The 57,671-nt window shown below is 47.9% G+C and carries 49 protein-coding genes and 2 tRNA genes (2 of these 51 cut by a window edge); 32 read left to right on the top strand and 19 right to left on the bottom strand.

The annotated features are described in order from the left end of the window. Together C9I98_RS02740 and C9I98_RS02735 are read right to left on the bottom strand one after the other, a co-directional pair. Nucleotides 1–1,114: the 5' portion of a carbohydrate porin gene (locus C9I98_RS02740; RefSeq protein ID WP_107271542.1), read on the bottom strand. 218 nt of this gene lie to the left of the window's left edge; the window shows 1,114 of its 1,332 coding nt (coding positions 1–1,114); the start codon lies at nt 1,112–1,114; the stop codon falls past the left edge of the window. 203 nt (nt 1,115–1,317) lie between these two features. After that, the gene (locus C9I98_RS02735) at nt 1,318–2,601 is read right to left on the bottom strand and encodes a PTS sugar transporter subunit IIC (RefSeq protein WP_036817145.1); all 1,284 of its coding nucleotides are present in this window, start codon (nt 2,599–2,601) and stop codon (nt 1,318–1,320) included. A gap of 184 nt (nt 2,602–2,785) precedes the next feature. Here C9I98_RS02735 and C9I98_RS02730 point away from each other — a divergent pair, with 184 nt between their 5' ends. The 5 genes from C9I98_RS02730 to C9I98_RS02710 all read left to right on the top strand — a co-directional run bounded on the left by C9I98_RS02730 (nt 2,786) and on the right by C9I98_RS02710 (nt 6,959). Continuing rightward, nucleotides 2,786–3,094 carry a PTS sugar transporter subunit IIB gene (locus C9I98_RS02730; RefSeq protein WP_036817146.1) on the top strand — a complete coding sequence of 103 codons (309 nt, stop codon included), beginning with the start codon at nt 2,786–2,788 and terminating at the stop codon, nt 3,092–3,094. A gap of 30 nt (nt 3,095–3,124) precedes the next feature. Next, nucleotides 3,125–4,453 carry a PTS sugar transporter subunit IIC gene (locus C9I98_RS02725; RefSeq protein WP_036817148.1) on the top strand — a complete coding sequence of 443 codons (1,329 nt, stop codon included), beginning with the start codon at nt 3,125–3,127 and terminating at the stop codon, nt 4,451–4,453. A 66-nt stretch (nt 4,454–4,519) separates the two neighbouring features. Beyond that, on the top strand, nt 4,520–4,825 hold the full coding sequence (chbA, locus tag C9I98_RS02720) for a PTS N,N'-diacetylchitobiose transporter subunit IIA (RefSeq protein WP_036817150.1): 306 nt from the start codon (nt 4,520–4,522) through the stop codon (nt 4,823–4,825). 122 nt (nt 4,826–4,947) lie between these two features. Beyond that, nucleotides 4,948–5,880, top strand: a complete 933-nt coding sequence (locus tag C9I98_RS02715) for an ROK family protein (protein WP_245907071.1) — start codon at nt 4,948–4,950, stop codon at nt 5,878–5,880. Between the two features lie 110 nt (nt 5,881–5,990). Then, nucleotides 5,991–6,959: a LacI family DNA-binding transcriptional regulator gene (locus C9I98_RS02710; RefSeq protein WP_107271541.1), complete on the top strand. Its 969-nt coding sequence runs from the start codon at nt 5,991–5,993 to the stop codon at nt 6,957–6,959. Nucleotides 6,960–7,011: 52 nt separating this feature from the next. Here the strand turns inward: C9I98_RS02710 and C9I98_RS02705 are convergent, their stop codons facing one another. Beyond that, nucleotides 7,012–7,908 carry a LysR family transcriptional regulator gene (locus C9I98_RS02705; protein ID WP_036823962.1) on the bottom strand — a complete coding sequence of 299 codons (897 nt, stop codon included), beginning with the start codon at nt 7,906–7,908 and terminating at the stop codon, nt 7,012–7,014. Between the two features lie 186 nt (nt 7,909–8,094). Here C9I98_RS02705 and C9I98_RS02700 point away from each other — a divergent pair, with 186 nt between their 5' ends. Continuing rightward, a complete protein-coding gene (locus tag C9I98_RS02700) occupies nt 8,095–9,351 on the top strand; it encodes an adenylosuccinate synthase (protein ID WP_036823961.1) in 1,257 nt (418 codons plus the stop codon). Nucleotides 9,352–9,441: 90 nt separating this feature from the next. On the opposite strand, the gene C9I98_RS02695 is transcribed toward C9I98_RS02700, so the two are convergent. Further along, entirely contained in the window at nt 9,442–10,566 is a 1,125-nt protein-coding gene (locus tag C9I98_RS02695; protein ID WP_036823959.1) for a M14 family metallopeptidase, read from the bottom strand. A 141-nt stretch (nt 10,567–10,707) separates the two neighbouring features. Between C9I98_RS02695 and C9I98_RS02690 the strand changes: the two genes are divergently transcribed. From C9I98_RS02690 to C9I98_RS02670, 5 genes are all read left to right on the top strand, one after another. Beyond that, nucleotides 10,708–11,154: an NUDIX domain-containing protein gene (locus tag C9I98_RS02690; protein ID WP_036823957.1), complete on the top strand. Its 447-nt coding sequence runs from the start codon at nt 10,708–10,710 to the stop codon at nt 11,152–11,154. Between the two features lie 160 nt (nt 11,155–11,314). Then, nucleotides 11,315–11,405, top strand: a tRNA-Ser gene (locus C9I98_RS02685). A 236-nt stretch (nt 11,406–11,641) separates the two neighbouring features. Next, nucleotides 11,642–12,079, top strand: a complete 438-nt coding sequence (locus C9I98_RS02680; protein ID WP_036823954.1) for a PACE efflux transporter — start codon at nt 11,642–11,644, stop codon at nt 12,077–12,079. 168 nt (nt 12,080–12,247) lie between these two features. Next, entirely contained in the window at nt 12,248–13,255 is a 1,008-nt protein-coding gene (locus C9I98_RS02675) for a phosphotransferase (RefSeq protein WP_036823950.1), read from the top strand. Further along, nucleotides 13,252–14,193: a 3'(2'),5'-bisphosphate nucleotidase CysQ family protein gene (locus C9I98_RS02670; RefSeq protein ID WP_036823946.1), complete on the top strand. Its 942-nt coding sequence runs from the start codon at nt 13,252–13,254 to the stop codon at nt 14,191–14,193. The genes C9I98_RS02675 and C9I98_RS02670 overlap by 4 nt, the downstream gene beginning before the upstream one ends. A 180-nt stretch (nt 14,194–14,373) precedes the next feature. On the opposite strand, the gene nagE is transcribed toward C9I98_RS02670, so the two are convergent. Then, entirely contained in the window at nt 14,374–15,828 is a 1,455-nt protein-coding gene (gene nagE, locus C9I98_RS02665; RefSeq protein ID WP_107271540.1) for an N-acetylglucosamine-specific PTS transporter subunit IIBC, read from the bottom strand. Nucleotides 15,829–16,005: 177 nt separating this feature from the next. Here nagE and C9I98_RS02660 point away from each other — a divergent pair, with 177 nt between their 5' ends. Beyond that, nucleotides 16,006–16,941, top strand: a complete 936-nt coding sequence (locus C9I98_RS02660; RefSeq protein WP_107271539.1) for a LysR substrate-binding domain-containing protein — start codon at nt 16,006–16,008, stop codon at nt 16,939–16,941. A gap of 387 nt (nt 16,942–17,328) precedes the next feature. Next, nucleotides 17,329–18,858, top strand: coding sequence for a hypothetical protein (locus C9I98_RS02655; RefSeq protein WP_107271538.1), 1,530 nt, complete (start codon nt 17,329–17,331; stop codon nt 18,856–18,858). 168 nt (nt 18,859–19,026) lie between these two features. On the opposite strand, the gene C9I98_RS02650 is transcribed toward C9I98_RS02655, so the two are convergent. Beyond that, nucleotides 19,027–19,923 carry a LysR family transcriptional regulator gene (locus C9I98_RS02650; protein ID WP_036819345.1) on the bottom strand — a complete coding sequence of 299 codons (897 nt, stop codon included), beginning with the start codon at nt 19,921–19,923 and terminating at the stop codon, nt 19,027–19,029. 208 nt (nt 19,924–20,131) lie between these two features. Between C9I98_RS02650 and C9I98_RS02645 the strand changes: the two genes are divergently transcribed. From C9I98_RS02645 to C9I98_RS02635, 3 genes are all read left to right on the top strand, one after another. Then, entirely contained in the window at nt 20,132–21,388 is a 1,257-nt protein-coding gene (locus C9I98_RS02645) for a D-amino acid dehydrogenase (protein ID WP_036819347.1), read from the top strand. Between the two features lie 87 nt (nt 21,389–21,475). Further along, on the top strand, nt 21,476–22,033 hold the full coding sequence (locus C9I98_RS02640) for a hypothetical protein (RefSeq protein WP_036819350.1): 558 nt from the start codon (nt 21,476–21,478) through the stop codon (nt 22,031–22,033). A 156-nt stretch (nt 22,034–22,189) separates the two neighbouring features. Continuing rightward, on the top strand, nt 22,190–22,987 hold the full coding sequence (locus C9I98_RS02635) for an aminoglycoside 6-adenylyltransferase (RefSeq protein ID WP_036819351.1): 798 nt from the start codon (nt 22,190–22,192) through the stop codon (nt 22,985–22,987). A 115-nt stretch (nt 22,988–23,102) separates the two neighbouring features. Here the strand turns inward: C9I98_RS02635 and C9I98_RS02630 are convergent, their stop codons facing one another. The 5 genes from C9I98_RS02630 to C9I98_RS02610 all read right to left on the bottom strand — a co-directional run bounded on the left by C9I98_RS02630 (nt 23,103) and on the right by C9I98_RS02610 (nt 27,813). Next, nucleotides 23,103–23,468, bottom strand: a complete 366-nt coding sequence (locus C9I98_RS02630; protein WP_051902033.1) for a cytochrome C oxidase subunit IV family protein — start codon at nt 23,466–23,468, stop codon at nt 23,103–23,105. Between the two features lie 12 nt (nt 23,469–23,480). Next, nucleotides 23,481–24,176: a heme-copper oxidase subunit III family protein gene (locus C9I98_RS02625; protein WP_036819353.1), complete on the bottom strand. Its 696-nt coding sequence runs from the start codon at nt 24,174–24,176 to the stop codon at nt 23,481–23,483. 69 nt (nt 24,177–24,245) lie between these two features. Next, the gene (locus tag C9I98_RS02620; protein ID WP_107271537.1) at nt 24,246–24,854 is read right to left on the bottom strand and encodes a cytochrome c oxidase subunit 3; all 609 of its coding nucleotides are present in this window, start codon (nt 24,852–24,854) and stop codon (nt 24,246–24,248) included. Further along, complete coding sequence (gene ctaD, locus C9I98_RS02615; RefSeq protein WP_107271536.1) at nt 24,851–26,665, bottom strand: cytochrome c oxidase subunit I; 1,815 nt, start codon at nt 26,663–26,665, stop codon at nt 24,851–24,853. The genes C9I98_RS02620 and ctaD overlap by 4 nt, the downstream gene beginning before the upstream one ends. Beyond that, entirely contained in the window at nt 26,665–27,813 is a 1,149-nt protein-coding gene (locus C9I98_RS02610; RefSeq protein ID WP_036822020.1) for a cytochrome c oxidase subunit II, read from the bottom strand. The genes ctaD and C9I98_RS02610 overlap by 1 nt, the downstream gene beginning before the upstream one ends. Nucleotides 27,814–28,142: 329 nt before the next feature. Between C9I98_RS02610 and C9I98_RS02605 the strand changes: the two genes are divergently transcribed. Continuing rightward, a complete protein-coding gene (locus C9I98_RS02605) occupies nt 28,143–29,057 on the top strand; it encodes a DUF808 domain-containing protein (protein WP_107271535.1) in 915 nt (304 codons plus the stop codon). 101 nt (nt 29,058–29,158) lie between these two features. Here C9I98_RS02605 and C9I98_RS02600 read toward each other — a convergent pair whose 3' ends face one another. Together C9I98_RS02600 and C9I98_RS02595 are read right to left on the bottom strand one after the other, a co-directional pair. Next, complete coding sequence (locus C9I98_RS02600; RefSeq protein WP_211318296.1) at nt 29,159–30,325, bottom strand: iron-containing alcohol dehydrogenase; 1,167 nt, start codon at nt 30,323–30,325, stop codon at nt 29,159–29,161. A gap of 163 nt (nt 30,326–30,488) precedes the next feature. Continuing rightward, nucleotides 30,489–32,981, bottom strand: a complete 2,493-nt coding sequence (locus C9I98_RS02595; RefSeq protein WP_107271534.1) for a beta-mannosidase — start codon at nt 32,979–32,981, stop codon at nt 30,489–30,491. Nucleotides 32,982–33,218: 237 nt separating this feature from the next. Between C9I98_RS02595 and C9I98_RS02590 the strand changes: the two genes are divergently transcribed. Then, nucleotides 33,219–33,309 (top strand) — tRNA-Ser (locus C9I98_RS02590). Between the two features lie 309 nt (nt 33,310–33,618). Beyond that, nucleotides 33,619–33,840: a hypothetical protein gene (locus C9I98_RS02585; RefSeq protein ID WP_036827659.1), complete on the top strand. Its 222-nt coding sequence runs from the start codon at nt 33,619–33,621 to the stop codon at nt 33,838–33,840. 80 nt (nt 33,841–33,920) lie between these two features. Here the strand turns inward: C9I98_RS02585 and C9I98_RS02580 are convergent, their stop codons facing one another. Then, a complete protein-coding gene (locus tag C9I98_RS02580; protein WP_036827656.1) occupies nt 33,921–34,643 on the bottom strand; it encodes an oligogalacturonate-specific porin KdgM family protein in 723 nt (240 codons plus the stop codon). Between the two features lie 38 nt (nt 34,644–34,681). Beyond that, nucleotides 34,682–36,244 carry a sulfatase family protein gene (locus C9I98_RS02575; RefSeq protein WP_036827653.1) on the bottom strand — a complete coding sequence of 521 codons (1,563 nt, stop codon included), beginning with the start codon at nt 36,242–36,244 and terminating at the stop codon, nt 34,682–34,684. 446 nt (nt 36,245–36,690) lie between these two features. On the opposite strand from C9I98_RS02575, the gene agaR reads away from it, so the two are divergent. The 10 genes from agaR (at nt 36,691) to C9I98_RS02525 (ending at nt 45,913) form a co-directional block, all read left to right on the top strand. Continuing rightward, nucleotides 36,691–37,467, top strand: a complete 777-nt coding sequence (gene agaR / locus C9I98_RS02570; RefSeq protein WP_036827650.1) for a transcriptional repressor AgaR — start codon at nt 36,691–36,693, stop codon at nt 37,465–37,467. Nucleotides 37,468–37,515: 48 nt separating this feature from the next. Next, the gene (gene kbaZ, locus C9I98_RS02565; protein ID WP_036827647.1) at nt 37,516–38,802 is read left to right on the top strand and encodes a tagatose-bisphosphate aldolase subunit KbaZ; all 1,287 of its coding nucleotides are present in this window, start codon (nt 37,516–37,518) and stop codon (nt 38,800–38,802) included. Between the two features lie 10 nt (nt 38,803–38,812). Next, nucleotides 38,813–39,991 (top strand): SIS domain-containing protein, encoded by a 1,179-nt coding sequence (locus C9I98_RS02560; RefSeq protein ID WP_107271533.1) that lies wholly within the window; start codon nt 38,813–38,815, stop codon nt 39,989–39,991. Between the two features lie 15 nt (nt 39,992–40,006). Beyond that, nucleotides 40,007–40,507, top strand: a complete 501-nt coding sequence (agaV, locus tag C9I98_RS02555) for a PTS N-acetylgalactosamine transporter subunit IIB (protein ID WP_036827783.1) — start codon at nt 40,007–40,009, stop codon at nt 40,505–40,507. Nucleotides 40,508–40,556: 49 nt separating this feature from the next. Beyond that, a complete protein-coding gene (gene agaW / locus C9I98_RS02550; protein ID WP_036827780.1) occupies nt 40,557–41,330 on the top strand; it encodes a PTS N-acetylgalactosamine transporter subunit IIC in 774 nt (257 codons plus the stop codon). Beyond that, nucleotides 41,320–42,213 carry a PTS system mannose/fructose/sorbose family transporter subunit IID gene (locus tag C9I98_RS02545; RefSeq protein WP_036827777.1) on the top strand — a complete coding sequence of 298 codons (894 nt, stop codon included), beginning with the start codon at nt 41,320–41,322 and terminating at the stop codon, nt 42,211–42,213. The genes agaW and C9I98_RS02545 overlap by 11 nt, the downstream gene beginning before the upstream one ends. A 72-nt stretch (nt 42,214–42,285) precedes the next feature. Beyond that, nucleotides 42,286–42,729, top strand: a complete 444-nt coding sequence (gene agaF / locus C9I98_RS02540; RefSeq protein ID WP_036827775.1) for a PTS galactosamine/N-acetylgalactosamine transporter subunit IIA — start codon at nt 42,286–42,288, stop codon at nt 42,727–42,729. A 2-nt stretch (nt 42,730–42,731) separates the two neighbouring features. After that, the gene (gene nagA / locus C9I98_RS02535; protein ID WP_036827773.1) at nt 42,732–43,892 is read left to right on the top strand and encodes an N-acetylglucosamine-6-phosphate deacetylase; all 1,161 of its coding nucleotides are present in this window, start codon (nt 42,732–42,734) and stop codon (nt 43,890–43,892) included. Nucleotides 43,893–43,939: 47 nt separating this feature from the next. Then, on the top strand, nt 43,940–45,037 hold the full coding sequence (locus C9I98_RS02530; protein WP_036827770.1) for a glycoside hydrolase family 88/105 protein: 1,098 nt from the start codon (nt 43,940–43,942) through the stop codon (nt 45,035–45,037). Between the two features lie 81 nt (nt 45,038–45,118). Then, on the top strand, nt 45,119–45,913 hold the full coding sequence (locus tag C9I98_RS02525; protein ID WP_036827764.1) for a Cof-type HAD-IIB family hydrolase: 795 nt from the start codon (nt 45,119–45,121) through the stop codon (nt 45,911–45,913). Nucleotides 45,914–45,978: 65 nt separating this feature from the next. Here C9I98_RS02525 and C9I98_RS02520 read toward each other — a convergent pair whose 3' ends face one another. Further along, nucleotides 45,979–47,604: a CehA/McbA family metallohydrolase domain-containing protein gene (locus C9I98_RS02520; RefSeq protein WP_036827761.1), complete on the bottom strand. Its 1,626-nt coding sequence runs from the start codon at nt 47,602–47,604 to the stop codon at nt 45,979–45,981. A gap of 516 nt (nt 47,605–48,120) precedes the next feature. On the opposite strand from C9I98_RS02520, the gene C9I98_RS02515 reads away from it, so the two are divergent. The 3 genes from C9I98_RS02515 to C9I98_RS02505 all read left to right on the top strand — a co-directional run bounded on the left by C9I98_RS02515 (nt 48,121) and on the right by C9I98_RS02505 (nt 53,133). Further along, complete coding sequence (locus C9I98_RS02515; protein WP_107271532.1) at nt 48,121–48,972, top strand: type 2 periplasmic-binding domain-containing protein; 852 nt, start codon at nt 48,121–48,123, stop codon at nt 48,970–48,972. 29 nt (nt 48,973–49,001) lie between these two features. Further along, entirely contained in the window at nt 49,002–50,495 is a 1,494-nt protein-coding gene (locus tag C9I98_RS26475; RefSeq protein WP_051902378.1) for a methyl-accepting chemotaxis protein, read from the top strand. Nucleotides 50,496–50,700: 205 nt separating this feature from the next. Further along, complete coding sequence (locus C9I98_RS02505) at nt 50,701–53,133, top strand: polysaccharide lyase 8 family protein (protein WP_036825317.1); 2,433 nt, start codon at nt 50,701–50,703, stop codon at nt 53,131–53,133. Between the two features lie 91 nt (nt 53,134–53,224). On the opposite strand, the gene gluP is transcribed toward C9I98_RS02505, so the two are convergent. The 3 genes in view from gluP to C9I98_RS02490 are tightly spaced (at most 56 nt apart) and all read right to left on the bottom strand, a layout consistent with a single transcriptional unit that may run on beyond the window. Continuing rightward, nucleotides 53,225–54,433 carry a glucose/galactose MFS transporter gene (gene gluP / locus C9I98_RS02500; protein ID WP_107271531.1) on the bottom strand — a complete coding sequence of 403 codons (1,209 nt, stop codon included), beginning with the start codon at nt 54,431–54,433 and terminating at the stop codon, nt 53,225–53,227. A gap of 56 nt (nt 54,434–54,489) precedes the next feature. Further along, nucleotides 54,490–55,857 (bottom strand): melibiose:sodium transporter MelB, encoded by a 1,368-nt coding sequence (melB, locus tag C9I98_RS02495; protein ID WP_036818159.1) that lies wholly within the window; start codon nt 55,855–55,857, stop codon nt 54,490–54,492. A gap of 20 nt (nt 55,858–55,877) precedes the next feature. Beyond that, nucleotides 55,878–57,671, bottom strand: partial view of a glycoside hydrolase family 36 protein gene (locus C9I98_RS02490; RefSeq protein WP_036818157.1) — the 3' portion only. It continues 15 nt past the right edge of the window; only the last 1,794 of its 1,809 coding nucleotides appear in the window; the start codon falls outside the window, past its right edge; the stop codon is at nt 55,878–55,880.

The following is a 57,671-nucleotide window of genomic DNA, read 5'->3' as shown; positions in this document are numbered from 1 at the left end:
TGGTTAGACCACCTTTGCCGTTACCGTTTTGGCCCATGAAGTTTTCATCATCGAGGTATTCGTAACCAAGTTCATACTGCATGGCGAAGTTTTTTGTAATCTGGTGGTACGGACGGATACCCGCTGCCCAGCTGCTGCGCTCCCATCCGTTATTGTCACTGGACCACCAACGGTAGTTTTCATCAGATTGATAAAAAGCGAAGGTCGCAAAGTCCCAGTTTCCTTTTGAGGCCACGCCATCAAGGGCAACCCGCCATGATCGAGTGTCGTCTAGGTTGGCCCAGCCCCAACCGTTTTTGCCTAAAGAATCACCTGCAGCCAAGCCTTCACCGTATTGGAATACAAATTTGCTAAATCCGTCGGCAACACCGTAAAAGCTACCGAGGGTATATACGCCTGTTAGACCAATACCACTTTCAGCAGCACCGACTCGATTGACGTTGTTGTTCATGTGGTGGGCAACAACTTGTAAGTCAATGGGGGTGTCAGCTATTTGTTTAAGCCAAAGCTTGATTGAGTAATCTTCTGGGTAGCCTTGATCTGAGATATCAGCTGGTGGTTGGCTACCTTCAGAGGTTGGGGTAAAGGCATAGATACCAGCATCCAAGCGAGCGAAACCTAAGTCGACGTTATCAAAGCCGCCGCCAGTTCCGTTATATTGAATGAATTCCCAATCATACTGATGGCTACTGTAATTCGAACTACTGTATCGCTTACCTGCCCAGAAGGTGACATCAGGTGCAAAATCAAGGTTAGTCAGCTCGGCATAGCCTTCACGAAACTGAACATCTTTTCCGTCGCCATCTTCACAGTTCCAATCTGCAGTACAGGTTGTTTCATGGGTAATGTTGGCTCGAATACGAGCGATGGTGCCGTTTTCTGCTTTCATTTGTATTGTCGGCAACAGTTCAATTTTTGTGTTTTGTTCGTTACCTAGGCGCCATTTACCATCTGGCATTAAGCCGACTGAGTCGACTCGGTTACCATCACTGTTACCAATGATCCCTGCCTTAATGTAGCCATTCATAGAGAAGTCGTACTCTGTAGCGACTGCATAGCTACTGCTAATGGCGAGTGTAAGGACTGAGAGGGTTAATGCCTTGCTTGCTTTCATTTTGTTTCATCCTTTTTTATGCGTAATTTTTATGGGGGTGGAATCTACGGATAAAAAACGGAAAAATATAGATCAAATTGGAAACCGGTTTCCAATTAATGAGTGATGTCACAAATTTCAGGGTTTGAAAAAGGAATATTGTGATTTTGATCGGTATAAAAAAGCCGCCTGTTATGGCGGCTTACTTAGCGGAAAATAGGCGTTTAGCGTTGGCGGAGCGCTTCTTGGCTTAGGAGTTGATTTTCATGCACTTTAAAGAATGGCCTGTATAACATCCAAGAATTGAAAATAGCAAATAAGCACATGCAGAGGTTTCTCCAGCTACCATTGCCAGCCCATGCTGCGCCGAGAGGGGAAGGCATTGACCATGGTAACAAGGCCACTACTCGGTCGAGCACCCCAATGTCAGTTAGGTACCAGGCTATCGTGGCATTTATTAATGGAACGGCAATGAATGGGATGAGGAACAGGGGATTCATGATAATTGGAAAGCCAAATAATAGTGGCTCATTAATGTTGAATAAAGAAGGTATTAGCCCAACCTTACCAACTGATTTCAATTGTTTAGATTTGCTTTTTATTGCCATGAATACAAGAGGAAGGGTTGAGCCTATACCGCCTATAAGCAGGTAAAAGTCCCAGAAGCCTTGTAAATATATGTGCGGTAACACATCAGCACCGCTTGCTAATGCTTGTTGGTTTTCAATGAGATAGGTCATCCAGAATGGGTTCATTATTCCTGTGATAATGAGCGCGCCATGAATGCCTATAAACCAAAGTAAGTGGCAGATAAGCAGTGAGAGTAATACTGCCGTAAGGGTATCAGATGCGATGATCAGCGGTTTGAAGGCGGCGGCAACTAACTCTGGAAGAATGAGTCCAGTATGGTATTGCAAGCTTGCATTGATGATACTAATTGAAAGTAAGACGACCAATAATGGAATGATAAGCTGGAAGCCATTTCTCGTCATGATTGGCACTTCTTCAGGCAGCTTTATATACCACCCTTTTTTGTAAAAAAAGCGAATAGTTTCAATAGCAAAGGCACTCGATATCAGCGCAGTGAAAATCCCCATCCCCCCAAGAAATATATTCGGTCCCACATTACCGTTAAAACCTATGAATAGCAGGAAGGCGAGGCAACCAGTTAGTCCAGATAACCGTTCAGGCAGTTGATATTGTTTCGCCAAACTGGCACTGGTTCCGAACGCAACAATAAGTGCTATCAGGCCAATCGTTAGTTCAAAGGTTGGTGTCAATAATGGCTTTATGATGAGGTAGATTTGGCCAAAGTTGCTGGTTGTATTGACAGCAAATGGTGGAAAAATCATTGGGACTAAAAGGCTACCGACAATGACAAACGGCATGGCAAGTGAAAAACCATCTCTAAGTGCGGTGATGTGTTTACTGCGGGTTAGCCAATTTGCCAAAGGCGAAATGCGTTGCTCAATTACATTCGTGGCGACATTCATCAGTTGAATGTTCATAGTTTTTCCTGACCTTTTGGAAAAGTTTCCGGTATCAATCTTTAACGGATCACATTTTGCCAGAACAAAACATGAATTCTGGTGATCATTATCACAAATAAGTATCACCTTGATGGAAACCGGTTTCCAAAAAATATCCGCGAGCGTATATTTCATTCCGAAATCACTCGATGGAGAAACTGAGATGAAAAAAATTATGTTGTGCTGCTCTGCAGGCATGTCGACTAGTTTGTTAGTTAAGAAAATGGTTGAAGAAGCGGATAAGCGAGGTCTAGAAGCTGAAATAAAGGCTTTTGGTGCCGCTGAATTTGACCAGCATGTGGGGAATTACCAGGTAGTGCTATTGGGTCCACAGGTGAAATACATGCAGCAAGATCTTCAAAAGAAAGCGGATAGCCATGGCATTAAGGTTGAGCCAATCAATATGATGGATTACGGCATGCAAAAGGGTGACAAGGTACTGGATTTTGCATTGTCGTTAATTGATGGCTAATGGATATCACAATAATAAAAAGGAAAAGCAATGAGTGCCCTATATAACAAGCTCATCGGCGTTATTGAGCAAAAAATCACCCCTATGGCTGGTGCAATTGGTCAGCAGAAATATGTGACTTCCATTCGAGATGGATTTATTGCCGCACTGCCATTCATGATTGTCGGCTCTTTCATGTTGGTTTTTATCTTTCCACCTTTCTCGCAAGAAACAACCTGGGGATTTGCCCAAGCTTGGTTAAATTTCTCTGAGGTGCATCGTGAAACGCTTATGCTGCCGTTCAATTTCAGTATGGGCATTATGACGCTGTTCATCTCGGTTGGTATTGCCGCGAGCTTGGCTCGACACCATGATTTGGACCCGTTAACGACAGGTATGTTGTCGTTTATGTCATTTATGCTGGTGGCCGCACCATTAGAAAATGGCCAAATTTCAACGGCATACTTTTCAGGGCAAGGGATTTTTACTGCGTTGATTATCGCAATCTATGCAACTGAAGTTTATGCCTTCCTAAAACGCAATAATATTACGATACGTTTGCCTCCTCAGGTACCGACAGGTGTTGCTCGCTCTTTCGAGATCCTTATTCCTGTAATGGTACTTATCCTGACATTACATCCGTTGAACCTATTTATCGAAGCGCAAACGGGCATGATTATCCCGCAAGCGATTATGTCCTTGGTTGAACCATTGGTTGCGGCCTCAGACTCCTTACCTGCTTTATTACTTTCGGTCATGATTTGCCAAATCCTTTGGTTTGCCGGTATTCACGGAGCTTTGATAGTTACCGGAATTATGAACCCATTTTGGATGGCAAACCTATCCGTCAACCAAGCGGCTATGGCTGCAGGCGAAGCTATTCCACACATTTATGTTCAGGGCTTTTGGGATCATTACTTATTGATCGGTGGTGTGGGCTCAACGTTACCATTGGCATTTCTTCTGATGCGCAGTAAGGCTATCCACTTACGTACTATCGGTAAAATGGGTGTGGTGCCAGGTGTGTTCAATATCAACGAACCAATTCTTTTTGGTGCGCCGATCATCATGAACCCTCTGTTTTTCCTACCGTTTGTATTAGTACCAATGATCAACGCTACCTTCGCGTACATTGCTCTCGATTTGAACTTGGTTGCTCGCGTAGTTTCGATGACACCATGGACGACACCGGGCCCTATCGGTGCTTCATGGGCAGCCAACTGGTCATTTAGCCCAGTGATCATGTGCTTAATCTGTATGGTGACAGCTGCAATCATGTACTTGCCATTCCTCAAAGCATATGAAAAGCAGTTGCTAGAGCAAGAAGCTGCCAACAACAGCGAGTCTGAGGCACCAAAAGGTGAACCAGTAACCGCGTAACCCTCTTTATTTTGAAAATATGCCCTGTCGGAATGGCGGCAGGGCAGCAATACCTTGGAGAAAATAATGGATTTAGAAGAGCAGGTAATGGGCATCATTATCAATGCAGGCCAGTCACGTAGCCTGTGCTATGAGGCACTCCGTCACGCAAAGCACGGCCAGTTTGCTGAAGCCGAAGGCTTGATGAAAGAAGCGCAGGCATTTGCCAATAAAGCACATTTGGTACAAACACAGTTGATTGAAGCTGATGAGGGTGAAGGAAAAACCAAGATGACGTTAGTCATGGTTCATGCGCAAGATCACCTCATGACATCTATGTTGGCTAAAGAGTTAGTGGCCGAGCTCATTGAGCTGCATCGTAAAACGGCCTAGAAAAAATAATGTCGTTCCTGAGTACCTTGCGGTAGTGGGGTGTTGGAGGGGGTGGTCTCCCTCCTTTTTTGTTTTATCTATATTGCCCAGTACGTTGTTTAGTATTGCTTTGGGTAGTTAGCATGATTGGAGATGTAAGTATGCTAAGACTTGGCTTGGATGTCGGTGGTACAAAAGTAGAAGGAGTCGTGGTAAATGAAATGAACAAAGTTATTTTCCAAAAGCGTATCCCAACACTAAAAGCGAGCTACGGCGAATTTTTGGATAATTTGCTTTCTTTTATTATGGAAATAAAAGTGGCAGTGAATGCACCATTCTCGATTGGTATCGGATTACCGGGAGCTATTGATCCAACGACAGGGAAGATTAAAAACTGCAACTGTTTAGTGCTAAACGGCCACGACTTGAAGCATGACTTAGCGGTAGCCTTAGATCAGGCGGTTTTCATCGCTAATGATGCCGATTGTTTTGCTCTATCTGAAGCAATGGACGGAGCAGGGGCTGAGGAAAAGACGGTTTTTGGCGTAATTATTGGCACTGGGTGCGGTGGGGGAGTGGTTGTTAACAAGCAGTTGTTATCTGGGCCTAATGCGATTGCAGGCGAGTGGGGGCATAATACTTTGCCTGGATATCATGCATCAGAAGATGGTGTTAGCCAGCCTTGCTATTGTGGGAAAAGTAACTGTGTAGAGAAATTCATATCTGGTACGGGCTTTACTGAGCGATTTAATAACCGTCTTGGGTGTAGCCTGACTGCTGCTGAGATTATTGCTGCTGCGGAGCTGGGTGATAGTGAAGCCTTAGGGCATTACCGCCATTTTATTGATGCTTTTGCTAGAAGTTTGGCTTCGGTGATTAATACCATCGATCCGCATGTGATCGTACTTGGTGGGGGGCTATCTAATGCAGAAAGTATTTACCGGGATCTTCCCGTTGCAGTGTCGCGGTATGTTTTCTCTGAACATTGTTGTACCAAAATAGTGAAAGCGGCCTACGGAGATAGTAGTGGAGTGCGTGGTGCTTCATGGCTGCCAGCAATGCATTCGGCAAAATAAGGAAACGGAAGGGAAACAAATAAGCGTGAGGCAATTTTTTTCCGACAGCAGGAATCGTCAATCGTGAAGTATGGTATGATGATTTAAAAACAACGATGTAGTTACGGAAAATGGCAACAATAACTGATGTTTCAAAGCTGGCAAATGTTTCGAAAGCAACGGTTTCCCGTGTGCTTAGTGGAACACGTGGTGTGAGAGAAGAAAGTCGGCTTGCAGTGCTAAAGGCCGTTGATGAGCTCAACTACCGCCCGAATGTTGCTGCCCAGAACCTCGCTAAACAGGCAACTAACTACATTGGTGTTATCCTGCCTTCGGTTGAAGCAACGAACGTTGCCACTTATTTACCCCTGCTTGCGAAAGGCCTAAAGTCCCTCAATAAGTTTATGTTGGTGCATTACGCCACTGATATCGAAGATCAACGTCGGGTTATCGATGAACTTCAAGAGCAGTGTGAAGCAATTATTGTAATGGGGGCTCACACAACGGGCCCTACACTCCCGAATGTTGTCCACTTCGACTCTATTCAGGTAGAAGGCGATACGGTGAGTGGTTACAACTATGCTTTTGCAACAGAAAGTGCTTGCCGTTATGTCCTAGGTAAGGGGCACCGCCAAATTGCATTGTTGATAGATGAAGCTAAGGAGATGGCAAGTGAGCAGATGCTTGAAGGTTATCGCAATGCTTTGCAGAACCTTTCGATCCCATTTAATCGCCAATTAGTTGTAGAAGCGAAAAACGATGTTGAACAGGGACTACTGACACTCATCAACAGTTTTACCAAATACACAGCGCTTGTTGTTAAGCGTGATAGTCACGCAGCAGAAGCGATGCGGCTAATGCGTGAATTTAATATCGCAGTTCCTCAGGAAGTGTCTATTATCAGCCTTGAAGATTCACCATTGGCTGCTTTGTTATACCCGCCGTTAACTTGTATCAGTTATCCAACCGAGCAGCTGGTTGATGATTGCATTGATCGTGTGCGTTGTGTCATTTCAGACAAGCCTCAGGTAAATGATCGCCCTACTGCTATTGCCGGGCGTTTGATAACCCGCGGCTCAGTGGCAAATATTACTGCTTAATCTCATTCCTTTATTTGATGACAGCTCAAGTTTATGCTTGAGCTGTATTGTTTTAGCTATGCGGCGAATTGGCAATTTCTTCGCTCACCCATTGCAGCAGCTGTTTGATAGCCCGTGACAGCACCTGATTCTGGCGGACGATATAACCAAGGCTGGTGGTGGGGAAATCCGGTAGTGGGGTAATGGCGCTGGTTAAATTGAGCTTGGGATGTAGCGAGAAGGCTGGCACGATGGCGATACCAAATCCGGCCTCGGCCCAGTCGATTTGGGCATCAACACTGCCGACCTCCATCACCCGGTATTTGGGTAAATTCAAGCTAGGCAACGCCAGATCGATGAGATCGCGGGTACGGGTATCATGACCGAGCAAGATCAGCGTCGGCTCTTCGCCTTTTTTAGGCTCCTTGCTTTGTTTGGCTAGTCGTTGCCACTTCTCCAGCCCTTCCCCTAGCGCACACCATTTTACTTGCCTTAGCTCGGTGAAGTGCAAGGGTTGGCTTTCCTTCTGCGCAATCACAAAGCCCAGATCGGCCTTGGCGCTTTTAACCAATTCAGCCGCCTGGCTCGATGTTGTGTTGAACAAGGACAGGTCAATACCGGGAAACTCATGCTTGAAGGATTGAAAAGGCTTAATGAGCAACAGGCGAGAAATAATGTCGCTGGCAGCGATGGAGACCGTGCCTTGGTGCATGTCGTTAAGCGCATTGAGATCGGCTTGGCAAACCTGCAGTTCTTGCAGGGAGCGCTTGGCACTGAGCAGCAAGCGCTCGCCCGCTTGGGTAAGGCGGAAAGGATTGCGTTCGATAAGCTTAACCCGCGTGGTTTGCTCCAGTTGCTTGATATGCAGGCTGACATTGGGTTGGGTCATATGCAGCTCAGTGGCTGTTTTACCGAAATGCTCAAGTCGGGCAAGGGTAACAAAGGTATTGAGCCAGTTGAGATCGAGCATAGTGCATCCTTGAAACAATGAGCAGCGACAAGAGAAAACGGGTTCGGCGCGCTTTCGCTCGATAAGTGTACCGGATTTTCATATAAATCCCATATGGAATTCTTATCAAGCCAATAATGATAATTAATTTCTCATATCACCAACGTGGGCATAGCATAGTGGCTTCGCTTTTAAGGAGAGTTAATTATGTCGTCTATCGTTGTAGTTGGTGCAAACTGGGGTGATGAAGGTAAAGGCCGTATTGTCGATTTTCTAGCAGAACAAGCATCGGCAAGCATCCGCTTTCAAGGTGGTAACAATGCGGGTCACACCGTGGTGAATGATCTGGGTACATTCAAACTACACCAGCTGCCAAGCGGCGTATTTAACTCTGGCTGCCTTGCGGTACTTGGCCCAGGTATGGTGATCAGCCCTGAGCCATTGAGCAAAGAAATTGAAGAAGTGAAAGCCGCCGGTGTTGAAGTAAACCTATGTATTTCAGACCGCGCGACACTGTGCCTGCCTATCCATGCCCTTGAAGACACGTTGGAAGAAGAGCGTTTGGGCGATGGTGCATACGGTTCAACCCGTCAGGGTATTGCGCCTGCTTACGGCGACCGTGTGATGAAAAAAGGCATCTTGGTAGGTTGGCTGAAGCAACCTGAAGTGCTTTGCGAGCGCATCCAGTTCATGATGGACTGGAAACTGCCACAGCTAAAGGCACTGTACCCATCGTTTGAATTCGAGCAAACCGCAGAAGAAATGACCGAGTGGTTGCTAGAGGTGTCTGCACCATGGCGTGATGCTATTTGCAATGTGACTGTGCCGCTAAAAGGCATTCAAAGCAAAGGCGAAAACTTACTGTTCGAAGCGCAGTTGGGGGCCGGACGCGATTTGGTTTACGGTGAATACCCTTGGACGACGTCGTCGAATGTTATCTCAACCTATGCCGGTATTGGCAGTGGTTTACCAGCACTTCGCCCTGAGCGTGTTATCGCCGTTGCTAAGGCATTTAGCTCATCGGTGGGCACGGGGACACTCATTACCGCAATGGAAGAGCAAGATGCTTTCCGTGAGTCAGCCAATGAGTTTGGTGCAACCACAGGCCGCCCGCGTGATATGGGATACTTCGATGCGGTTGCGACGCGCAATGGCGTTGAGATCCAAGCGGCGACCGAAATTGCCCTGACAAAACTAGACTGTCTAGGCGGTATGGCGGATCTGAAAATTTGTGTCGACTACGATGGCGATCACAGCGAAAACCCAATTTGGCCACAAACGGCGGCATTGGCTCCGGTTTATGAGCAGATGGAAGGGTGGAGCGAAGACATTACAGGTTGCCGCCAGTTTGAAGAATTGCCCAAAGCGGCGCAAGCCTACGTCTTGCGTATCGAAGCGCTGATGGGTGTGCCGGTGAAAATGGTATCGGTTGGCCCGGGCCGCGAACAGATGATCATGCGCTAAGCAAAAAATGAAATGAATAAGGCCAGCCCCGTTTGGGGCTGGCCTTTGTTTTATCCGCGCTTTAGGGGCGTTGCCCCATCACTATTGCGATTAGATCTCGTCGACAACAGCCCAAACAGCGGCAAGCACGTCTTGACCGAATGCCACACTACGCTCTGGTGACCAGCCGTAGAACTCGTCTGGCTGGTTGTTGTGATCTTTGAATGGCATTTCAACGGTGTAAGACAGGCACTTGAATTGCTCACCCACCCAGCTCGAACCAATAGTCAGGTTCGCCTTGCCCGGCTCGTCTTTGTCATAGCCGTGTTCATCTTGGAATTCAGGCGTGATGGTCAGCAGGGCTTGCTTGAATGCATTTTCTAGCGATGCCAAGCGCTTGTCGTAAGAAGGGATACCCTCGCTACCCGCAACAAAGTTGAAAGGAATGGCCTCGTCACCGTGAATGTCGAGGAACATGTCGACGCCGGTTTCTAGCATGCGCTCACGCACAAGGAAGACCTCCGGGCTCTTTTCCATCGAAGGCGTTTGCCATTCACGGTTAAGGTTAACGCCAATGGCGTTGGTGCGCAGGTGGCCGCGAATACTGCCGTCCGGGTTCATGTTCGGAACAACGCGGAACACGGCTTTATCGAGCAGCGCGCGCGCCACGGTATCGGTGTCATCGAGCAGGCGTTGAAGCAGACCTTCGATGAACCATTCTGCCATGGTTTCACCCGGGTGCTGGCGTCCGATGATCCAGATGTTTTTCTTGCCTTCGGCTGGTTCGCCGATGGTAAGCAAGCTCATGTCGTTGCCATCTAGGGTCTGGCCTAGGGTTTCCAGCTGGCAATGGAAGTGCATTTGAGCTTGATGCAATAAATCTTGGTGGCGGTCGTAGCTGTATGGCGCAAAGTAGGCAAAGTACATCGAGCCGTGCTCAGGGATCACTTTGAAGGTGAGGGTGTCACCGTCAAACTCGGCTGGGATACGGAACCACTCTTCGCGATCATAGGAAGCAACTACATCGTAGTCTTGCCATCCTTCCGGGTAAGCGGACTTGGCAAGCTTGTTGATTTGGAACTGGTGCTGAACCTGAGGCTGGCTTTCAAGGCGGAAATGGAACCACTGGGCAATATCAGACTGGTTATCAGCTGGAATTGTCAGCTGAATATTCTCTGGCGACTCTGCTTTTACGACATGGATGTTGCCGCTTTCAAAATTACTAAAAATTTTCATTGTTGTTATCTACTTGCATCAAAGGAAAATAGGTTAGCATAACTATAGCTGCTAGCGAGAAATTGTCTGTTACAGAAGGTTTATACCCAAGTTACGCTAAGGTGCTGGTGGCCTATTGCAATTCATTACAAGGGACCCGTTATGGCTTTTCATTATTTGGCTCGCGGCATTATCCGCTCAGACGATCATGTGCTGCTAGTTCGTGCTATCGGCGACGCCATCACTTTTCTACCCGGTGGACACATCGAGTTTGGTGAGCCAGCAAAGCAAGCGCTAGAGCGTGAATTATTTGAGGAAGCCACCATTGTGGGTAAGGCCGAACGGTTTATTGGCGCGGCAGAAAATGAGTGGTTCGAAGGCGAAGAGCGCCAGGCCGAGATCAATTTATTGTTTGAGGTGGAAACCCAGCTCTCCCATCATGAAATGGTTATCTCTAATGAACCTCACCTTGAGTTTTTCTGGGTGCCTTGTGCCGACATCGAACAGTGGAACCTGTATCCGGTAGCGCTAAGGGAGCTGATTAAGCAAAATGGTAGTTCTCAGCAGGCGTTTTGGGGTTCTGGTATCAGTGGCAACCCAATGATTTAAGTCGTCTGAGTTTGTTGTTTAATGGGGATGGTTGTTAATGTTTGGAGGCATGAAAGTATTGGTTAGGTAAAATCAGGTCGGATTTGTCTGAACTGTAACCAGTTAACACGCTAAGGCCTTTACAGCTTTTCACTAACTCCGTATTATCCACCGCACATACGGAGAGATGGCTGAGTGGTTGAAAGCACCGGTCTTGAAAACCGGCATACGTTTGTAGCGTATCTAGGGTTCAAATCCCTATCTCTCCGCCACATTAGAAAGCCTCGTCGAATGACGAGGCTTTCGTCGTTTTACGGGGTAATAAATAGGGATTTGAAAATCCCTCCCCCCAACCAGCTCCGCCTGCCCGACCAGCTTTAATGATTCGCTATTCTGATTTTTACACCCTTAGCTATCACGATGCATGATGGTGGCTATCTTGCTGTTAGCGCTCTGCATGACAGAATGCCGGCTCCTTTTTACTTATATTTATGGAGTTATTAGTTAGATGGGTGCTGTAGAGCGCGTGTTCCACGCTGTATTATTTGAAGTTCTTGCGGTTGGCTTAGCGATAGCGGGTTTGGTGATGTTCACGGATCATGATACTGGTGCACTATCAGGAACCATGATACTTATCGCGACCATCGCGATGGCATGGAATTTCATTTTTAACTGGGTATTCGACATGGTCTTTAGTGCACCGAAGGAGAAGCGATCATTAGGCTTGCGGATTTTTCATGTAGTTTTGTTTGAGGCCGGGTTACTTATTTTGACGATACCGGTAATGGCAATCATCTTGGGCGTGTCGTTTTGGGAAGCCTTTGTGATGGATGTTGGTGTGACGGTGTTCATCACTATCTATGCTTTCACTTTCAACTGGGTATACGACAATGCGAGGGCTTCAATTATAAAGAAGTCTCAAGGCTCTTCATCTTTAGCGACATAACGTTCGAATTTGACGACGAAGAGTTCTTTTAAGTGATGAGCCCACCTATATAGGTGGGCTTTGGAATATAGGTGAATTCTGAGACTGTTTAGGTCATAGGCTCTACCCATTCGAAAGCCACCCTTACTTCTGGCACAATACCGCGGTTCAGACAGTGGTGGGAAAGTGATGACAATACCAGCGGTTGTATTAGATAAAATTGTGGCAGAGCTTGGTGCGCAAGGCATTGAGCGTACAGAGGTTATTCAGCCGCTATGGGGTGGTTATGGGGAGTTGTTTCGTGCCTTTTTGATAGGTAGCCAGTATCGCTCGGTTATAGTGAAACATATCAAGCTCCCTCAGCCAGAAAACCATCCCCGTGGTTGGAATACGTCGTTGTCGCATCAGCGCAAACTCGACTCATACCAAGTGGAAGTGAATTGGTATCGTGACTATGCCAACCATTGCGATTCGTATTGCCCCGTGCCCGCGTGTTTGTATGTCGAGCAAATCGACAATGAAATACTGCTTATTCTGGAAGATCTTTCAACTTGTGGCTTTAGCGAGGTGCGAAAAGAGGCAAGCCAGGCCGCAATATTGGCCTGCCTTTCTTGGCTGGCTTCGTTCCATGCTAAGCATATGGGGGTAGAACCTGCCGGGCTTTGGCATACGGGAACATATTGGCATTTGGCAACCCGCCCCGATGAACTTGCTGCCCTGCAAGATAGTGCGCTAAAAGCGGCTGCTGGTACCATTGATTTGGCACTCAGCCAGTGTCGTTATCAAACCCTGGTGCATGGTGATGCCAAGCTCGCTAATTTCTGTTTTTCGGCTGATGGCAGCAAGGCGGCAGCGGTCGATTTTCAGTATGTGGGTAAAGGTTGCGGGATGAAAGATGTCATCTTGTACTTGAGTAGCGTACTGGACTTTGATGAGTTGGTGAAAGGTGATGAATCACAGCAAGCGATTGATACATATCTCGATCACTACTTTTCTGAATTACAGCGTGGGTTGGCGGCGTACTGCCCTTCAATCAATGCCGATGATGTCGAACATGCCTGGCGTCCGCTCTATTGTGTGGCGTGGGCTGACTTTCAGCGCTTCATTAAAGGTTGGAGCCCCGGGCATTGGAAAATAAATGCGTATACAGAGGCATTAACCCAACATGCACTGGCACAGCTAGAAGGAAAACGATGATGCTAACCACAGCGCAGATCAAACAGCTGCTTGATGCTGCCACCGAAGCTGCTCAGCAAGCTGCCGAGTATATCCAGCAGTTTGACCGCGATGCCTTAGTTGTTGACCAGAAAGTGGCTGGCAATAGCTTGAGCTCGCAAGTGGTTACTCAGGTGGACATCGACTGCCAAACGTTGATCCTATCAGTGCTGGAGCCCTATAGCTCTCAATATGGTTTTGCGGTGTTGTCGGAAGAAAATGCCCTCGAAGAGCAAGCCTATGATCACCCTCGCCACCAGGCTGATTACTTCTGGTGCATCGACCCCCTTGATGGCACCTTGCCGTTTATCGAAGGTATCGACGGCTTCGCCATTTCGATTGCCTTGGTATCAAAAGCGGGTGATCCTCTACTGGGCGTGGTAGCCAACCCAAATACCTGTGATTGCTACCAAGCCTATTGCTGTGAAGGCAAGGCATCGCTGCTCAAAAATGGCCTACCTTGGGTGTCTCAGCCAAAGCCTACCGAATCTGGACTTGGTTCCACCTACCTGACCTTTTTCGTCGATCGCAGTTTTCTTAACGATCCCCGGTTCAAGTTACTAGAGCAGAAGTTGGCTACCTATGCCCATGAGCGTGGGTTTGAAGGTGTGCGCGTATTTTCCCGGTTTGGTGCTGTGATGAATGCCATCGGTACCTTGGAGCTAGCGCCAGCCTGTTATTTGAAACTACCAAAGGCGGGTAAGGGAGGTGGCAGTTTATGGGATTTCTCGGCAACGGCAGCTATTTTCAGTGCCGCGTTATGTCAGGCAACGGGGTACTCGGTGAGTGATATTTTTGGGGATCCGCTTGATCTGAACCGATCCGATTCAAACTTCATGAACCATAAAGGCGTGGCATACACATCGGGCTTGGCAAGCGAGGAAGTGTTGCAGCTGTGCCAGCTGGTGGCAACAGAGTAACGAAGTAGCGCTAATTGGAGTAAGAATATTGGAGGGTGAGAGCGAAGCACGGGAAACAAAAGTCGGTGTTAGCTTTAGCTGCCATTAATGGGTCAATAGCAGGGGGGCTACTTTAGTTTCTTACGTGGCCTCGCTCTCGGGGGAATCGTTAGGTTAAGTACTAATTGTTTTGTTTAGGGCTTAGCCTAGGATCTTCTTCATTTCAGTCGCGACCTTGTCCACCTTGCCGATACCGACGATAACTTGCAGGCCGCCAGAGCCGATTGTCACCACGCCAGCGGCGCCAAGGGCTTTCATCGCTTCTTTATCTGCAATGGATGAATCTTTCACCGTTAGGCGCAAGCGCGTAATACAGTTATCTACCTCAAGAATATTCTCTTCACCGCCAATGGCTTTGATATAGGCATGGGCGATTTCATCTATGTTATCTTCGTTGACTGCCTCTTCGTTGCTTTCACCGCGTCCTGGGGTCATCAGGTTGAACTTCGTAATAGTGATACGGAAGATGGTGTAGTAAAGTCCGAAGAACACCAGACCTTGCACAATAAGCATGTACCACTTGGTGGCGAGCGGGTTCTGGCTGGATAGTACTAGGTCGACCAAGCCTGCCGAGAAACCAAAGCCTGCCATCCACTCCATGCTTGCAGCGATGTACATTGAGATCCCCGTCAGTACGGCGTGGATCAGGTACAGTACCGGTGCAACGAACATAAAGCTGAATTCTAGCGGCTCAGTAATGCCGGTGAAGAATGAAGCCATGGCTGCAGCCAGCATGATAGAGAAAACTTTGTCTTTGTTTTTCTTATCCGCACTACGATAGATAGCCAATGCTGCACCAGGAAGGCCGAACATCATGATAGGGAAGAAGCCTGCTTGGTACATACCAGTTTGGCCGACAACAGCGGTGCCGTTGGCAATCGATTGTGCGCCGCCCAAGAAATTAGGGATATCGTTGATACCCACAACATCAAACCAAAATACTGGGTACAGAGCGTGGTGCATGCCGATAGTGAGCATTAGGCGGTTGAAGAAGCCGAATAAGCCAGCGCCTAGTGCGCCCATTGATTGTAGCTGAGTACCAAATGCAATCAACGCGTCATAGATAACAGGCCATACGTAAAGTAGCACGGCTGCAAGGGCGATACCGGCAATCGAGGTTAGGATCGGAACCAAGCGCTTACCGCTAAAGAAGGCTAGGGCTTTTGGCAGTTCCACCTCGTGGAAACGGTTATAAATTTCGGCCGAGAGGATACCAACAAGGATACCGATGAACTGGTTGGATATTTTGCCAAATGCAGCAGGCACGTTCTCTAGTGCGACACCTTGCAGTTGGGCAACCACTGCCGGAGAAAGCAGGGTTGTGAGCACCGTAAAGCAGACGAAGCCAGACAGGGCGGCGGCACCGCTTTTATCTTTACTGAGGCCGAAGGCGACACCGATAGCAAATAGAACGGCCATATTATCGATGATGGCTGCACCAGATTTAATGAGTAGGGCAGCAATGACACTTTCTGAACCCCAGCCAACGGGATCCATCCAGTAGCCAATACCCATCAAGATAGCAGCAGCAGGCAGAGTGGCAACCGGCACCATGAGTGCTTTACCCACTTTTTGTAAATAACCCAGTATGTTCATGTATGTCCTTGTTATTTCGCAGCAATTAGAAACTTTTTAAGGTGTGGTTTGCTTTCCAGTTGGCCTAAGTTAACTGGCGAGGCTTAGTTCTATGGCGAACAATTTAAAATGAAATTAGGGAAGCCGACAAACGAATTAAAAGGTATAATCTATTAAAAATTTTAATGCGTAGTGGTAATGGACAGAAAACAGCAGTTGTTAGCCAACATGCACTCATTCAGTGTGGTCGCCAAGTATTTGAGCTTTACCAAGGCTGCTCAAGAGCTGAACTTAACCCAAGGGGCGGTTAGCCACCGGATCAAAAACCTCGAGAAGCAATTGGGGTTCCCGCTGTTTGTCCGCTTGACCAGACGGATGGAGTTGACACCGGAAGGCGAGCGCTTGTTAGTTACATTGAACCAGTCGTTCGACAGTATTTTTACCGAGCTTGAAGACATCCGAACCAATGAGTTGAGTGGTGAGCTATACATTGGCACTTCCCCGGGTTTTGCCAATGGTTGGTTGATGCCGAGATTGGGAGCATTTCAGCAACAGTTTCCTAATTTGAATGTTCGATTGTTGGCAAAAGAGGACAAAATTGATTTTCAATACGAACCTCTCGATGCCGCCATATACTACAGCGATGACGATTATCCGGGTTTCTATTGCTACCGATTATTTGATGAAAGGCGGATACCGGTTTGTTCCCCGGAATATGCCAAGCGCCTTGGACTCGCTGAGGGAAAAATGGATGGTTTGCGTGATGCGACTTTTATCCACGGTTCTCGCTCGTCAATTTGGCAACGTTGGCTAAAAGAAATGGGGGTGACCGATATTGATCCTACCAAGCGGCAGTATATTTTCAATTTCTCTGATTTTGATGTGAATGCCGCCCGTCAATCGTTGGGTATTGCGATGGGAAGGCAAAGGTTCGCAATGCCCTTTATTCTTTCTGGGGAGTTAGTTGCCCCCTTTCCGTCGATAAATACGGGCTTGGGCTATGACTTGGTATGCCCTGACGGGATGCAGAAGCGGCCAAAGTTTCAGGCGTTTTATCGCTGGCTCAAGCAGGAACTCGAACAAGAAAACGGTTTTGATCTCGGCAGTGCTGATATAAATATGTCCAAATGTTAATTCAAATGGCTCCGTGCTTACGGTTTCAGTCAGCGGCAGAAGCGCACTCCACATGAATAGCGGTGGTTGGTGAGATAGGCGGATATGGTAATTTTCGTCTAAAAACACAGACTAACGCCGGTTATTTTTGAATAAGACCAGTATAGGGCGGGCCAAGGTTTTTATAAGCTAATGTTAATTATTTCCGGTAAAACATTCACGATTGAATTGTAATGTAACACTTTTGTCATGGTGGTTACGGCTCTAGTTATTCCAGAATATAGCAAGGCTCCGGACGTATGTTCGGTGCCTTTTTTTTGAGCTAAAGCTCAATAAGCAAGCATGGATGCTTACTGGTAAATAAGTTTAATTACCGTTTATTTCTGGGCGGTTGTAATTGGAGTGTTGATGGAAAACTTATCCTATCTAGTGGCTTTCAATCACTTGTTTTTCTCCATGGTAGCTGTGGTTATCATGGTATTGCTTGCTCGTACTGTTGTTGCGGGCACTAAGTACTCAGCAGTATTGATGATCGTTGTCTTTGGTCTGTTAATGGGTACGCTATTTGTAGAAAGTGGGCTTGCTCAACCCGGTTTGAATGACTTCCCGGTCATCGTTTTGCTGGGGCAGACCACAGTAATTGCTCTGATCGCTTCATTCTTTGTCGGTGGGCAGGAAATCCGCCGCTTGTTGATGAAACAATTGGGCAGCGTGGAAAGTTTGGTTGAACCGGGCAAACATGAAGTTTTTGTCGGTACCACAAGCACGCAACTGGTTTATGTGATCCGAGCTTTCGTGCTGCTCATGAGTATCGAAATGGTCTCGGCGCTGATTTCAGGTCGCAGTGGCGCCCACCCTCTCGGTGAGTCATACATGGCACTGGCGTATGTCGGCATGACCATCTCCCTGATCCTGATCGATAGCAAGGCGAAAATCGTCAATAAGCGCAATTACCTGATGCGCGGTGTGATTGAAGTGGTTGCCATCATTGCGGTATTGATTATTTCACTACGTATCTCCCAGTTGATTTCGGGCTTTATTGGTCTGCCACAGATCTTCTTTGCCATGGTGCTGTCTTCAGGCCTAGGTATGGCTATGCCGAAGTGGAAGCTGGGCCCAACAATGAACGCGCTACTTTTTGCCGGTATTCCTGTAGTACTGACCGGTAGCTTCTTGGTGGGTGGCTCACACATGATGGAAGCGTTCAGCATTCCGGGTCTCCAAAGCGTGATCGTATACGGTTTTGCGGGGCAGATGTTCTGGATGTTTGGTGGCCTGGCGATTCTTATCTTCCTGGCGAAAGCAAATCACGTTCGCAACTTGGCACCTGGTATGGCGGGTGGCCTGTCACACTCAGGCTTGACCGGGGCATGTACGGCGGGTGATCTCGGTGCAACTGCCGCAGGTCGTGCTCCGATCATGATTAACGTTCCTTTCCTTGGCCATATCTTTGTCTTTACCATCTTGGCTGCGAGTGCAGAAAGCGGCGTGCTGTTGGTTAAATGGGTGCTACCGCTTGTGCTTGTTGGCTTGGGCTGCGTGTATCTGGCAACGAAGAATCTGCGTAAGGCGAATGGCAACGATGAGATGGAAATCAAGGGCTTGATGCAGTTCTCATTTGGCTGGCAGATCACCGCTGTATTCGGTAGTTTTACCATCTTGCACTTTGCTGGCATGCCTATCGAGAATGCGTCTATGGCAGCGGCTTCAGGCCTGTCTCACTTCGGTTTGTTTGCTGCCACCCAGGGCGGTATGTTTGGTGCCGAAGCGGCGAGCATGATCACCTTTATCTTTGCGACGCCATTCTTGGTTCACCCGCTGGTGTTTGGCTTGTTTGGTAAAGCGGCAGAGAACAATGGCCCGATGGCGAGCAGGGCGGTTATGGCTGTATTTATCATCGGTACCTTGGGCGTGCTTTTTTCTGCTTTCTCGGTATAACTGAATGAGTTGCCCGTCGCCTATTAATTTGGCGGCATGGCAACTTAATCGAATAGCAATTTAATAGACGAGCAACTTAATTGCCTTGTCGTTCAATGAGCCACCGCTACAGCCCCTTACTTGGCGCTGAGGCGGTGGCTTTTTACTATCCGCTTTATTCTTACTCTTTTAGCCACTGGCTGATTGAGAGATAGTTTGATTCAACCACTGACAAAAACACTCTATCGCGGGTGTACTACGTTGGCGGAAAAGGAAATACCCAGCCTGGGCTTTGATGGCAGGGTAGGGGGCCACAAGCCGGTTTTGCTCAATTTCATTGCCCAACAATGCCTGCCGGGCAAGGGCCACACCGAGTCCGGCTTCCGCTGCTGCCATCGCCATATCGGTTCGGTTGAAATAATGCCCTTCTGGCGAATGGATGAATTTCTTTCCCATCGAGTCAAACCAGTAGCGCCACTCCTGATCTTTCTGCGCCTCCCGGCAAGGCATTGCGTCATGCAGCAAGGTGACGGTTTTCCAGCTACCTTCTGATTGCCAATCATATTTTTGGTAATACGCTGGGCTCATGACCGGGATAAGGTGTTCTTCGAGTAACAGCTTTCCGTCACTTGTATCTGTCCCGAACTGGCAGTAATCAATCACCAAGTCGACATCGTCGCATTGGTGATCCACCAACGCACCGTCAGCAAAGGTCAGTACTTTTATATCTGGGTATTGGCGATAGAAATCATGCAGTTTAGGCACCAACCACTTGTAAGCGAAAGAAGGAGTGAGTTTCAGGTGGATCTCTTGACTATCGGCAGGCTGTTTTAGTTTGGCTAATACCGTCTCGATAGCTTCGAGGCTTTGGCTGACCACTTGGTATAAGGCTTTACCTTCTTCGGTGAGGGTAAGGCCGCGAGAGTGGCGCTCGAACAGGATTAGCGCCAACCGTTGCTCGAGTTGTTTGATTTGCTGGCTGAGTGCACCCGGCGTAAGGTGTAACTGTTTCGCTGCTTGGGTTAAGTTGCCGTATTTTGCCACCACTTCAAAGGTGGCCAATCCTGCCAATGTGCTGCCTTTCATCGCAATCCTTGCAAACAGAAAATGAATAGTGATATTGGTGCCCGGAAACACCCGAGTTTCTTAATGCCGGTGTTTAGCAAGGCTAAACACAGCTGTTAATTCTTATCGATTGTTGCTGAAATGTAAATACTGCATTCTGCTCACTATTAAATACAAAAATAACAAGTATCGAATTCCAGTCAGGATAGAGGCAAAGCGGAGAAAGCGGATGGAAGTGATTGTATTGGGTAGCGGCGTGGTTGGGCTAACGTCGGCATGGTATCTCAAGCAGGCCGGCCACGATGTCACCGTGGTTGAGCGTCAGCCACGAAGCGCTGAGGAAACCAGTTTTGCCAACGCAGGGCAAATTTCTTACGGCTATTCTTCCCCGTGGGCGGCACCGGGTATTCCATTAAAAGCGATGAAATGGTTAACGCAAAAGCATGCGCCGTTGAAGATCAAGCCATCGGCCTCCCCCGAGCTTTATGCATGGGCCACAAAAATGTTGGCCAATTGCACCAACGACAGGTACCAAGTTAACAAGGCGAGAATGCTCAGGATCGCCAACTATAGCCGCGAGTGTTTGGCTGACTTGCGCCAACAACAACCACTGAATTACGAAGGCCGCCAACAAGGCACGCTGCAAGTGTTTCGGACCGAAGCGCAACTTGAGGCCGTTGCCAAAGATATTGAAGTGCTGGCTGCGAGCGGTACCCGCTATGAGCAGCTGGATGTGGCGGGCTGTATTGCTGCCGAGCCAGCCCTTGCCAGAGTAAAAGAGAAGCTAGTGGGCGGATTACGCTTGCCGGATGATGAAACCGGCGATTGCTATTTGTTCTGCCAGCAGTTGACCCAGCTGGCCGAGCAAGCGGGTGTTCGCTTCCTATTTGATACGTCAGTCGAGCAGTTAAACTACCAAGGTAACACGCTGGCTTCGGTGAAAACGAACAAGGGTGAGTTACGCGCGGATGCCTATGTCGTTGCAATGGGAAGTTATACACCTCAGTTACTGTCCCAAGTTGGGATCCAGTTGCCTATCTATCCTGTTAAGGGCTACTCGCTTACCATGCCCGTTGCCGATGCTGCCGCAGCGCCGGTGTCTACCGTGATGGATGAGACCTATAAGGTGGCAATGACACGCTTCGACGATAGGATCAGGGTAGCGGGCACCGCTGAGCTGGCTGGTTTTGACTTTAGCTTGGCTAAAAAGCGTAAGGAAACCATTTCAATGGTGATCCGCGATTTGTTCCCTGAAGGCGGTAAGGTTGAGCTGGCAGAATATTGGACTGGCTTGCGGCCAATGACCCCGGACGGTACCCCCATTGTGGGCAAAACCCCGATCCGTAACCTGTTCACCAACACAGGGCATGGCACTTTGGGTTGGACCATGGCTTGCGGCTCGGCCAAGTTGCTTGCCGATGTGGTGAGCGAGCAGGCGACCGACATCGACCCGAGTGGTTTGGACGTCTATCGCTATGCCAGTTAAGGAAAAAATTGCGCATAGGGCAGCGTAATCTCTGGCTTGTAGTAAAATTGAATTACAGCTGTCAAATCGAAATGTCAGGAGGCCGTGATGGTGCGGGTCTTTTACATTAGCGATGACTTAGACGACCTAGAGCTGGTGGAATATGAGCTGGAGTTAAGTGGTATTTCAGCTCCGCAAATCCACGTGCTCACCGATAAGGATGCCGAGGTTGCCAGCCATCATCACCTACATCCGGTGAAATCGTTCATGCGCAATGATGTGATCCATTCAACCGAAATAGGCGCGGTTATTGGCATCGTGGTTGCGGCATTGGTACTGTTTTTTGCCTATGCCTCGGGGGTAACAGATACCGTCGGGTGGTTGCCCTTCATCATGCTGGCCATCATCATGATGGGCTTTATTACCTGGGAAGGCGGGTTGTTTGGTTTCCAGGAGCTTCATTACCAGTTCCGGCGCTTCAAGCAAGTGCTCAAGTCTGGCCGCCATGTGCTAATGGTGGACGTCGAGCCTGAGCAAGAGATCACCCTTGCCAATGTGGTGCTAGCCCATGAAAAGCTCAAACCTGCTGGGACGGGTAAGTCGCCTCCCCGTTGGTTGGTTGCATTTCAAAACCGTTGGGAAAAGGCGATGCATACTTTGCCTTGATGGTTAACGATCCATATATTCCCTTGTTTAGAAAGCCCTTTTCAAAAAGGGCTTTTTTCTGCTTGAATTTTTCTGACGTCAGTGTGATTCTATAATGCTGCGTTGATTTTACCGCACTAATTGCCAAGCAATTCTCACTTTATTAAAAGGTAAAATATGAAATTCCCAACTTCGCTGCCAAGCACCCACCAAGCTCTACTTGAGAAGATCATTGCGATGGTCTCGTCTGACGAACGATTTGTCGGTCTTTCTGCGGCAGGCTCTTATGCCTCAAACACCATGGATGATTACAGCGATCTGGATTTGGTTGTTGCGGTCGACCCTGCGGCCTTTGATGATGTCATGGCATCAAGAAGTACGATCGTCAATCAAATCGATGGATTGGTTGCGCACTTTACCGGCGAGCATGTTGGCGAGCCCCGTTTGGTGATAGCCCTGTATGAAGGGGCGGTGATTGTGCATGTTGATTTTAAGTTTGTGTCTTTGCCAGATGCGGCTCAGCGAGTGGATGACCCGGTTGTACTATGGCAAAGAGGCAGTTGCTTGTCTGATGTATTGGCGCAGTCTGAGTCGCAATACCCGCAGCCAAACCCGCAATGGATTGAAGATCGTTTTTGGGTTTGGGTGCATTATGCCGCCACCAAAATCGCCCGTGGCGAGTACTTTGAAACCTTAGAGTTTATTTCGTTCTTGCGCCAGAACGCACTATCGCCATTGGCTTTGGCGCAGGCGGGAGAAACACCTGAGGGGGTACGCAAGATTGAGCACCTGATCCCTGACTTTGCCCAAAAGCTGGAGGCGACAATTGCCACCAACAATGCTGAGTCGTTGGGTGAGGCGGTCTACCGTTGTGTCGATATTTACCGTGAACTACGTGCCAACATCGAAGGCGTGGAGTGCAACCATACCGCTGAAAAGCTATCGCTGGCTTACCTTAAACAAATCCTCAGCTAGTGCCTCTCAGCTAGTAACCTTCATCTAGTATCCTTAGAGCGCCAGCTAAACGCTGGCGCTCTAATTTCCTTTTCAATTCTATCCGTCTCTTTGCTATATCTCGCTTTCTCTTGCTTTAGCCTGAGTCAGCAGAGCTAAAGAAAACCTCCCTGAGCTGGAAAATATAATCTGCTTCACTTGCCATTAAGGCGACCAAAACCAGCAATACCAAAGGCGGCAAGAAGATGGTGTAAACCAAGGCCAGTCGTTCCCATTTCATGTGCATGAAGACGGCGGCGATGAGCCCGGCTTTGAGTGCCATGAAAATCAGGATCAGGCTCCATCTCAGTAGCCCTTCAAGATGATAGTAATCCACCAGGTATGACAGCGTACTAAGCACAAAGAGCAAGACCCAGATCTTGAGATACAGACTGATAGGGTGCTGCTGCGGTTTTGCTTTTAGGGTTGCTTGCTTAGGGGATGAACTTGTGGAATAAGCCATGAGAACACCTTCCTACCAGAGATAGAAAAACGCGAATATAAACACCCAGACCAAATCGACGAAGTGCCAATAGAGTCCGGCAATTTCAACATTTTCGTAGCTGCCGCTGCGATCGTAAGTGCCTTTGAGTACCTTGTAGGCAATGATGAGCAAGTACAACACACCGACGCTGACATGCAGGCCGTGGAAGCCGGTGATCATGAAAAAGCTCGCGCCAAACTGCGCCGCCCCGGTTTCGTTGCCCCATGGTCGGAAGCCGTCTTCAATGAGCTTGCTCCACTCAAAAGCCTGCATGCCGACGAAGCTTAGCCCGAACAAGGCGGTGAGTATGATAAAGAACGCGGTCAGCCCCCGCCGGCGCTGGTAACCAAAATTGACGGCCATTGCCATGGTGCCGCTACTGGTGATCAAAATGAAAGTCATGATGGCAATGAGTACCAATGGAATGGATTGGCCAGCGATGGTTAAGGCAAACACTTCTGTTGGCAGTGGCCAAGGCTCGGTGGTTGTCATGCGCACCGACATGTAGCCAACCAGAAAGCAGCCAAACACGAAAATATCACTGAGCAGGAATAGCCACATCATTGCCTTGTTTGATGACACATTGAAAACGGCCTTGTCACCGGCATAATCGTTGACGACCGACGGCCAACCAGTGGCTGGCGGCGGTTGATAGGATTGGGATGAACGGGATGATAAATTTGCCATAAGCCATACCTTCTAGGTCATGTGCTTGTCCTTGTTGGTTTTAGATCAGTGTGAGTCGATAAAATGGTGTTAAGTAAACCTCAATAATCCAAGTAAAAAGAGCCAGACGAATAACAGAAAATGCCAATACCGGCTGCATAACCGCAAGGCGGGATAGAGCGTATTTTGATTACCGCGCCAAGCATTGATAACCACCCAGCCCAATGCTATGAGTCCACCAACCACATGTACGCCATGTAGCCCGGTAAGCAGATAAAAGAAGCTGTTGGCAGGGTTGCTGCCGACGCCCTTGTTGAGTGCATAGAGGTATTCCCATGCCCACAACTGGGTGGCAATGAACGCGAGAGTGAAAAAAACGGTTAGGCGCAACAATGCCTTGCTGGCTGCCAGTGAAGGCAGCAGGGCAGATTTTTTGTAGCACAAGTGCATGGTCACGCAGCTCATGACCAGCAGGGCGGTGCTGATACTTAACTGCCATGGCTCATTGAGCGGTTGCCAGTCAGGCAGCGACATCCGTATTCGGTAAGCCACGGTAAATAAGAAAAACAGCATGGTGATCACCGCCAGTAAGAGCCACACGCCGGTTGAGGCCGGGGTTGTGGTTGCCGGCGGCAGGTGCCGAGCATTGGGATCGGTTGTCAGGGTCGAATACGCCTGCTGATGGGATGGTTTGCTCATGACCGCTCCTTATCGGCTTTCACTGTTGGGTCGCTGCCCCCGCCGCTCCCCGAATCGCCCGATGCATTGGGCTTATTATCGGATGCAGCATCAGGCGATGGGCTAGGCGGTACATTTTGCGGGATATAATCTGTGTCATGGCCAGGGACGCTAAAGTCGTAGGCCCAGCGGTACACCACGGGAAGCTCTTCCCCCCAATTGCCGTGCTTGGGCGGGGTATCCGGTGTTTGCCATTCCAGTGAGGTGGCTTTCCAAGGATTGCCGTCGGCAACTTTGCCCCGTTTCCAGCTCCAAAATAGGTTGAACAGGAACAGCAGCTGCGCGGCGCCAACGATCAGCGCGGCGATGGTAATAAAGGCATTGAGGCTCTGCGCCGATTCGGGAATGAAGCTGTAATCGTCATAGGCGTAGTAGCGCCTTGGCATGCCGAGAACCCCGAGGTAGTGCATCGGAAAGTAAATAGCGTAAGTGCCCAAGAAAGTGACCCAGAAGTGGATATGCCCCATGGCTTGGTTCATCATGCGTCCGGTAATTTTAGGGTACCAATGGTAGATCCCGCCGAAGATCACCAATATAGGCGAAACGCCCATCACCATATGGAAATGGGCCACTACGAAATAGGTGTCGGAGAGCGGAATATCGACAACCACATTGCCGAGGAATAAGCCGGTTAGCCCGCCGATGATAAAACTACTCATAAAGGCGATAGCGAAAAGCATCGGCAGACTGAGGTGAATATCGCCGCGCCATAGCGTGAATAGCCAATTATAAACTTTGATTGCCGTCGGGACGGCAATGACCAAGGTCGTTGTGGCAAAGAAGAAGCCAAAGTACGGATTCATGCCGCTGACATACATATGGTGCGCCCAGACGATGAAGCTGAGGGCGGCAATCCCGATAATCGCCCATACCATCATCTTGTAGCCGAAGATATTCTTGCGAGCATGGATACTGATGAGATCAGACACAATCCCGAAGGCGGGCAGGGCGACAATATAGACTTCGGGGTGACCGAAGAACCAAAACAAGTGCTGGAACAATATCGGGCTACCACCACCGTAATCGGCCTGCTGCCCCATCGAAATGATGGCGGGCATAAAGAAACTGGAGCCGAGCAATTTATCAAACAGCATCATGATGGCGCTAACCAATAAGGCCGGGAAGGCGAGCAGCGCCATGGCCGAGGCGGTGAAAATCCCCCATACGGTGAGCGGCATTCGGAGCAAGGTCATTCCCCGGGTACGTGCCTGCAAAACGGTGGTGACATAGTTCAAACCACCCATGGTGGCCGCGACAATAAAGACAGCCAGTGAGATCAGCATTAACACAATGCCCCAGTCGGTGCCGGGGGTGCCGGGTAAGATGGCCTGTGGCGGGTATAAGGTCCAGCCGGCGCCGGTAGGGCCGCCGGCAACAAAGAAGCTCGCAATTAAGATCAGCGAGGCGAGAAGGTAAAACCAAAAACTCAGCATATTTAAGAACGGGAACACCATATCCCGCGCGCCGACCATCAAGGGAATAAGGTAGTTGCCAAAGCCGCCAAGGAACAAGGCGGTGAGCAGGTAGACCACCATGATCATGCCGTGCAGGGTCATAGACTGGTAGTAAGTGTTCACGTCAATAAAATCGAATTGACCGGGGAAGCCGATTTGCAGCCGTATGATCCAAGACAGCACCAAGGCAATCAGCCCCATAAAGATAGCTGTTAGCGAGTATTGAATCGCGATCACTTTATGGTCTTGGCTCCAAATATATTTGGTCCAAATCGATTCTGCTTTGCTTTTTCTGGCATACGGGCTGGTATCAAACATTATTTATTTTCCCCGCTGTCATCAGGTTGTTCGCCGGCTTGGTTCTGATCTGGATGGGAAACCGCCTTGATGTAGGCGATGATTGCCTCGACTTCTTGGTCGTTGAATTGGTAAACCGGCATGATGGCCGGATAGCCTTTTACCACTTCGGCATTGGCGTTAAGAATGGCAACTTTCAGGTATTCGTCATCGACAAGCTTTTCAGTATCATCAGACATGATTTCGGTTTTGCCATAGAGCCCGAGCCAAGTCGGACCCACGCCCGGTTTACCATCAAGACTGTGGCAGGCAATGCAGCCATTCACTTCAGATAGGGTCTTACCCAAGCTCACCAAATCCATTGAGCCTGCTTCTTGCGGCTGCTGGGTTTGGGCAAATGTGGGCTGGGTGGCCAGCCAGCGACCAAACGCCGCGTCATCCTCGACCACCACCCGTCCTCGCATATTGAAATGGCCTATACCGCATAGCTCGGCACAGAGAATATCGAAGGTGCCACGTTGGGTTGGGGTGAACCAGAAATAGGTCACCGAGCCCGGCACCATGTCCATCTTGGCGCGAAACTGGGGCACGTTGAAATCATGCAGTACGTCTTTGGAGCGAAGCAGCACCTTCAAAGGGGTGTAGAGCGGCAAGTGCAGTTCTGGGCTTAAAATGATTTTATCGTCTTGGGAGGCCGGGTCTTCTGGGTCGAGGCCCAGCGGGTTGGTGCTGCTGATAAAACGAACATGGCTTTGGCCTAGCTGGTTATCTTCGCCTGGGAAGCGGTAGCTCCACTTCCATTGCTCGCCAACCACCTCGAAGACTTTGGCATCTTCCGGGACGGCAACAAATTTGCCGTATACCACCAGTCCGGGAGCGAGCAAGCCAATGATGGCAACGGTGGTCAGCCCGATCAGCCACGCCTCAAGCTTTTTGTTGTCGGGCTGGTATACGGATTTTCGGCCCTTCTTGTGGCGGTAGCGGATCACGAACCAAGCGATCATCACGTTGATCACCACAAAGAATGCACCAGTTATCACTAGGGTGAGGGTAAAGGCGTCGTCAATTTCACCCCAATTGGACGCGGCAGGGGTTAACCACCACGGGCTGAGGAAGTGGAAAGCAATGGATCCAATAACGATGACTATCAGGGCTATGGCGATTGCCATACGTTCGCGCCTTATTGTTGTTTTGGTCGCTTCCGTGATAGGTGCATATAGCCGAGTTACTTGAAGTCACTGGGCTATATTGGTTCAAATTGTTCCCAAAGCACCTGTATTCGAACAGGTAATCTGGCGATCTGGGCCGCTTCGCTTGTTGTTAATCACGTTAAATAGCTTAGTGGAGGATTGCCTTGCCCGCGAGTCTCGTCAGCTTTTTCTATGTTGTAAGTCTGCAAAAGTGCTTTCTTTCACTAAGGTTATATATACCAAAGTCGCTATACCCAAGTAACCCAAGTAGCTTGGGTATCAGCAAGACTAAATCAACCGGAGGTGCTTTGGCTGGGGCAAGCTTACTGACATTACTCGACGATATCGCTACCGTGCTGGATGATGTTGCCGTGATGAGCAAGGTGGCCGCGCGCAAAACCGCCGGGGTGCTGGGCGATGATTTGGCGCTGAATGCCCAACAGGTGTCAGGCGTGCGGGCTGAGCGTGAAATCCCCGTTGTATGGGCGGTGGCGAAAGGCTCGTTTCGCAATAAGTTGATCCTTGTGCCGGCGGCACTGCTGATCAGTGCTATCGCGCCTTGGCTAATTACCCCCCTGTTGTTGCTTGGCGGCCTCTTTCTTTGCTATGAGGGATTCGAAAAGGTCGTCGATAAGCTGCTGCATCCACCTAAGCTGGAAGAATCCCATGTGCTTGAGGAAATGGATGCCGTCGAAGACTTGGTCGAATTTGAGCGGATCAAAATAAAGGGAGCGATAAGGACTGACTTCATCTTATCCGCCGAAATCATTGTTATCGCGTTGGGAACCGTGCAGTCGGCACCCATGCTGACCCAAGTGCTGGTGGTAAGTGTGATCGCCTTGCTGATGACAATCGGGGTATACGGTTTGGTGGCTGGCATCGTGAAGCTGGATGATCTTGGCTTGTACTTGGTTCGCAATAGCATTGCGGAATCCCCAAAGCGCACCATTGGCAATGGCTTGATAAAATCTGCTCCCTATTTAATGAAAACCCTCGCGGTGGTCGGCACCATTGCCATGTTCTTGGTTGGCGGCGGTATTGTGGTGCACAGTATTCCCCACTCCCACATCATGATAGAGCACTTTGTGATCAGGCTATCGATGATACCGGGTAGCTTGATGCTATTACCGGCAGTGATCAACGCCGCTGTTGGCCTCGCGTGCGGCGCAATCGTGCTTATTGCCGTTAGTGCTTTTAAACGAATAAAAGCCTGGGTTAGCTAGCAGTTAGCAGTTAGCAGTTAGCGAGTTCTCCCCCTTTTCAAGGGGGAGTTAGAGGGGGTTGTACAGACCGGGCCATTAACGTTGGGTTTTTTGGCTGTCGCTCAAACTAGAAACAACTTGAGCAACTCTTCCCCTTGTTGCTGGTTGATGTAGCTCGGCACCGGGTAGGTGCCATGGGCCTCAGCTAATGCGCGTTGGGTAAGCAACGGTATATCGCTGACTATCAGCTCTGGGAATGCCTTCGGAATATTGAGTTGCTGGTTGAGTTCATCGACCGCGTCGATAAATTGCTGGCCATCTTCCAACCCCACAATGCGCGCCAGTTGGGCAAAACGCTTTTTGCTGGACGGGTATAGCAGTTCGAGAACCCGTGGCAGTAATACGGCATTCGCTAACCCGTGGGGGATATGGTACATCCCACCCAGCTGGTGGGCGAAGGCATGGACGTATCCCACATAAGCTCGGGTGAAAGCACAACCTGCCTCGTAAGAAGCCATGGCCATTCTTTCACGAGCTTCAATATTTTCGCCGTTCTGATAAGCGGTGGGCAAATAGGCAAAAATGGCTTCGATGGCTTGAACCGCGAATTTATTAGTGAGCGGATTTTGATAGGTGCCGATATAGGCTTCAATGGCATGGGTCAGCGCATCCATACCGGTTGCGGCGGTGATATGGGGTGGTAAGCCTGTCATTAGGCTTGGATCTATCAGCGCATAATCCGGGATCAAATTCGGATCGACGATGGCAAACTTTTGTTTGGCAGAGGGATCAGAAATGACCGCAGCAACGGTGGCCTCAGAGCCTGTACCCGCGGTGGTGGGAATGGCCATAAACAGCGGCAGTTTTTTGCGTACTTTGAGCTTGCCCGCCAACTTACGGACAGGACGATTAGTCACGATTTTTGCACCAATAGCCTTGGCACAATCAATCGGGGAGCCGCCACCAATGGCAATAATGGCATCGCAGCTGTGCTGGTGGAAGAGGTCAGCACCAATGGCGACTGCCGCTATGGTCGGGTTGGGCTTGACTTCGTCATAAATGAAATAATCTATCTTTGACTGGCTGAGCGATGCACACAATGTTTCGGTCATCGGCATCGAGCCAATGATAGCATCGGTGACGATCAGTACCTTGGTTGCCCCGGCCGCAGCCATCAGCTCACCAGCTTTTAATAGCGTGTCTGACCCGACTTCCAGTTGAGGGAAGCCAATGGAGATGAGCTTATTCAGATGCTTGTTAACACCAACCATGGTTTTGTACAGCAGCATATGTCACTTCCCTTTAATGTGCTTTTTGAGGGGGCGATAAAGTAAAGCCAACCCCAAAATTGCGAGTGCCTGAACCCATATTAATCGGTCGAATTAGGCGGATCTATCTAAACCGGTTATTGAGCAAGGCATGCCACTATAGCCATACCACACAGCCTCATCACTAATAACTATCCCGCAAATGGTAAACCCGCAACGTACTGGCAATGGCCTCCTTGCTTTCATTGCCAATATAGCGAACGCGTTTTACTTTTCCTGTGATGTCTGAAGGTAATAGGGTAAAGCTGGAATCATCAAAGCGGCCTGTCCCCTCTATTTCTAAGTGGACAAACAGCGCCGGATGCCCGCAATCCAATTCGATATAGACTCCTTGCTCATCACTGCCTATTTCAGTATGGATGGTTGTGTTTGGTAGGTTCATTTGCTTAAACAGGACAGGGAAATAGTCGTTTTCAATGATCGCATCATCACATTGCAATTCGACATGGTAAAAGGTGTTACGGCTTTCTTCGACAGTGTCATTGAGGCAAGTTTGCCAAGCCACCATGGCTTGGTCGGCGGCTAATGCGCTGTTGAAAGGCCATTGTTGGATAACGTTGCCATCCCAGCCGACTTTCAAAATACGGCCTTCGATGCGTTTTTCCCGGTGCTGATCGTTGATGAGGTGCAGGCTCAATTGGCCGTCTTGCGCGATGAAGGTGGCCAGTTGAGGGGCAAAGAAGCGTTTGGCATGGTAGTGGAGTTGCTTCCAGCGACCATTGTATTCGATGCTCGACCAAGAGCTGACCGGCCAGCAGTCGTTGAGTTGCCAATATAAAATGCCACGACAGTGCGCTTTGTGTGCCCGCCAATATTCGCTGGCGGTTTTAATGGCTAGCGCTTGTTGAACCTGGCTGAGGTAAAGCATATTGTCGAAGCTGCTCGGAAAGCGGAAGTAGCGGGTAAACATTTCGGTGATGATGCTATTGCCACGGCCGTTTTTCTGGTGTTGTTCGAAGGTTGGCGAGGTGACATTCCACTCGTCGGGCTTGGCAAAGGTCTTGACTGTCGGTAGCGAAGGCCATGATTGGTAACCAAACTCGGAGCAGAACCGGGGCTTGACGCTGTGGTAGGCATCGAATGATTTACCCGAGTGCCATACATCCCAAAAGTGCATGTCCCCTTTGTTATCGTTATGCCATGCATCGCCGAAATCCAGCTCGCCATTGCAAGGGGAGCTGGCCCAAAAGCGGCGGCTAGGATCTTCTCGCTTAACGACTTGCGCCAAGGTGCGGTTGAGCCGGTCGTAATTCACCACATAGCGCTCGCGGTTCGCGCGGGATTCTGGGTACCAGCCTATGGCACCAATCACTTCATTGTCGCCGCACCATAAAGCGATTGAGGGGTGGTCGTTCAAGCGCTGGACTTGATCGCATACTTCGGCTTCGACATCGGCCAAAAATTCGGGTGTCGAAGGGTAAAGGGCACAGGCAAACATTAAATCTTGCCAGACCAGCAAGCCCAGCTTGTCACAGAGCTCATAGAAAATATCTTGCTCGTACATGCCACCGCCCCAAACGCGGAGCATGTTCATGTTGGCGGCCACCGCGTTTTCCAGCAACTGGCGGTACCGCTCTGGGGTATGGGATGAAGGCAGGGCATCGAGTGGGATCCAATTAGCACCTTTTGCCATGATAGCCTTGCCATTCACCTTGAAGGTCATGGCGCTCCCTATGGCGTCGGTTTGGGTGTCGAGTTCAAGCTCGCGCAAGCCAATTTGCTTGCTGACTGCTTGGCTATGGCTAATTGTTTGGCTATGGCCGATTGCGCCATAAAGCTGAACATCTAATGAGTACAGCGCTTGCTCGCCATAGCCTGCTGGCCACCAACGCCTCGGTTGGGCGATGGCAATGGAATGCCGGTATTGGCGAGAGCCAATATCACTGATAGGCAGCGGCAGGTTATAGGCATTCCCGTCGAAGGTAATGGCAAGCGTGGTTGGTGAGTTGGTCGTGGTTAGCTGCTCAAAATCAACAATAACATCAAGCTGGCAACTGCCATCGCTTTGCCAATGTTGCTCTGTGCGAACTTGGCTAAGGCGCACTTGCTCAACCTTGGTTAATGATATCGACTGGTAGATACCACTGACCAGCAAGCAGATCCCCCAATCCCATCCTGCATGACATTGGGTTTTACGTAGGGTGTTCATGTGCGGAATTTGGTTGTTGCCTACCGCCCAAGGTACGGGGAATGGCAAGCGTTCAGCTCGCTTTGCCGCTTCCAGGTCATTTCGGTGCAGGGTGATTTCGATGGTGTTCTCACCCCCTTGCAGATAGGGTAATACATTCGCTTGGTATTGGCGGAACATATTGCTGCAATGCAGCACGACATTGCCATTGATGGCGATTGTCGCCATGGTATCGACAAACGCCAGCTTGAGATCGACCGCTTGCCCGTTTAGAAAATCGTCCTCAACCACGAAAGAGCGCGAAAGCGTCCACTCGCTTTCGCCCACCCACTGTACCTCATTTTCATTGCAACCGAAGTAGGGTGGAGGGAGTTGTTCTGCTGCGATGAGCGCAGAATGGACATCGCCGGGAATAGGGCAAGCAACAGCAATGGCGGGGTGTTGTGAGGAGCTAAGTTGCCAATTACCGTCGAGTAACAATGTAGACATGGACGACCTCAAGATAAGTGCAGATAATTTAAGGGATAAATCGACTGGCAATAGCATATTGGCATGCGGGTAACAAAAACCTGATCGCAACGACAAACTCATAAAATACTGCATGGTTATTGGCCGGTTTGTGTGTTGAGGGAGCAACTGGCTTATTGGTGTGTACAATTCATCGCCAGTTGAGTCTGGTAGGGGTTTACAGCTTGTCGGGAAGCCCGTATTATTCGCCGCACTTACGGAGAGATGGCTGAGTGGTTGAAAGCACCGGTCTTGAAAACCGGCATACGTTTGTAGCGTATCTAGGGTTCAAATCCCTATCTCTCCGCCACATTTAGAAAGCCTCGTCGAATGACGAGGCTTTCGTCGTTTTACGGGGTAATAAATAGGGATTTGAAAATCCCCCTATACCAAACCAGCTCCGCCATATTCAAAGAAGCCCAGCAGAAATGCTGGGCTTCTTTACGTCGGAATCTAGGGTTCAGCCGAGCGAAGCGAGACAACGTTGCTAGCCGAAGGCGCTTTAAAGCAACGGCCCGCAGGGCGAAGTAAATCCGCAATCCCCTCGAATCCCTCCGCTTTGCTCTGTGTAGCTATAATAATGAAGCATCATGCGCGTAATTATCGAAGGTGATGAACTATGGCTACAGATTTTGATGCGATGCTTCCCGAGCTAGCTGAATTTTCCATACCTGATGTCCCTTTCAAAGTCATTGACCCCACTGGCCTGCCTGAAGATACCCGGATAGCATTCAGTGAGTTCCTGACAGGTTCAACCCTGCCGCAAGCATTCTGCGTTTATAGCCATGACTATTCGCAGTTTTGTAAGAAGGTAAGAAGTGGCGAGATCAAGATTGGGTAGTGTGCTGGGTGTGGCTGCATAGAAGAAAAAGGCCGCGTTTGCGGCCTTTATTATCAATATAGGTCAATTACATAGGTCAATTACCAAGTGTATTTGATGCCCACGCGGTAGCGGTTTTGGCGCTCGTCTGTGGTGTTGTTAACCTTCACGTTACCGAACTCGATGAATGGGCGCCATAGGTCGCCGTTTTCTGCCTTGTAGGCGTACAGTAGACGGAAGTTGTGCAGGTAGTCAGTTTTGCCGTTGTCGAACAAGTCCTGACCGTTGCTTTCCATCTCGCGCCAAATGTTGAACTCGTATTGGAAGTCCCACTTACCGGTGTTGTAGCCTAGCCAAGTATCGAACTGCTGGATTTTAGAGTGGTAGCTGTCGCCGTTCACACCAGTTTGGCCGTAATCCCATAGTTTCCACTTGTATCGACCTTGAATACGGAAGCCGTTGTCGAACGCATAGTTCAAACGGGCGTAAGGTACATACACAATACCCGCATCGGTGAAGTCGACAGATGAACCAAGTAGGTAAACGGTGTTGTCGTTTAGTTTGTCGTAGTAGAAGGCAGATAGCTCTGAGCCGCCCATGGTCATTGAGTCGAATGCACCGTCGTCATTTGAGTAGCGTGCATCAAGCTCGAAACCAATGTTCTTGCCTGTGTCTAGGAATACTTTTACGCGATCACCGTGCTTTTTAGACTCATCGGTATACTGGTGACGGTACTCAATTGTTGTTTTGTAGTCGTTGGCGACAGCGTGAGAAGCAGTTGCTAATAAAATAGAAGCAGCAACAAATTTGATTGTCGTTTTCATAATAACCTTTCTAATTGTGTATAGGACTGTGTAAAAAATTAGGTGTAAGCATTAGCGGCACTGGCGGGCACTTCCGTTGGTCGCCATGGGTCGCCGGTATGCTCAAGCCAAGGAAGCAGTTCTTCCTCAACTAGCTGTTGAATAAGGGTTTCGTTTTGTTCCGCGATGTTTTCCATCTGGTACGGATCGTTGACGTTATCGTGAAGGACGAAGGTCAGCGGCTTGCCGACTTTTCGGTCGATCATCAAGGTGTAACGGTCGGTTCTTACCCCACGGCGGCCGTAGGACTGACCGCCATAGGGCATGAAGGTGTAAATTTGCGAGGTGGGTTTTTCATCGCCCTCTATACCAGAGACAGTATTGGCATAGTTGAACCCTTCAACGGTATCGGGAATTTGATCTGCCATTCCCATCAAGCCAAATATCGTTGGGTAAATATCCGGTGCTGAAAATAGCAAGTCATCAGTGCGTGGTGACAGTTTGCCCGGCCAACGGAAAATCATAGGAATACGCATCGATTCCTCGTAATGCACATTTTTGGTTGGGTTACCGTTTGAGCCCATGCAACAGCCATGATCGGAGAAAAAGACCACTAAGGTATCTTCTTCAAGATCTAACCGAGCAAGTTCATCAAGGATGCGCCCGAATTGCTCATCAACACCATTGACCATCGCCATATATTCTTTGAAGTACTTCGGACCGTAGCCGTCGAGGTAGTCTTTTTCCCAATCCACATTCGGGCGGGTATTTAGGCTTTCAGATGTCTCGTCCTGATAGCGATCCAAGTACTTTTGCGGAACCTGATCGTACGGCGAATGGGGTGGGTTCATTGAAATAACCAGCGTAAATGGCTGGTCGCTATCGCGGTAGCTACCCCCTTCGTTGCGCAGGTACTTGATGGCAATATCTGCCTCGTGCTCTGGGCTCCACTGGTCGATCACCAAAGGCTTATCCCTTGGTGTGTCGTTGGTCCAATAGATTGGCTTCATGTGCAAATCATAGGTGCCGTAGGCATACCAGAAGTCAAAACCGTGCCGGCGATCAGGGGCCGTCCAATCATTCCAATAGCGGCCTTCCATTGGGTTGTTATAGCTGGGTACGAACGGCGCTTCTGGCGTATCAAGGTGCCATTTGCCGATGTAGCCCATGCTATAGCCGTTGCGCTTAAGGATGTCTGACCAAGTGACAGTGTTCTTTTTCAGCTCAATGCCAAAGTCTTTGCCACCAAAATTGCCTGCCATCGCGGTATGGCTATTGCCTTGAATGCCGTTGCGGTAAGGGTATTGACCCGTCATTAGCATGCCGCGAAACGGGGTGCACAGAGGAAAGTTTGAAACGGCCTGACGAAGAAAAACCCCTTGCTTAGCAAAGCGGTTGATGTTGGGGGTATCAGAAGGGTCTTGCTTCATAAAGCCCAAAGACTGGGTACGCATTTCATCGGGAAAAACGATAAGCAGGTTTGGCTTCTTCAGCGGCTGGGTGGCTGTTTCTTGCTCTGTTGATGCCGTTTGAAGCGAGCTGCACCCCGTTGTTGCTGCAGTGGCAGCGACAGCACTGGTTGCCGCCATCCCTTTCAATAAATTACGTCTTGTAATGGACATTTCAGACTCCAAGCTAGCAACGACTATCAGAAGAAAACCGAAAGTCATTGGTTGTCATTTTGTTGTGTTTTGTTGTTTGTGGGCTTTTTGTTTCTACGTGTTGTTGCGAATCGTAAGTTATCGAAAGTTGTATGGCTGTGTATTTGATCACAAAAAATAAAACGAAAGAAAAATAGCGAGGATAGCGAAAGTAAAAAAAGGCTTAGAAGGGAAAACAAAGGTGATGACAGTGGAGTATTTACGGCTTTCTGTTTGGCTTTCACCCTTTCGAAGGGTAATATAGGTGCCAATGCGTAAGGTTACGCAAGTAAAACGCAATAATGCGAAAGATTGTGAAAGAGATCAAAAGTTTTAAATTCCCGCATTGTTGCTTTCGTTTTTAGGTGTAAGCTGTATTCGAAATCAAGCGAAAGAGATTTTGCTGGTTTCGTAAGGAGACAAATAAAGTGAAAAGTGCTGTCGAAAGGCGCATGGAAATCGTAAACGTGGTTAACCGAGAAGGTAAAGCCCGTGTCGAAGACCTTGCTGCACAGTTTGATGTCTCAAGTGTCACTATTCGTAGCGACCTGAGTTTTTTGGAAAAGAATGGTTATGTTGTGCGTTCGCACGGTGCGGCCATACCTAACACTGGGGTAATAGCTGAGTTAACTGTCCAAGAGAAACGTCGCCAAAATGCGGGCATTAAATCGTTGATTGGACAAGCTGCAGCCAAGCTAATTGAAAATGGTGACACAGTTATTCTGGATTCGGGTACTACAACGCGAGAAATCGCAACCAGCGTTAAGTCACTGGAAGATGTAGTAGTAATGACCAACGGTCTGGATGTTGCAATGGAGCTGGCATCAGCACCTGGTGTTGAGGTATTGATGTCAGGCGGTGTGCTTCGTAAGAATGCACTGTCTTTCTCTGGCTCGCAAGCCGAAAGTAGCTTGAAAAACTATCGTTTCGATAAGGTTTTTCTTGGCGTTGATGGTTTTGATTTGCGAGCAGGTATCACCACGCACAATGAGCAGGAAGCAAGTTTGAACCGCTTAATGTGCGAAATTTCTGAGCAAGTGATTGCGGTCGCTGACTCGAGCAAGTTTGGTAAGCGTAGCTGCCACATGATTCGAGAGTTCGGAAATATTGATATCCTGGTAACAGATTCTGATATTCCTGAAGATTACCTACAGGGTCTTCGCGAAATGAAAGTTGACGTTATCATCGTAGAAAAAGACAGTTAAGCACTAACTCCATAGCAACATATCAGATGTTGATTGTGGAGTTAGTCAATGAACACCCTTCTTAATCTCGTTCAGCGCCATAAGGCGGGCGAACAAACTGGTATTTACTCAGTTTGCTCGGCACACCCTCTGGTGATTGAAGCTGCGCTGATGCAAGCGTTGAGCGATGATTCTTTATTATTAATCGAAGCTACCTCCAATCAGGTTGATCAGTTTGGCGGTTACACAGGAATGACTCCTGCTGATTTCCGCGACTTCGTATTAAACAAGGCTGAAAGCCTACAATTTCCTACCGAAAAGCTCATTTTAGGTGGCGACCATCTCGGCCCTAACCGTTGGCAAGCGCTACCCGCTGAAGAAGCGATGGCAAAAGCCGATGATCTCATCGCCGCTTATGTTGCCGCTGGATTTAAGAAGATCCACTTAGATTGCAGCATGTCTTGCCAAGGCGAACCTGTGCCTCTTTCTGACGAAGTGGTGGCAGCGCGAGCAGCACGCTTGGCAGTGATTGCAGAAAAGACGGCAGTAGCGTGTTTTGGCGCCAGTGACATTACCTATGTGATTGGTACCGAGGTGCCAGTACCGGGCGGTGCAGCTGAAGAGCTGGATGAACTGGAAGTGACTGCGCCAGCTGCTGCGCGCAAAACCATAGATTGCCACCGTGATGCGTTTGAGAAAGCGGGTGTGGTTAGCTGTTGGGAGCGTGTCATTGGCCTGGTTGTTCAGCCAGGCGTTGAGTTCGATCACACCGGCGTTATTGATTACCGCCCTGAAAAAGCGCAAGCACTTAGTCGCGTAGTCGATGATTACCCGCACCTTATTTTTGAAGCGCACTCAACGGATTACCAAACCGACAAAGCATACAACGCGTTGGTTAGAGACCACTTTGCCATCTTGAAAGTGGGACCAGCTTTAACATTTGCGATGCGTGAAGCCTTATTCAACTTGTGTGAAATTGAAGAGCAAATCACACCGAAAGCACATTGTTCGAACCTGCGTGAAATGATCGAGCAGACCATGTGCCAGGCACCAGAGTATTGGAACAAATACTACCACGGCGATGAGTCGCAGCAGCGCTTTGCACGCAGCTACAGCTTCAGTGACCGTATTCGTTACTACTGGCCAAACCAACAAATTAACCAGGCCCAAGACAAGCTCTTTGGCAACCTTTCACGCTCGGGTATCCCATTACCGTTACTTAGCCAATATCTGCCAGAGCAGTTCCACGCTGTTCGAGAGGGCATGGTTGAGTCTGCCCCTGAGGCACTCGTGCTAGACAAAATTCGTCAGGTTCTTCGTAGCTATGCGAAGGCTTGCAAACTAAATAAGGCTTAAGAGGAAAAGTATGAACCATTATCTGGGTTACTCAGAGCAAGAGCTAGAAAGCCTTAAAGGTTTCTGGACTGCAAAAGAGATTGAGCAGCAGCCAAACTGCTGGCTAAAGACCAATGCCATTTTAACCGAGTGTGACGCTGCAATTCGTGAGTTTTTGGCACCAGTGCTGGCACAGCCGGACTTGCGCATCATTATGACTGGCGCAGGCACATCAGCGTTTGCTGGCCGAGCACTGGCTCCGCTGCTTTCTGAAAAAATTGAGCGTCGTGTTGAAGCGATTGCCACCACAGATATCGTATCGAACCCGACTCAGTACTTTGCTGAAGATGTTCCAACACTGTTGGTATCGTTCGCCCGCTCAGGTAACAGTCCTGAAAGTGTTGCATCCGTTGAGCTAGGCAATCAACACTTAACAAATTGTTACCATTTGGTGCTGACCTGTAATGCTGATGGCCAGCTATATAAAAACAGCCTGAATGACGAGAAGTCACTGTCCGTATTACTGCCAAAAGAGACTAATGATCAATCATTTGCGATGACATCGAGCTTTTCTTCGATGATGTTATCAGCCCTTTCGATTTTGGGTGAAAAGATCGATTACACGAAAGCAATTGAAAATATTAGCCACTGTTCTGAGGCTGTGATCAAGGAATTCAATGTAAAAATAAGTGATATTGCATCTCATGATTTTGAAAGAGTGATTTATCTTGGTAGTGGTGGTTTGCAAGGGCTTGCTCAGGAGTCCGCATTGAAGCTTCTTGAGCTGACAGCTGGCAAGGTAGTGGCGACATTTGATTCACCTCTTGGCTTTCGCCACGGACCAAAATCAATCGTTGATCCTAAAACTCTGATTGTCGTTTTCATTTCTAATGATCCGCATACTCGTAAATACGATCTTGATTTACTTGCAGAGCTTCGCCGCGACAATATTGCCGGCCAAGTGATTGCGGTAACAGCACAGCTTGATGAGCGCGTTACAGATGGCCACTATTGGCACGTGCCGATGATGGATAAGGCCACTGACGCGGAATTGCTCTTCCCATACATTATCTTTGCCCAGATTTACTCATTCCATCGTGCTTTAGCTCTGGGTAACACTCCTGATAACCCATGTCCGACCGGTGAGGTAAACCGTGTTGTACAAGGCGTGAGTATCTATTACTCATATGATTATTTAAACAATAAGTAGAACAGGTAAACAATTATGACTGCACCTAACATTGTCTGGACTCGTATCGATGAACGTTTACTTCATGGTCAAATCCGTATCACCTGGGGTAAGCACACTGAAGCTAACTTGATTTTGGTTGCTAACGATGAAGCCGCGGAAGGACCAAATGCGGCCTTCATGCAAGCGGGCATGAAAGCCTCTGCGGGCGGTGAGTACGCGGTTCGTTTCTTCTCTATCCAGAAGACAATCGACGTGATCCACAAAGCATCACCAAAGCAGCAAATCTTCGTTTTGTGTAACAACCCAACTGACGTTGCCCGCCTAGTTGAAGGTGGTGTGCCAATTACTCACTGTAATGTTGGCAACATGCACTTCCACGAAGGTAAAAAGCAAATCGCGAAAACCGTATCGGTGGATGACAAAGATATCCAAGCTTTTGAAGCCATGGTTGCTCGCGGTGTGACTTGTACTATCCAGAACACACCAGATCAAGCACCAGTTAATGTGCTGGAGCTGGCGAAAGAGTCTGCTTAATTTTTAATCCTGATTCCCTACAAACAGAGATTTAAACAAGGAATAAATCATGTTTTTTGAAGCTACGCTGGTCGCAATATGGGCGTTCTTCTGTGGTATCGATAAATACGATGTCGCGTTGAACATCCACCGCCCGCTGATCACCGGTCCCGTTGTTGGCCTGATCATGGGTGATATGCAAATTGGTCTGATTGCAGGTGCAACCCTTGAACTTGCATGGTTGGGCCTAGTGCCTAACGCGGGTGCTCAGCCGCCTGATGTGACACTGGGTACCATTGCTGCTGTTGCCTTTGCGGTAATGACGGGTCAATCAGCAGAAGTTGCAATGGGTGTGGGTATGCCGATTGCAGTACTAATGCAAATGCTTGTGATTGGTTTCTTTGCCCTGACTGCATTCACCATGGGTAAAGCGGACCGCTTTGCAGAGCGAGGAGATTCCGACGGTATCGACAGACTACTGATAACCACTATCTCGCTCCGTGCACTTTTATATTCTGTTGTTGCTTTCGTTACCGTTTACTTCGGTGAGCATGCCGCAAGCTGGATTGATGAAAATGCACCGAAGGTTCTACTGGAAGGCCTAGGTATTGGTGCTCGTATGGTACCGGCGATTGGTTTTGCAATGCTGCTTAAGATCATGTGGTCGAAAGAAGTGGCGGGTGTGTTCTTTATTGGCTTTGTAATGACAACGTACTTGCACCTACCAGTTATGGCTGTCGCAGTACTGGGTGCGTCAGCTGCGGCACTGTACTACTTCTTCAGCGGCAACAATGGCAACGGAAATGGCAATAACCAAGTAGAGGAATTTGAAGATGGCATCTGATATCACTGCGGGCAAGCTGGCCGACAAAAAAGCTGACGAGCATGAAAACCTAGTTGATGGTATTGATTCATACGAAGATACCGAAGTTCGCAAGGTTATTACCAAAAAGGATCTATGGTTGTGTTCCATCCGTGGCCTGTTCATGGAAGGTAACTTTAACTTCGAACGTATGCAGGCGGGTGGTTTTGCTTACTCCATCATCCCTGCGCTGAAAAAGATCCACGGCAACAACAAGCGAGATTTCGCTAAGTCATTGAAAAACCACCTACAGTTCTTCAATGCGAGTCCGAAGCTGTTTACTTTCTTGCTAGGTACTGCCATTGCAATGGAAGAAAACAAAGAGAAGCCTTCAACTGTCAACGTAATGAAAGTTGCCGGTATGGGCCCGACAGGTGGTATCGGTGATGCCATCGACCACATGACCCTGATGCCACTAACCTTGGCACTGGGTGCATCGATTGCGATTGAAGGCTCAATTGCTGGTCCGTTCGTGTTCTTTGCTCTGTACCAAGTTGTGCACTTCTTTGTTTACTTCGCACTGATGTTCATGGGTTACAAAGCGGGTACCGCGGCAATGGTTAACCTCAGTGATGCCACTGAGCGCCTGGCCAAAGCGGCGAATATCATGGGTATCTTCGTAATCGGTGCACTCTCGGCCACCTTTATACGGGTGCAAACGACGGCATCCATTGAGCTCGGGGGTAAAACGGTCGAACTGCAAGAGGCGCTGTTCGACAAGATCATGCCCAACCTGCTACCGCTGTGTTTAGTGTTCTTCATGTTCAAGATGGTGAAAGGCACAGGCTTCTGGGCTAAACCGCCGGTGTTGATTTTCGCAACGTTGGCTGGCGGTGTTATCGGACATGCTTTAGGCATCCTGTAACAAGCGCACTCGAGACATATAGAAATAAGTAACAATAAGGGGCATTTCATGCCCCTTCGCAAGGATTTTCAAATGATTGGTATTGTAGTTTCAGGTCACATCAACTTCGCAACGGGCATGGGCTCGGCAGTAAAAGCCATTGCTGGCGATCAAGACCAACTTGAGTTCATTGATTTTGTAGAGTCAATGTCGACGGATGAACTGGAAGTTGAACTGCGTCAGGCCGCTAAGCGTGTCGATAGCGGTGAAGGCGTGTTGTTCCTGACCGATATTCCAGGTGGTTCACCGTGCAACCGTGCGCTAGCTATCATGATGGACACCGAGAATGTCGAGCTGATTGCTGGTGTTAACTTACCGATGATTGCCAACGCAGCGTTTGAGCGTGATGGCGCAGAGTTAAAAGAATTAGTTGAGACGCTGCTGGAAATTGGCGGCTCATGCATGCAAGACATGCGCAAAGAATTAGAAAACGTGATGGCACCTACGCCAGAACTTGAGTGTGAAGACGGACTATAATTATGCGCTATGCCTTGCTTGCTGATCAGGTTTTTACCCCGGAAGGGATTGAAACAGACACCGCTGTCGTGATTTCAGATGGAAAAATTGAATCATTAACGACCACGCTCCCAACGGATTGCGATGTTATCCGCCTTCCTGGGCAGTCTTTGATGCCGGGGTTCATTGATATCCATATTCATGGCCGCCATGGTGCTGATGTGATGGATGCAACAGATGAAGCACTTCAGACCATTAGCAAGGCATTACCCCAAACAGGTGTGGTTGGCTGGGTAGGAACAACCGTTACCGCCCCGTGGGACGATATCTTACAGGCACTCAAGCACGTAAATTCTTATGTCCAGCAACCACAGGGATGTGGGGCTGAATTGCTTGGTAGCTTTCTTGAAGGCCCTTACTTTACAGAACCTCACCGCGGCTCCCACCCTCCTGCATACTTGAAAGCGCCGACCTTGGATGAATTGCACCAACTGCGTGAAGCTGGTGGCTCATCGCTCATTCGTGCTGCAGTCGCGCCAGAAGCGGAAGGGGCGATGGAGGCAATTAGTTGGCTAAAAGCACACCATATCAAAACCTCCGTAGCTCATACCGATGCGACATTTGAGCAAGTGACCGAGGCCCATCAGCGAGGTGCTGACTGTGGTGTTCATTTGTTCAATGGCATGCGTGGCCTGCATCATCGTGAGCCAGGTTGCTGCGGTGCTGTTCTCTATCATGACATGTTGGCCGAGCTTATCGCAGACGGTGTGCATGTGAACCCAGTCATGATGCAATTGGCTTACCGCATGAAAGGCTATCAAGGCATTGCCCTTATCACAGACTGTATGCGGGCTGGTGGACTTGACGATGGTGAGTACCAACTTGGTGCCCAGACCATTACGGTGGCCAACGGTGAGGCTCGCAGTCCTTGCGGCTCATTGGCCGGCAGTACCTGTAGCTTGGATCAAGCTGTTCGCAATATGGTATTTGAGACCCAAGTGCCAGCCTGGGAAGCGGTGCAAATGGCTTCGTTGGTACCGGCAAGATACCTTGGTATCGAAAAGCGCCTTGGTAGTATCAGCCCAGAGAAAGAAGCCAGCCTGACTATCATGAACAGTGCATTAGAGGTGCAAGGCACATTAATTAGAGGCGAGTGGGCATATCGCAGCCCAGAGTTCGCCTAGCTGGCTGACTAAAAACGGTTGGCTTACGCTCGAATTAGGAATAAAAAATGACTTTAGGAACAACATCTTTAGGCACTAAGCAGCAAGCCCTTGATGCAATGAAGCGTGTGTATCGTTATCAGGCTGCAAACCAAACCCGCAGTGTGGTACGCCGCAGCGGTAAGATCCGTTTTATTAAAGATACCGACTGGGAACGCGGTGTATTTTGGTCTTGTGTGTCGGCTGCTTGGAAGGCGACAGAAGACAAGGAATACCTTGATGGCGTGATGAACTACACCCTTCATACCGGCTTTAGAACGGGCGCATTTCCACGTTTTGCTGATGACCATGTTTGTGCCCAAGCTTATTTGGATGTTTACCCGGAAATCAATACCCCGGAAGCGCTGGAATCGACCATTAACGCGTTTGATATCATGCTTGATGATCCGAAACCTGGGCACCGAGACTGGTGGTGGGTTGATTCATTGTTCATGGCGCCGCCTGCGTTTGTAGCATTGTCAAAGGTGACAGGTGAGTCTAAGTATGTTGAATACATGCATACGGCGTTCTGGGATTCAGTTGATCATCTCTATGATCCGGATACCAAGCTGTTTTATCGTGATTACCGTTACATGCCGACAGAAGTGGGTCAAAAATACCGCAATGAGTTCGGTGACGGCGGGGAAGAGCTTCGTGAAGCCAATGGCGAGAAAGTATTCTGGTCACGTGGTATTGGCTGGATGTTGGCAGCTATTCCACGACTGATGGCGCATTTCCCTGATGGATTTGACCAGCAGCAACCATACTTAGACCTGTTCACAAACTTGGCAGAGGAAGTGATCAAGTACCAGCAGGCTGATGGCTTCTGGCGAACCAGCTTGCTGGATCCTGAAAACTTCCCGGCACCAGAAAGCAGTGCGACGGCACTCTTTTGTTACGGCTTAGCTTGGGGGATCAATACCGGCCACCTTGACCGCGACACTTATCTGCCAGTCGTTGAAAAAGCATGGCAAGCGCTACAAGGCTGTATTCATGACAACGGCATGATTGGTTGGGTCCAGTTGCCGGCATTCAATCCTAGGGATGTGAAGTTTGAGCATAATATCGATTATGGTGCAGGTGCCTTTATGCTTGCGGCCACAGAAATTGCCAAGCTAGCTGACTAAACTTAAGCCTAAGGGCTGATAGAAGAACAATGATTAACGCCCAGCTATGCTGGGTGTTTTTTTATCATAGGGGAGAGCGTGATGTATCAATTAGTAGTATCAGATTTAGATGGTACCTTGTTAACGCCAGATCATGTCATCGGCGGTTATACAAAAAGTATCTTGGAGCAGTGGGTAGAAAAGGGATGCCATTTTGTATTTGCTTCAGGGCGTCACCATCTTGATGTATTTGGCATTCGTGAGTACCTAGGGTTACCTGCCTATGTTATCAGCGCCAATGGCGCCCGTGTTCATGACCCAGATGGCAATCTTGTGCTGGGCCATGATGTACCCGGTGATATCATTGAGCGAGTACTCGCCAAGGTCTGGGACGATAAATCACTAACCGTTCACTTGTTCCAAGATACAGGCTGGCTGTCGAGTCGAAAGAACGAAGATATTGAGAAATACCACCGCATTAGCGGTTTTGGTTACTCGCTATTTCATCATGCCACCTTGAAATCAGAGAACATTGCCAAATTGTCGCTGACTCATCCAGATCATCAATATCTGGTGCAATATGAGCAGATCCTCTCTCCGATGCTTGAAGGCGTGGCAAATGTCATGTTTTCCAGTCCGTTTTGCTTAGAAGTAACAGCCCCGAAGGCGACCAAAGGTGACGCCCTTGAAGTGGTCACGGCAAAGCTCGGTATTGCACGGGAGCAAACCTTGGCCTTTGGTGATGCCATGAATGATAAAGAGATGCTGGAGTATGCGGGGAAAGGGTTGATTATGGCTACAGCACAAGAGCGATTGAAGCAATGCTTGCATCGCCATGAGGTGATTGGCAGCTGTGCCGATGAAGCCGTTGCCAACTACATTGCGGCCTATTTGTAGTGGGAGGGAGGCTTGTCTATCAAGCCTCCCCAACAGTTTGCTTAAATTTAAATTGCGAGTCTTGATTAGTTAGCTGAAATGAATATCGGGTTAGAGTAAAACCATAAATCTGACCATGCTAATGCTGCTGGGTCGTAATTGTCTTTTTGAGTATCGATAATTGGATTGCCCTGTTCATCAACGAAGTTCGGAGTCCCTTTGGGATTGTTACTTCCGCGTAACCGTATATACATATCTTCAGTTACTTCGGGAATAACAAATTCTAGCGTTAGGGTTTGACCTTCTAAAGACCAGCTAGGATCGTCCTTTTCAAATGATGTTAAAATTTCGACATTATCTGCAAATGGTTTGGTGAAGTTTGGATCCCCTGGTTCCACGGGGCCTGTCACTCTACCGGCGATAACATCGACAAAAGCCAGATCGGGCTTATCACCATTGTTATTTTGTAGCGGTAGATTCATTGAAATAGTGACATCAACATTTTTTCCCGCTGGTACTTTAAGCTCATCACCCATCCAAGCATGATTGTTACTGTTTTCCGCCTCGTGGGCTGTGAAATATAAATCACTAATCAAATCACCATGGGTAACAAAGCTCTTGCCATCTTTAATTGCCTGTAATAATCCCTGCTGGTTTTCTTCTTCTAAGTAGATATTTGATTTACTATATTCACCAGGCCAGAAGTCTTTTATCATGCTGTGAAAGTCACTATGGGCAAAGACAGAAATTCGGCGACCTTCACTTAAAAGCGCATCCCAAACACCACCTATTCGGGCAGTCATATAATCAAAGCCTCCATAAGTACGACCATTATAGGCAGGCCCTTGGTAGTCACTGAATTCGTCGAGGTAAATCGGTTCTTCCATTTCATAAGAACCACGAGCAGCAGGATTACGTTGGTGACCTGGTGCACCTTCCATACCAATGATAATATTCGGCGCTGCGTTATGAAGTTCGCGAATATATTCAATGGTTACTTCATGCTTTCTTGATGGGTGATTGAATGATAAAAAGGCACGATCAGCGTAATTGTCCTCTAAGAATGTCACCGCTTCTAATAGATCATCCATATCTTGTTTTCGAGGATCGTCTTCAAAGCGGTCACCCTCACCATATAGGTAATGGAACTCATTAATTTCATCAACATCACCATCATCCAACAATACTAACGTTGTATGTTCTTTGATATATGGCATGGTATATTCCATCCCAGTCAATAAGTACTTATCTGCGTTGTCATCAATTAGCTTTTGTTCTCGGTACGCCACTAGGTGTTGGTAGAGCTTATTGTTATCTGCGGCACGTGATGTATATACCTTATCATCTGGATACTGATCTTTGGCATAGTCATGGCTGTGCAATTCTTCCGTTGGGTTCGGGTTGAGAATGGGTAAGCCCGTTACTCGCATTCGCCATAAACCTTCATTAATTTCATAACGCTTAAACCCACTATGCTCAGTGCTGGCAATAAAGTCTAAGCCAAATTTTGAATAGCCGATATCAAGAATAGAAGAAACCAAATTATGTCCATCAGAAGCCGTGGAGTGAACGTGCATATCACCTTGTACCCAACGTCCTTTAGGTTCTACAGGTAATGATTTGTCATCGCTTGAATCATCAGATGAGTTACAGCCGCTGAGCATTCCTAGTACCAGAAGTGCAGTACCGTAAATGTGTAATGGATATTTCATTGGACTTCCCTATTAACAAAATTGTCAGGGAATATAGAGTGGAAATATGACAGTAATGTTTATCAGGGAGGGGATTGGCGATGTAAATAATTAAGTGTTTGATTATAAATGTGTTTAATATTTATATTTTATTTTTTACTGGTGTTATATGTTACTCAATAAGAATGACAGTGTATCTCCGCATCTGAAGCCCGCGCTTAGTATGGTTTAAAATTGCTTGAGGTATTCATGGGGGGATTCTATTGGTTTGATAATGCGGTTCAGATATCTTTTACTTCTGGAATGCTATTGAATTGAAAAATATAAACTGGAGTTTTTCCACTTTTTTCAAAATTAAAACCACTTGACTTATAACTTAAGCTATTTTTACAAACAATAATTGAAAGTGTGATAGCTCATAAACTTTACTGATAAATCCGGCTGATATCAAAGCTATTTTATACTTACTTATGTATTCTAATCTTGGTATTTTTGAATAAAAAAGTAAGATGTAATGATAGTAAGGTATTGATTGAAATGATAAAGTGGCTACTATTCCCCATAAGCCTAGTGTTTTTATTTAGTGCAAATATTCTAAATGCAGAAACAATACAAATAAATAAGGTAATAGGCGATAAAGAAGAACTTTCCTACGAAATTCTTAAACTGGCACTAAGCAAATCTGATCCAAATATTAAAATTCAACAGCATTCAGAGTTTTTCAATGAAGCTCGTTTAATTAATGAAGTTGAAGATAATAATATTGATGTTGTTTGGGCTGGTACCTCTCCTGAATGGGAAAGCCGATTGCATACGGTAAGGATCCCGATGTTTAAGGGGTTATTAGGCCATCGCCTTTTCATCATACGTAGCGAAGACCAACCGAAGTTTTCTCAAATAACCAGCTTAACAGCGTTGAAGCAATTTGAAGCTGGACAGGGACGGTTTTGGGGGGATACCAAAGTGTTGATGGATGCCAATATTCCCACCGTTACCACAATTAAGTATGACAATTTATTCCCAATGCTAGAAGGTGGCCGGTTCGACTATTTCCCACGGGCAGTGCATGAGCCATGGGTAGAAGTACAAAACCATGCCGATCTCAATTTGGTGGTTGAAAAAGATGTCATGCTGGTTTACCCCTATGCAATGTATTTCTTCGTCAATAAATCGAATCGCGATCTCCATAGCAAGATCTCTCAAGGGTTTGAGCTGGCAATCCAAGATGGCAGCTTCGATGATTTATTCTTTAACCATCCGATGATTAAGGATGTACTGGAGCAGGCAAACCTTCAGGATAGGACTGTGTTGAGAATCGATAACCCTCATATGCATGAAGATACGCCCTTTGAGCGCTCAGAGTTTTGGCTAGATATTAACAACTTATAAGTAAAGAACGGATTCGAAAAGGTTATACAATGAACTCGATAAAACAAAAATCTATGTTGTTCCTTTCAGGGGTATCACTATTGGTCATGGTCGTGATTTTCTCCGGAAGTTATTTTACAGCAAAGCAGTACTTTGAAGGCGAACTCACTAAGCAAATGAAGGACTCCGATCAGACGCTTTCTATTGTTTTGAAAGAGCCGATTTTTGCCTACGATACCACACTAACTAAGAATATCCTGGGTTCTTTCGTTGAATTTCCATATATCTACGGCGTTAATGCTTTTGATCATCGTGGTAAAACTATTGGTGCAGCACAAGATAAAGGCCCAAAGCCTGATGAAGCCAACTTGCAAACAAACAGTGTTGATATTATTTGGGATGATGGACAAAAGATTGGCCACATAGAGATCAGCTACCGCCTTGATGCGAATGAAGAATTGCTGGCGACAACACGTACCATGTTTGTTCTTATCGGCATTGTACTATTGCTAGCATTGCAAATTACCAACTGGGTGGTGATCAGTAAGTTGGTGATCAATCCGATACAGGTGGTTGCCAAAGCCATGTCAGAAATAGCCCAAGGCGGCGGTGATTTAACCAGCCGCTTGAACATCAAGACCAATGATGAAGTGGGGATGCTTGCTAAAGGTTTTGACACCTTTATTTTAAACCTTCATCAGCTGGTTAGCCGTATTGTGACATCGGCAGAAGAGCTGGGTAAGTGTGCAGAGCAAATTAAAGCCAGTGCGAGTAACAATGCGAGTGCAACACAGCAGCAGTTAAGCGAGATCGAACAGGTCGCGACAGCACTAAACGAAATGGCGTCGGCAACACAAGAAGTATCAAATAATGCGACGGTGACTGCAGATAAGACAGCGAGCTGTAATGATCTCGCCCTTCGCGGTAACACTAGCGTGCAAAAGACGGTAGATGAAATCCATAACCTTGGCGATGAAGTGACGACGACATCATCCACTATCGCTGAGTTGAAAGAGAAAAGTGAACATATTAATACTGTATTGGAAGTGATTAAGGGGATTGCAGAGCAAACCAACTTGCTGGCCTTGAATGCAGCGATTGAAGCAGCACGAGCTGGTGAACAAGGACGTGGATTTGCCGTGGTTGCTGATGAAGTACGCGCACTGGCTCAACGCACCCAGAACTCAACGGAGGAAATTGAAGGAATTATTAATGACCTCCAGGCAAGCTCCACTGAGGCGAGCCAGCAGATGAATACGACCCGCTCCACTTTGGCACAGACGCTTGAGGAGTCTGGCCAAGCCATACAGGCATTGGAAGAAATCATTACCGATATTCGACAAATCAACGATATGAATACTCAGGTGGCCACTGCAACGGAAGAGCAGAATGCGGTCGCTGGGGAAGTGAGCGAGAAGGTGGTAGCGATCAATAGTATTACCACCTCGGTCACGAGCAATGCCGCCCATGTTGGAGAGCTGAGTAGCCGACTTGAGGAGATAAGCGCGGGGATCAAGGCGGATCTTTCGAAGTTTAGGCTATAAAAACTGACAGCGAGGTAGCAGCAGCTACCTCGCTGTTTCTTCCAGTACTTTCATTTAAAATCTATATTAACTTTCGATGGTGATATTCTTGGGGTTAATGAATGTTATTTGCTTTCATTGGGCTCCTTTGTGATCTTCGTTGTCTTTCAATTCTTCTCTTTTGCTAACGTTATTGTCTAATTATTACGCAATATCGGAGGTATAAATGAGAACGCTCCCCTTAGTTGTTTCAATTACAGCAGCATTAGCAATGGCTTCATTGCCCGTATGGGCAACAACAGCTGGCACTAACTCACAAAGCCGAACAGAACTAACTGGCGCGATCCAGCACGACTTTCAGGAATTAAGAATTCGTTGGGCCGAAAACTATCTTGGCGATCCTGATATCCCTTTCGATGATAGGCTAAATCAGATGGTGGTCAGTACTAACAACAATGCCTATAGCCAGTGGCAGGCGATGAATACCAATGTCGACCGTGAAAGCCTGTGGGATGATTTATGGTTGAATGAAAGTACAGAGGAAGGACGTGCAGTTCTCGGACAAAATATTCGGGCGTCTTACCAGCGTATTTTTACGATGGCAAAAGCCTACCGTTTGAGAGATGGTCAGTATCAGAATGATCCCGACCTTCTGGCGGCAATTGTTGACGGTATGGATTTTCTTAATACCCATTATTATAAAGTGGGCGCAAAAGAGTGGGGAAATTGGTGGAACTGGGAGTTAGGCACCCCGCGTGATGTTCATAATATTCTGAGTTTAATCTATGACGACGTACCGCAATCTTTGGTGACGAATCATTTGGATGCGACCGATTACTTTACACCTGAAGCAACGCATTTAGGTGCAGGTCCTGGTGCCGCGTGGTCAACCAACCCGAATTATAGGGAATCGACTGGTGGTAATAGAACGGATAATACCCATGTAGTGCTATTGCGTGGGGTGCTTGGAAATAATGCTGCTGAAATTGAAGAAGCCATAGCCGCATTACCTCCTGTATTGGAGTATGTGACAACCAGTGATGGTTTCTACCACGATGGTTCATTTTTACAGCATTATGATATTGCTTATAACGGAACATACGGCAATGTACTGCTGAATGGGCTAGGGCTTCAGCTTAACTTAGTGGCAGGCTCGCCATGGGAAGCAACGGATCCCGCGCTACAAGAAATTTACCCGATTATTTACAAGAGCTTCGAACCACTATTGTACAAAGGGACAATGCTTGAGTTTGTTAATGGGCGTGCTATTTCGAGGCCGCAGGAGCAAGGCCATGATGTTGGTCACCAAGTTATGCGCTCGATACTGCATTACATAGATGGGGCAACCCCGGAAGATAAATCTCGCCTAGAATCTATGCTCAAAACTTTAATTAATGAAGATACCTTCCAAGATTTCTTTTCTTCAACCAGTAATGTTGTGAACTACCAGAAATCGGTCGCGCTAGTGAATGACGATACCATTCCTGATCGTGGCGAGTTGATTGGCCACTACAGCTATCCATCCATGGAACGGGCTATTCATCGCAGGGATGGTTGGTTATTCAGTGTTGCAATGCACTCTAGCCGTTTAGGTAACTATGAGTGTATGAATGAGGAAAACCGCAAGGGATGGTATACCGGTGATGGTATGACTTACCTCTACAATACCCAACTAGGGCATTACACTGATTTTTGGCCAGTCGTTGATAGCTATAAGTTGGAAGGCACAACGGTTGATGATCAGCAGATGCAGGAATGTGAAGGCCAGCGCAACGAAATTAAAGGCGGTCGTAAAGCTGATATGGATTGGGTTGGTACCCTGAAATTAGGTGATTACGGTGTTGCCGGAATGGACTTCTATAACTGGGATGAAACGCTAACGGCAAAAAAATCCTGGTTTATGTTGGATGATGGAGTAGTGATGTTAGGCTCCGATATTCAGTCTTCTATTGGTGCTGGATTATCAACCGTTATTGCTAACCGCAAGGTCTCTGACGAAGGGCTTACGAATATCTATGTCAATGGTGAGCTGTGGGAAAATAGCCAGGGCAGTTTGGAGAATGTGTTGAGCTTAAGTATCCGCAATGCTGAGCTAGCAGGTAGCGACTTAAGTTATGTTTTCCTATCCCCTACTGATATAGAGTTGAAACGTGAGCAGCGATTAGGCGACTGGTCAGATATCGGTACCCGGGATGGGGAGGCATCTGCGACGTTTATTTCAGCCGAGCAGAAGCATGAGAGTGAACAAAATAGTTACGCTTATGTATTGTTGCCAAATGCAAATAGTCAGAGTTTGGAACAATTTTCGGAAAATCCACAGCTAGATATTTTGCATAATGATCATCAAGCCCACGCAATTTTTGATCACTCGCTGGAGTTACTGGCAGCTAACGTATGGAGTGAGCAGGAAGTGGTTATTAGCCCATTGCTCACCACATACAGCCCCATGGCGATTATGCTTCAAGGTGGCGAGGATGATGAGCTGCAAGTTGCTGTAACTGATCCATTGCAAACTCAAACCTTTGTTCGCTTTAAGCTTGGTCATGGAGCCCAGATAAAGTCCGACCCTCAAGGACGGGTGCAGCAGCAATCAGGTACCGAGTTTGTGGTTGATGTTTCCGGCTTGCAAGGTATGAGTTACCAATTTACGGTGAAATAACGTTTACTGAACTGATGTAATTGCTATGTATAACTCGGCGGCTGATTCATTTTAGTCGCCGAGTTATTGTTATCTGGGATTTAAACTTCAATCAAACTAGGTTAGAAATCGCTTGTCTATTGCCTTCTGGTTTTGCTTTCGGGCGATAGAGGAGGGCGGAATAAATTAAAATAAACAGATAGCAACCGGCCGGAATTAAAAACGAATGCGCCATATTGGTTGTTTCGGAAATATAGGTCTGTATCAGAGGCACAATAGCACCACCTGCACCTGCCATTACCAACATGCCTGATGCGCGTTCTTTAAGATGACCAACTTTGGCTAGTGCCAACGAGAAGATAACCGGATACATGATTGAGTTTAATAAACCTAAGGCAACTAAAGCGATTGCGCTTGCAGAGCCAGGCTTCAGCATTGCTGTGAGGGTAACTAATATGGCAAGTACTGTGTTACTCGCCAATATCTTACGCGGATTGAGCTTGCCGAAAATCAAGCTGCCGATAATTCTGCCAATCATGGCTCCGCCCCAATAAAGCGTCACCATTTTGGCTGCTGCCATCTGCGGATACCCGGCGTAATTGGTTAAATAGCTGACCAAGAAGCTACCAATGCTTGTTTCAGCTCCCGTATAGCAAAAAATTGCCACAATACCGAAAACTAAATGGCGGTGAGCCAGAATATTACCAGCACTTTCCTCTTCTATTGGCTGTTGGTTAACTTTCGGTTCATCCATATTCATTGTTGCTATCGCCAATGCGACAAGGATGATGGCAGATGCAACCGCGAGATACATAACTGTGGGAAGCTCGAATGACGATGAAGAGAATAGCGCATAAGCACCAATATATGGCCCAACGGTTGTACCTAGCGAATTGATTGAAGAAGCAAAGGTTAGGCGCTGGGAAGCTGACTCTACTGGCCCAATGGCGACAACGTAAGGGTTTGCGATTACCTGCAACATTGCCACACCGCTAGCAATGACCAAGATAGCCCCAAGCAGTGCTAAAAAAGACTCAATGTATAAGGCAGGTATGATACTTAGCGCACCGATTGAAATGGCCCCCAGCCCACTAAGCAAGGCCAGTTTATAACCAACTCGTCGTATTAGCCTGACAGTTGGCAAGCATACGAGAAGAGGGCTTGAGAAAAAGACCGTTTGGATCAGCATCGACTGTGTAATTGAAAGCCCGAATGCTTCCTTGGCATAGGGAACCAATACCGTGTTTATGGCGGTTAAAAACCCCCAGAAGAAAAATACGCAACTCAATAACGATAATGCGGTAATTGATTTGGTTTTCATTGTGTCGCCTTCATAAAAAAAGCCTCCGAAGAGGCTTGCTCGTTTCCGGTTATTTGCTAGCTGTATTTCAGCTTCAAGTTTTCTTGGACATTGTCTAGCTCGGTGCCATTCAACTTATATTTTCTGTTGTAGATAAAATAAGCAATCAGGCAGAGGAAAGCAGGGGCAACATAAATAAACTGTAGCCCTGTGAGTGTTTCAGCTGTTTGTTCTTGGTTTGGTATGTAGTTAATTGCCGTTAGCGAAATACCGACAAGGAAACCTGTTAGTGCACCGGAACATTTACAGACTAGGGTGTTGACCGAATACAGAATACTTTCGGAGCGAACGTCGTTTTTGGCGTCGCCGTAATCGACAGTATCGGCAACCATGATCAGCAGGATCAGCCAGAACATCGCGGAAGATAGGCCGTGGAAAATGCCCGCTAGGCTAGCAAGAACCATTTTGAGATCTGCCGACACGCCAGCTGCAAAATACAGGGTAATTGCAGCAAGCAGCGGGAGGATCAATGCCACATTGAATAGGGCTTTTCGGCCGACTTTCATTACCAGTGGTTTGAATACAATCAATGAGCCTACGCCAACAATGCCGCCAAACAACATGGATTTCGCAAACAATTTTGCGTCCCCTAGCACGTACGTGAAGTAGTACAGGTTGAGGCCACCCATGAAGTTAACCGCGACGTTATAGAACAACGACATGATGACAAGGGCAAGGAACTGTTCGTTCTTGAATATGGCCCTGCGTGCCGCTGCGATATTAAATGTGTCGGCAGCTTTTGGATCTTCCTCAAAGTTCTGTTTAGTCCAAATACAGGTGATAACCGCACTGGCTACAGCTAGCACTGCCGCAATAACGCCAAACATCATATAGCCCTGACCGTCATCACCCCCGCCAAGTATCTTGACCAGATAAACGCCGGCACCACCTGCTAGATAGCTTGCAGCTGTTGCACACAAGCGAGGGTATGGCATCAAGCCTTCGCGCTCGGTTTTATCCAGCGTGATCGTCGGAACAAGCGACCAGAAAGGGGCATCCAGCATGGTATAGGTCATACCCCACAAGATGTACGTCGTAGCGATGAAGACAAGCTGTGCCGTCCCTTCGAACAGGTGGGCGGAAAACAGCGCAACAATGGTAACAGCATTGAGAATGTTACCAATCAGGATCCATGGTTTATAGCGCCCCCATTTGGATTTGGTCTTGGCAACAATGAAACCGAGCATCGGGTCATTGACGGTATCCCAAATACGTGCGATTAAGAAAACTGTACCAATGAATGCCGCTGAAACACCAACTACGTCGGTGTAGTAAAAAAATAAAAAAACGTTGATCACGTTCAGGCCAAAGTCTTTGCCAAAACCACCGAGACCAAAGCTAATTTTGGTGCCTAAATCTACTTTCTTTGTTAATGCATTACTCATAATGTACCGATTCCTTATCGTTATTTATCAGCTGCTATTGCGTCTAAGGTGACGTATCCAGACTTTGGAACAATGATGGTGCTTAGCTTCTCAACGGTATGGTTGGTGATATAACTAACCTTTTTCCCTAGGCAGTCATAAACCGAAAGTTCAACCTTGATAGGCTCGTCACAACGTAGGGTCAGAGATTCCTCCATTGCGCCGTTGACGATGGTGATTTTCTCTTCGCCATCGGTGAAGACATCGCAAACCATGTCGGCGTGTACAGACATGATCTTCACGTTGCCCAACGTTGATTCGATGATCGGGTATTGCATTTCTGGGTAGCGAGAGCTGAGTTTCCCGTTTAGCAAAACTTGCTTGTTGTCATTCCAGAAAGACAGCCAATGCTTGGTCATTGCCAAGTGTTCTTGCGGCAATGTTTTCAGGTTGGGTGATATTTGCGGGACAGAAAATAATGTATTGATGAACTGCAAGCTGGCACTTTCAACGGCCTCAGACTCTGACCAAATGAACATATCTGAGTGGATAGCAGTGTCTCCGGAAAATAAGCGCAGATCCATGATGCCTGCACGGTTGGTAATAGAGTCGTGCGGGCAGTCATGTACGCGGAAAATGTTACCGTATTTGCGGATCATCGAACCGATGTAACGCTGCCTGAACTCGATTAGGATGTCGCTTTTTAGTTTGGTCAGCTCTTGTCGAATGCTCATCATCAAGCGGTCAACGGCTTCAGGCAGTGATTCGGTGTCTCTTGTTGGATCGGGTAATAGCGCTTGGCCCGTGGCGTAGGTCATATCGAATTCATCGATAAAATCAAGCTTAAGGCCATCTAGGCCATAGTCTGAAACCACTCGACAGTAGGTTGAGACAAGGAATTCCCTAACTTTCGGGTATCTAGGATCCAAGGTGCCGGTGGCATTTTGCTCGCTGTAGAACAGTAAGTTGTCTTTGAATTCATCCCACACCTTGCAGCCCTTGCCAACGAAGGGAACGCTGAGCCAAAGCATGTATTTCATTCCCATCGACTGCACTTTCGCCACATGCTCAGCCATATCAGGGAACCGCTTGTTAGATACATCCCAATCGCCACAGAACATGTAGCCGCGGTTGTTGTCGTCTGTTTGCCAACCATCATCCAAGATAATGGTTTTGCACCCTAGGCTAGCGGCGATCTCGCATTGATCTTCAATTTCCTTTTGATCAAGGTTTTGGTGGAATGAATACCAGGTTGAATAGACAGGTTCTAATGCTGCTGGTGGAACAGGCATTTGGCCGTTTTCGAGCAGGCTTTCATGCCACTGGGTCATTCTTGCTATCGCTTCATGGTACCCAACCGGGCTTTTATCCAGTCGGAGTGTCGCGGTGTACTCTGTCATCGGCTCAGCCTTGATAGTGAAAAGGCTCATGATGATTTTTGCGGCTTTGTCTTCTTCGTATGCACCAGCTTGGACTTTCACAATGTTCTTCATGTCAGAAAATGCAAAAGCGACCTTGTTGTCACCGTTGAGGTTATAGAAACAACCAACGGGTGATACATGGCTAATATGGCTGGAGAAACTAGTCCAGATTTCAGGAATCCCCTTGTTTCGAAGCGATTTGGGGTGGCCGTGTAAGCAAGGTGTCCACAGTGAGTGCAAGTCATCAAATGGAAATGAGACATCTAGTTTGCATTCGGGAAACACAATAGGGGTATCCGATTTTATCGAGAGGTTGATGAAAATAGCATCATCGCTCTGTTGGTGTGAGACTTCGCAGCTCAGGTTTTCTGCTGGGGAGGCACACTCGAAAGTGACTTTGAAATTTTCTACACT

It is taken from the genome of Photobacterium sanctipauli (genome assembly GCF_003026495.1).
Taxonomy (GTDB): Bacteria; Pseudomonadota; Gammaproteobacteria; order Enterobacterales; family Vibrionaceae; genus Photobacterium; species Photobacterium sanctipauli.
The sequence above is the reverse complement of the archived record's forward strand: the minus strand, read 5'-3'. Positions and strand labels throughout refer to the sequence as shown.

Bases quoted from the DNA above. Each gene is read 5' to 3' on its own strand.
- C9I98_RS02690 (WP_036823957.1), top strand. From the start codon at position 10,708: ATGGCTTTTCATTATTTGGCTCGCGGCATTATCCGCTCAGACGATCAT.
- melB (WP_036818159.1), bottom strand. From the start codon at position 55,857: ATGAGTAATGCATTAACAAAGAAAGTAGATTTAGGCACCAAAATTAGC.
- C9I98_RS02675 (WP_036823950.1), top strand. From the start codon at position 12,248: ATGACAATACCAGCGGTTGTATTAGATAAAATTGTGGCAGAGCTTGGT.
- C9I98_RS02715 (WP_245907071.1), top strand. From the start codon at position 4,948: ATGATTGGAGATGTAAGTATGCTAAGACTTGGCTTGGATGTCGGTGGT.
- agaW (WP_036827780.1), top strand. From the start codon at position 40,557: ATGTTTTTTGAAGCTACGCTGGTCGCAATATGGGCGTTCTTCTGTGGT.
- gluP (WP_107271531.1), bottom strand. From the start codon at position 54,433: ATGAAAACCAAATCAATTACCGCATTATCGTTATTGAGTTGCGTATTT.
- C9I98_RS02660 (WP_107271539.1), top strand. From the start codon at position 16,006: ATGGACAGAAAACAGCAGTTGTTAGCCAACATGCACTCATTCAGTGTG.
- C9I98_RS02680 (WP_036823954.1), top strand. From the start codon at position 11,642: ATGGGTGCTGTAGAGCGCGTGTTCCACGCTGTATTATTTGAAGTTCTT.
- C9I98_RS02580 (WP_036827656.1), bottom strand. From the start codon at position 34,643: ATGAAAACGACAATCAAATTTGTTGCTGCTTCTATTTTATTAGCAACT.
- agaV (WP_036827783.1), top strand. From the start codon at position 40,007: ATGACTGCACCTAACATTGTCTGGACTCGTATCGATGAACGTTTACTT.
- C9I98_RS02595 (WP_107271534.1), bottom strand. From the start codon at position 32,981: ATGTCTACATTGTTACTCGACGGTAATTGGCAACTTAGCTCCTCACAA.
- C9I98_RS02735 (WP_036817145.1), bottom strand. From the start codon at position 2,601: ATGAACATTCAACTGATGAATGTCGCCACGAATGTAATTGAGCAACGC.
- C9I98_RS02730 (WP_036817146.1), top strand. From the start codon at position 2,786: ATGAAAAAAATTATGTTGTGCTGCTCTGCAGGCATGTCGACTAGTTTG.
- C9I98_RS02630 (WP_051902033.1), bottom strand. From the start codon at position 23,468: ATGGCTTATTCCACAAGTTCATCCCCTAAGCAAGCAACCCTAAAAGCA.
- C9I98_RS26475 (WP_051902378.1), top strand. From the start codon at position 49,002: ATGAACTCGATAAAACAAAAATCTATGTTGTTCCTTTCAGGGGTATCA.
- C9I98_RS02530 (WP_036827770.1), top strand. From the start codon at position 43,940: ATGACTTTAGGAACAACATCTTTAGGCACTAAGCAGCAAGCCCTTGAT.
- C9I98_RS02635 (WP_036819351.1), top strand. From the start codon at position 22,190: ATGAAATTCCCAACTTCGCTGCCAAGCACCCACCAAGCTCTACTTGAG.
- agaF (WP_036827775.1), top strand. From the start codon at position 42,286: ATGATTGGTATTGTAGTTTCAGGTCACATCAACTTCGCAACGGGCATG.
- ctaD (WP_107271536.1), bottom strand. From the start codon at position 26,665: ATGTTTGATACCAGCCCGTATGCCAGAAAAAGCAAAGCAGAATCGATT.
- C9I98_RS02645 (WP_036819347.1), top strand. From the start codon at position 20,132: ATGGAAGTGATTGTATTGGGTAGCGGCGTGGTTGGGCTAACGTCGGCA.
- C9I98_RS02640 (WP_036819350.1), top strand. From the start codon at position 21,476: ATGGTGCGGGTCTTTTACATTAGCGATGACTTAGACGACCTAGAGCTG.
- C9I98_RS02575 (WP_036827653.1), bottom strand. From the start codon at position 36,244: ATGTCCATTACAAGACGTAATTTATTGAAAGGGATGGCGGCAACCAGT.
- C9I98_RS02600 (WP_211318296.1), bottom strand. From the start codon at position 30,325: ATGCTGCTGTACAAAACCATGGTTGGTGTTAACAAGCATCTGAATAAG.
- C9I98_RS02695 (WP_036823959.1), bottom strand. From the start codon at position 10,566: ATGAAAATTTTTAGTAATTTTGAAAGCGGCAACATCCATGTCGTAAAA.
- C9I98_RS02620 (WP_107271537.1), bottom strand. From the start codon at position 24,854: ATGAGCAAACCATCCCATCAGCAGGCGTATTCGACCCTGACAACCGAT.
- C9I98_RS02705 (WP_036823962.1), bottom strand. From the start codon at position 7,908: ATGCTCGATCTCAACTGGCTCAATACCTTTGTTACCCTTGCCCGACTT.
- C9I98_RS02505 (WP_036825317.1), top strand. From the start codon at position 50,701: ATGAGAACGCTCCCCTTAGTTGTTTCAATTACAGCAGCATTAGCAATG.
- kbaZ (WP_036827647.1), top strand. From the start codon at position 37,516: ATGAACACCCTTCTTAATCTCGTTCAGCGCCATAAGGCGGGCGAACAA.
- C9I98_RS02650 (WP_036819345.1), bottom strand. From the start codon at position 19,923: ATGAAAGGCAGCACATTGGCAGGATTGGCCACCTTTGAAGTGGTGGCA.
- nagE (WP_107271540.1), bottom strand. From the start codon at position 15,828: ATGAACATACTGGGTTATTTACAAAAAGTGGGTAAAGCACTCATGGTG.
- C9I98_RS02700 (WP_036823961.1), top strand. From the start codon at position 8,095: ATGTCGTCTATCGTTGTAGTTGGTGCAAACTGGGGTGATGAAGGTAAA.
- C9I98_RS02560 (WP_107271533.1), top strand. From the start codon at position 38,813: ATGAACCATTATCTGGGTTACTCAGAGCAAGAGCTAGAAAGCCTTAAA.
- C9I98_RS02725 (WP_036817148.1), top strand. From the start codon at position 3,125: ATGAGTGCCCTATATAACAAGCTCATCGGCGTTATTGAGCAAAAAATC.
- C9I98_RS02545 (WP_036827777.1), top strand. From the start codon at position 41,320: ATGGCATCTGATATCACTGCGGGCAAGCTGGCCGACAAAAAAGCTGAC.
- C9I98_RS02525 (WP_036827764.1), top strand. From the start codon at position 45,119: ATGTATCAATTAGTAGTATCAGATTTAGATGGTACCTTGTTAACGCCA.
- C9I98_RS02515 (WP_107271532.1), top strand. From the start codon at position 48,121: ATGATAAAGTGGCTACTATTCCCCATAAGCCTAGTGTTTTTATTTAGT.
- C9I98_RS02520 (WP_036827761.1), bottom strand. From the start codon at position 47,604: ATGAAATATCCATTACACATTTACGGTACTGCACTTCTGGTACTAGGA.
- C9I98_RS02625 (WP_036819353.1), bottom strand. From the start codon at position 24,176: ATGGCAAATTTATCATCCCGTTCATCCCAATCCTATCAACCGCCGCCA.
- C9I98_RS02610 (WP_036822020.1), bottom strand. From the start codon at position 27,813: ATGGCAATCGCCATAGCCCTGATAGTCATCGTTATTGGATCCATTGCT.
- chbA (WP_036817150.1), top strand. From the start codon at position 4,520: ATGGATTTAGAAGAGCAGGTAATGGGCATCATTATCAATGCAGGCCAG.
- nagA (WP_036827773.1), top strand. From the start codon at position 42,732: ATGCGCTATGCCTTGCTTGCTGATCAGGTTTTTACCCCGGAAGGGATT.
- C9I98_RS02710 (WP_107271541.1), top strand. From the start codon at position 5,991: ATGGCAACAATAACTGATGTTTCAAAGCTGGCAAATGTTTCGAAAGCA.
- C9I98_RS02585 (WP_036827659.1), top strand. From the start codon at position 33,619: ATGGCTACAGATTTTGATGCGATGCTTCCCGAGCTAGCTGAATTTTCC.
- C9I98_RS02655 (WP_107271538.1), top strand. From the start codon at position 17,329: ATGGAAAACTTATCCTATCTAGTGGCTTTCAATCACTTGTTTTTCTCC.
- C9I98_RS02670 (WP_036823946.1), top strand. From the start codon at position 13,252: ATGATGCTAACCACAGCGCAGATCAAACAGCTGCTTGATGCTGCCACC.